Below are 49260 nucleotides of genomic sequence, written 5' to 3' on the forward strand. Positions count from 1 at the left end.
AGGTCGTCGGCGCGATCGTCGACGATCCGGACGACGGCGGCAGCGTAGTGCCTACGGTGCACGTGCCACTCGCACTTGCGCAGAAGCTGCTGAACCGCCCATCGCTCGATGTCATTACGGTGCGCACCAAGTCTGTGGGGTTCACGTCGAGTGTCGCTGCTGACATCAAGGAGAAGCTGCGAAATCTCCATTCGCTTCCGGACGACACATTAGATGACTTCCGCGTCGAGACGCAGGGTGTCGCCGCAATGCCCAGCATGGGTATGGACCCTCGTCTGGCGCGCGCGGTGCACTCGAATGTCACGCAGCTCGAGCAGGCATCGTGGGAAGAAATGGCGCGAAGCCTGAGACAGGCCGGTCGCACCTTCACGCTTCTGCTCGCTGCCGCCGCCGCGGTGTCGCTGCTCGTCGGCGGCATCGGTGTCATGAACATCATGCTCGTCTCGGTTGCGGCGCGTACGCGTGAGATCGGGCTGCGCATGGCAGTCGGCGCACGCATGAACGACGTGATGACGCAGTTCATGGTCGAGTCGATCACGCTGGCTGCGCTTGGCGGCCTCATCGGCCTGGCACTTGGCGCGGCCGGGTTGATGTTCGTCCGACACAGCCTGCACTGGGCCACAGCCATCTCTCCCACGATGCTGATCCTCGCGATCGCGGTGGCTGCTCTCACTGGCGTGATCTTTGGCTACGGGCCCGCCCGCCGCGCGGCGGTGCTCGATCCTGTCATCGCGCTCAAGTCCGAATGAACCCTCACATTGCTGGAGTTCGCTGAATGTTTGCTCTGCTGCCTGTCAATGTGCGTCTGGCGATCCGCTCGCTGAATCGCAACCGCCTGCGCACTCTGCTCACCATGCTCGGCATCATCATCGGCGTGGGCGCAGTGCTGACGATGGTCGCGCTCGGGACCGGAGCGCGCGCGTCGGTGCAAGGGGAGGTTGCCTCGGCGGGCACGAATCTCATCTACGTGAAAGCGGGCAACTACACACGTGGCGGCGAAAGCGTCGGCATCGTGGCGGGCGCCGGTGCGGCAACCACGCTCACGCCTGAGGATAGCGAAGCGATCCGCACGAGCATCGAGGGTATCGCCGATCTCAGCCCGGGCGTTTCGGTGCGAACGTTCCTGACGAGTGGCGATGCACGAGCCTTCGCGCGTGTGCAAGGCATCGGCGCGGGTTTCGCGCGGATGTACTCGTGGAACTTCGCGCCGGGAAAGATGTTCGACGAGAACGCAGATCAGGCAGTGATCGGAAGCGGCCTCGCCAACCAGATCTTTGGCGGCGCGGCCGCCGCCATCGGCAAGCAGATCACGCTGCGCAACGTGACGTTCACGATTGCCGGAGTCACGGACGGCGACGCCGAGGATCACAAGGATGTGCTGTTCGTGCCCTGGCGCAAGTTGCAGGCGAGCTTAGGGCTCAAGCATCTGCAAACCATCACCATTGCTGCGCAGAAGGCGGGTGAGACATCGCGCATCGCCGATGAGATCAAAAGCCTGCTGCGCAAACGTCACGGTGTGGGCGGGGCGCAGGCGAGCCCGGCGACAGGAAATTATCTGGCACAGCAGGGCGGTGTCGGCACGACGCCCGATGACTTCACGGTCGAGACACAAGCAGCACAGGCGCTCACGAAGGGCCTGTACACGCCAGCCGCGGCCTTTGCGCTGGCGAATCTGCCCAAGCTCGATGCAGTGACGCTCGAGGAGATGGCCGACACCCTCGACCGGGCCAGCGACACGATGACCGCTCTGCTCGCGAGCATCGCGGGCGTTTCTCTCATCGTCGGTGGCATCGGCATCATGAACATCATGCTCGTGTCGATCACCGAGCGCACACGCGAGATCGGACTGCGCATGGCGACCGGTGCACGCTCGGCGGACGTTGCACTTCAGTTTCTCGTCGAAGCGGTGACGCTCAGTGTCATCGGCGGGATCGTGGGGCTGGTGCTGGGCTTGCTGGCGGCCCGGCTGGTCGGTTGGTCATTGGGATGGCCCACACACGTGCCGGCGGCAGCAATGGCAATCGCCATCGGTATAGCCGCAGCGGTGGGGCTCATCTTTGGAAGTTATCCCGCTCGTCGCGCCTCGCTGCTGGATCCGATCGACGCGCTTCGCACCGAGTAACCGCCACATGCGCCGTACTGTTTGCTGCGCGATGCGCAGCGTCGCCCTCCTGTTGCTCGCGGGTTGCTCTCGCACCGAGTTGCCGAAGGATCCGCTTGAGGCACGCGCTCAGCAGTTCGTCACGCTCGCCCTGCAACTAGGCATGCACGACCGCAAGGAAGTGGATGCGTACTTCGGACCTGCGGAACTCGATTCGCGCAACGACAGCAAGCCGCCTTCCCGCGAGATGCTGCGCATTTCCGCATTGAAGCTCCTGAGAGACGACGAGCGCAATCCGCCGCCGCCGGATCAAGCCGATCGAGCAAGAGCACTGGAGGAGCAGCTCAGGTACTTCGAGGCGTTGCTCCAGATGCTCACCGCCGAGACGCGCATGCCCTTCGATGAAGAGGCGAAGCGAGTCTACGGAATCGACGCCGGTGCCTATGACGAGGAGGCCAGTCTCGCACCTGAGCGCGTCAAGCAGCTCGATGCGCTTCTGCCGGGCTCGGGGCCCGTGCCGTTTCGAGTGGCGAAGTATCGAAATCAGTTCGTCGTGCCTGCGGACAAACGCGAGAAGATATTTGCTCGCGCAATGGAAGAGTGCCGCAAGCGAACGCTTGCGCATTGGCAGCTTCCTCAGGACGAGCGCCTGGAGGTGCAGTTCACACGTGATGTCGGCGCCGCCTGGCACAAGTACGAAGGCGGCCACCGCAGCACGCTGAAGGTCAATCCGGTTGCGATCGCCTACCTGGGCCAGATGATCGATGTGGCGTGTCATGAAGGCTATCCCGGCCATCACGCGCAGTTCCTCATCATGGAGTCGGATGCGGGACCGGCGGGTCTGCCTGTCGAGCTGACCGTCGCACTGATGCGTTCGCCCGCCAATGTTCTGCGTGAAGGGGCTGCGAACTACGGAGTGGATCTGGCCTTCCCGCCGGAGGAGCGGCTCGCGTTCGAGCGCGACGTGCTCTTTCCCATGGCTGGCTTTCCGGTCGCAGAGGCCGAGCGTCACGCGGAGGTACATCGCCATGTCACGGAGCTTGCGCTCTCGGTGATGCCCATTCTTCGCGAGTATCGCGACGGCGTGATCTCGTTCAACACTGCAACGTTCCGCCTGGAGCGCGAGGCCTTCATCGCCAGCCCCGCAGCGCTCCTCAAGTTTGTCGACGATCTAGGTGCTTATTCCACCGGTTACACAGTCGCGCGCAGCGCCGTGCGCGATCACGTTGAGTCAGTAGCTCGCGCTGGTGAGGATCCCTGGGTTGTGCTGCGACAGGTCGTCGCTGGGCCGCAGACGAGCGTGCTTCGAGAGAAGGCGCCGGCGTCCGTGGGCGACTTGTCAGAGACCCGCAGCGTGGGTCTCCAAAGAAGGACCGCTCCGTGAACGTTCGGCAAGTCAGTTCGTCGGCGGATGGATCCGGAAAGATCGGAAGTGCTCCAAATCAACTAAGCGAAGGGTTTATATGCACTGGGAAATTGATCAGAACCGGGTCGCGGCGCGCACACGGTACCTTCAATCTGTACGCCGCTCGGTCGCAGCGGCTCTGAATATTGCACGCGGACGTGCCGGTTATGTTGGGCTTCTGGCGCTCAGCACGGGCTTCACGCCAGCGTTTGCGCAGGACGCAACGAACGCCGATTCGCCTCAGTTGGAGGTAGTCACGGTCTCTGCCACGCGTCGTGACACCTCTCTGCTGGAGACGCCAATGGCGATCTCCGCGGTGACAGAGGGATCGCTGGTCAGCTCCGGCGTGACGAACATGCAGGACATTTCGGTGCTCGTGCCGACGATGCGTATCGAAGGCGGTCGTGACGGTGGCGGTCGCATGACGATGCGCGGCATTCGCGCGCCGGGCGGCGAGGCCACGGTCGGTCTGTACTACGGCGATGTTCCGATGTTCGGGCCTTCCGACACGTCCCAGACATCCGGCAGCTTCACCCAGGAAGCGAATCTGTTCGACGTGCAGCGAATCGAGGCGCTGCGCGGCCCGCAGGGCACATTGTATGGATCGAGCTCGATGGGCGGCGCGGTCCGCGTGCTCTTCAACCAGGCCAGCACCACGAAAACTGAAGGCGTGGCGGACGGCTCCGTCTCGACCATCCGCGGCGGCGATTTCAGCACCTGGATCAAGGGTGCATACAACCTTCCGTTGATCGACGACGTGCTCGGTGTTCGTGTTGCCGCGTGGAAGGAAGATCGCGGTGGCTACGTGGACGACGCGTGGTCGGATCGCACGACCGGTACGCCGGAGGCGGTGTCCAGGGTGGTGAAGAACAAAGAGAACATCAACACGGGCAGCATCGTCGGCGGGCGCGTGATGTTGACGTGGACTCCGGCGGATTTCGTGTCATGGCATGGCATGGGGATGTATCAGAAATCGGAGCGAGTGAACGGCAACTGGGATACGACGTATCCGAGTGGCGAGCCTCTTGCCGGCCAGCCGACGCCGGGGGACTTCAAGATCTACGCGCCGGTCATCGCGCAGTCGGAGGACGATCTGGAGCTGTTCTCGAGCGATTTGCAGTTCAAGACGACCTTGTTCGACGTGAACTGGGCGTCCTCGTATTACAAGTGGGAACGAACCACCGCCAGCGACTTCACCTATACCTATCAGCGCAGCGAGCGAAGCGCGAGCTTATGCCGGCAGTGGCTCGCCACGGGACGCGGCGCGCTCGTTGATTCGCCGCCGCCGCCGGCCGCCAGCGTTCCCGCCTGTACGCCGGCGCAGCTCGACGAATATACGAATTACTCGCGGACGATGCTTCAGCCCGCGGCGCTCGTGAAGCCGAACTGGGTCAGGACGTTCGTCAACGAGCTGCGCATCGCCTCGAATGGCAATGGCCCGGTGGATTGGCTCGTCGGCGCGTATCGCGAGGAGCGCAAGGACCATGTCGACAGCACCATCGGCCAGGCGATCTACGATGACGGATTGATCGATGACCTCTCGACCTTCCCGGTGTACTGGTATCGGTTCATCGACGGCGAGACCGAGCAGACCGCGTTCTTCGGCGACCTCACCTGGAAAGTCGGCAGCCTGCTGCCGGCGCTGGATGGCCTGTCGCTCAACTACGGACTGCGTCGCTTCGACTTCACCAAGTCCACGGCCGGCGGTGTCTTGATGAACGGCTGGGGAGACGGCAACTTCGTGCAGGACCCGCTGGTGTCCAGCGCGGAAGTGAGCTCGAAAGGCTGGCTGTACAAGTACAACATCAGCTACGACTTCCCGACCGGCCCGTACATGATCTACGCCACCGCCAGCAAGGGCTTCCGCGCGGGCGGCGTGAACGTCATTCCGAACATTCCGCTGCAGTTCACCACCTATCAACCGGATTGGGTCTGGAACTATGAAATAGGCGGCAAGGCATCCTGGTTCGGGGGCGCCGTCACCGTCGATGCCAGCATCTACCAGGTCGACTGGGAGAACACGCAGACCACGCTGCGCACTCCGAACAACTGCTGCGCCTATATCGGCAATGCAGGCACGGCGCAGGTGCAGGGCACGGAGATCGAGATGACGTATCGCGCGTTCAGCGGGCTGCAGCTCATCACCGGTATCTCCTACAACTGGAAATCCGAGCTCACCGAAGACCAGCGACTTCCGGATATCCCCGCGACGACGACGCAGGGTCTCTCCGGAGATCGCCTGCCTTACGTTCCGAAGTTGAATGCCTCGTTCAGCATCGACTACCAGCACGCACTGCCAGGCGACATGACGGGTCTGGTGCGGATCAACTATTCCTATACCGGCGCCTCGATGACGCAGTTGCGACCGTTCCCAGCGGATCTGCAGACCAACGAGATCGGTGACTTCAGCCAGGTGAATCTGCGTCTGGGCGTGGAGCGCGGTGGTTGGACGTCCTATCTGTTCGTCAACAACGTGCTCGACTCCGTGGGCGTGATCGATGCGGCGACGAACCGGACGGCCACGGCAATCTACACCGACCGTCGTGTGGTCACTCAGACCCCGCGTGAAATCGGTCTGAACATTCGCAAGGCGTTCTGAGGCATGCGCGCACCCGCATCGCCGATGCGGGTGCGCGTGCATTCACCAGCTGACGAAAAGGGGCAAAGCGTGAAGATGACGATTTCAAGAGCGGTAGCGGTTGCGCTGCTGGGTGCCGGCGCCTGCGTGCTGACCGGCTGTGGCGAAAAGCCAGTAACCACGGCAAGCACAGGTGCTGCGGCCGCGGGCGCGACGAGTCCGGCACTGGGCATCCGCCCGTACGGGGATGAAGAAGTAAAGATCGACATGAGTCAGATCAAGTCGGACGAGCTGAAAAAAGTCTTCGACTACATCGACACGAACATCGACCAGGATGTGATCAGACTGCAGAAATGGATTCAGCAGCCCAGTGTGTCGAACACTGGCGAGGGCATTGCCGAGAGCGCCGAGATGGTCAAGGGGTTCTTCGACCAGCTCGGCTGCCAGGAGTCGAAGATCTACGACGTCGGCATCAGCGAGTGGGGACAGCAGGGCAATCCCGTCGTGTTCGCGAACTGCGATGAGGGTGCTGAGAAGACGGTCGTCCTTTACTGGATGTACGACACGATGCCGGTGACGCAGCCGGATCTGTGGAAAGCCCCTGCGTTCGAAGGCCGTCTGGTCGAACAGGCCCCTTACAAGAAGGTACTGATCGGCCGCGGTGCGACCAATTCGAAAGGGCCGCAGATGGTGCAGTTCAATGCGCTGCTCGCCATCAAAGCCGTGACCGGCAAGCTGCCGGTGAACATCATCTTCGTTGCAGAAGGTGACGAGGAGCGCATGTCGATGGGCCTGCGCACGTTCATGCAACAGCACAGCGACCTGTTCGCCAAAGCCGATGCGGTGTATCGCTTCGGCGGTCAGGGTAGCCTGGGTGGCGGCTCGGAAGGCCTGTTCTATGTCGAGCTGACCACCAGCGGCTCGAAATGGGGGCAGGGACCGAACTACAGCGACATTCACGGCGGCAACAAACGTACTGTGGCATCGCCGGCCTGGCGTCACATCAAGATGTTGTCGACGCTGATCGATGAGGACACCAACAAGGTGCTGATCGATGGCTTCTACGACAACATCGAACCATTGTCGAAGGACGCTGAGGCCAAGCTCCGCAAAGCGGCTGAGAAGCTCGATCTGACCAAGCGAGCGCAGAACCTTGGCGTCGAGAAGTTCATCACCTCCGACCCGTTCGACTTCGTGAAGCGCTCGCGCTATGGCCAGTCGCTGAACCTGGATGGCATCTGGGGCGGCAACATGTTCGCGGGCGGCTCCGGCTCGATCCTGCCGAACAAGGTGACCTCCAAGCACAGCTTCCGTTACGTGCCGAACATGACGTCGGCCGACATCCTGGCGAAGTTGCGCAAGCACCTCGACAAGCATGGCTACACGGATGTGGAGATCAATGTCATCGGCGATCAGCCGTGGGCCAAGGTGCCGACCGACACCGAGATCGGCAGGGCAGCTTCGCGCATGTTTACTGCGTTCCAGATCGAGCATGGGGAGCTGTCGGATGCGCCCACGATCTTCGGCGGCAGCAGCATGCTCTCGCCCGCATGGCCGGCGTATGTGTTCGTCAACGACAAACTCAACATCCCGACGATCGGAGGCGCGGCAGGTGAGGGCGGCAACGCGCATGCGGCCAATGAGTACTACGTGATCGAAGGCGCTGGAAAAACCTATGGCATGGCAGGCGCGGAAAAGTCCGTTGCCACCGTGCTGTACAACTTCGCCGGTAAGAACTGATGCCTGCTCGGACCTGGGGAGAAGCGCACGTGAAAGTAGCGGCGAAAGTATTGGCGGTGCTAGGCGCATCGCTGCTTGCGGGATGTGGCAAGCAACCGGCGGTGACAGGTAGCGCTCCGGCGGCGTCCAACGCGGCGGGACCGAAGCTCGGCATCCGTCCGTATGGCGACGAAGAAGTGAAGATCGACATGAGCCAGATCAAATCGGCGGAGCTCAAGAAGGTCTTCGATTACATCGATGAGCACATCGATGACCATGTCGTCACGTTCCAGAAATGGATACAGCAGCCGTCGGTGTCGAACACCGGCGAAGGCATCCAGGAATCCGCCGAGATGGTGAAAGGCTACTTCGATCAGCTCGGCTGTCAGGAAACGGAAATCTACGAGCCTGGGTTGACGGAGTGGGGCCAGCAGGGCAATCCCGTCGTGTATGCGAACTGCGATGAGGGTGCCGAGAAAACCGTCGTGCTGTATTGGATGTACGACACGATGCCGGTGACGCAGCCCGATCTATGGAAGGCACCGCCGTTCGAAGGTCAACTCGTCGAGCAGGCACCTTTCAAAAAGGTGCTGATCGGCCGCGGCGCCAACAACTCCAAGGGGCCGCAGGTCGTGCAACTCAACGCGCTGACGGCGATCAAGGCGGCCATCGGCAAGCTGCCCGTGAATGTGATCTTCGTCGCCGAGGGTGATGAAGAGCGCATGTCGATGGGCTTCCGCAAGTTCATGCTGGAGCACCCTGAAAAGTTCGCGAAGGCCGACGCGGTGTACCGCTTCGGTCGCCAGGGAGGCCTGTCCGGCGGTTCCGAAGGGCTGTTCTACATCGAGCTGACCACCAGTGGCTCGAAGTGGGGGCAGGGACCGAACTACAGCGACATCCATGGCGGCAACAAGCGTACGGTCGCTTCGCCGGCCTGGCGCCACATGAAGATGCTCTCGACGCTGATCGATGAGGACACCAATAGGGTTCTGATCGACGGCTTTTACGAGAACGTTGCACCGATCTCGAAGGAGCTCGATGCGAAGCTGCGTCAGGTTGCCTCGAAGGTGAAGCTCGATCAGGCAGCGAAAAACCTCGGCGTCGAGAAGCTCATCACCGACGATCCATACGAGTACGTCAAGCGTGCGCGCTACGGCACGTCGATGAATCTCGACGGCATCTGGGGCGGCAATATGTTCGCGGGTGGCTCTGGCTCGATCCTGCCGAACAAAGTGACCTCCAAGCACAGCTTCCGCTATGTGCCGAACATGACGTCCGAGGAGATCGTGAACAAGCTGCGCAAACATCTCGACAAACGCGGCTACACCGACGTCGAGATCAGCATCATCGGCGATCAACCGTGGGCTAAAGCCGCGACGGACACCGAGATCGGTCGCGCGGTGGTGAAGATGTTCGATGCCTTCGGCATCGAGCACGGCGAGCTTTCATCGATACCAGCCATCGACGGCGACGGCTCCATGATGGACGACATGAACTCGCCCGCGTGGCCCGCGTATCTCTTCGTCACGAAGGAAGGCATCAACGAGAAGATCAACCTCCCGACGATCGGCGGCAACGCCGGCCAGGGTGGTAACTCTCATGCGGCGAACGAGTACTTCGTGATCGAGGGCGCCGGCAAGGTGTACGGACTGGCGGGCGCGGAGAAGTCCGTGGCCACCGTGCTGTACAACTATGCGGGACTGAACTGAGTTGACGGTGTTGCCTGCTGCCTGGCCGTCAATCGGCCATGGCGGCAGGCGCCGCGACGGTCCACCGAACAACAAACGGAAAGTGACGAATGAAAATCTCAATGTACGTGGCGGCGGTGTTGGCGGGTGCGGCAGTGCTCGCTGGTTGTAGCAAGCAGTCGCCGACGCAGCGAAGTGCCGCCACGGCGCCTGCTGCGCAAGCTAGTCCGAAGCTCGACATTCGTCCCTTGGGTGATGAAGAGATCTCGATCGACACGAGTCGGATCCAGTCCGAAGAGCTGAAGAAGGTCTTCGATTACATCGACGCGAATATCGATCAGCACGTTGCCAATCTGCAGAAGTGGATCCAGCAGCCCTCCGTTTCCAACACGGGCGAGGGCATCCAGGAATCCGCCGAGATGGTGAAGGGCTTCTTCGATCAGCTCGGCTGTCAGCAGACGGAGATCTACGAACCTGGCCTGACCGACTGGGGTCAGCAAGGCAATCCTGTTGTCTATGCGAACTGCGATGAGGGCGCCGAGAAGACACTGGTCATCTACTGGATGTACGACACGATGCCGGTGACGCAGCCCGACCTGTGGAAAGCGCCCCCGTTCGAAGGCCGCCTCGTCGAGCAGGCGCCGTTCAAAAAAGTGCTGATCGGCCGCGGCGCCGTCAACTCCAAGGGCCCGCAGATGGTGGAACTGAATGCGCTCATGGCGATCAAGGCCGTCACCGGCACTCTGCCCGTGAACATCATCTTCGTGGCGGATGGTGACGAGGAGCGCATGTCCATGGGGTATCGCAAATTCATGACAGAGCATCCAGAGAAATTCGCGAAGGCGGATGCCATGTTTCTCTTCGGCGGCCAGAGCGCGGGCGGTGCAGGACGGCTGGGCGCGGGCTCCGAGGGCCTCTTCTACGTCGAGCTGACAACGAGCGGTGAGAAGTGGGGTCAGGGCCCCAATTACAGCGACATTCACGGTGGCAACAAGCGCACGGTGGCATCGCCGGCCTGGCGCCACATGAAGATGCTCTCGACGCTGATCGACGAGGACACCCACAAGGTTCTCATCGATGGCTTCTACGACAACGTCGCGCCGATTCCCGCGGCCGCCGACGAACTGATGCGCAAGGAGGCAACGCAGCTCGATCTGAAGAAGGCTGCGCAGAACCTGGGGGTCGAGAAGTTCTTCACGGACGATCCGTACACCTACATCAAGCAGCAGCGCTTTGGCATGTCGTTCAACCTGGATGGCATCTGGGGCGGCAACATGTTCGCGGGCGGCTCCGGCTCGATCCTGCCCAACAAGGTGGTCTCCAAGCACAGCTTCCGATATGTGCCGAACGTCACCTCCGAAGAGCTCCTCACCAAGCTGCGCAAGCACCTGGACAAGCGCGGCTATAACGATGTCGAGATCAACGTTATCGGCGACATGCCGTGGTCGAAGGTCGAGACGAACACGGAGATCGGGCGCGCGGTGGTGAGAATGATGGATGCGTTCAACATGCAGCACGGCAAGCTGTCGGATGAGCCAAGCATCGCACTGTTCGGTGGCGCAGGCATGAACATGATGGCGCCTGCCTGGCCGGCGTATCTCGTGCGCAATGACAAACTCAACATGCCCGTCATCAGTGGCTCGGCGGGCCTCGGCGGCAATGCGCACGCCGCCAACGAGTTCTACGTGATCGAAGGCGCCGGCAAGGTGTACGGCATGGCGGGCGCGGAAAAATCGATTGCCACGGTTCTCTACAACTTCGCCGGCAAGAACTGAGAGCGAATCATCCGGGGAGTGGGCGGCTACGGCGAGATCGGCCACGCAAAGCGATCGAAGGGGCGGGACATAACTTCCACGACGTCCTCGCGTTGTGCTCCAAATCGTTGGGCTACCCGCAAGGACCGGCTGTTGTCCGGATGAATGAGCGAGATCACGCGTGGGAGCCGCAGTACATCGCGTGCATAGTCGAAGACGCAGCGCGCGGCCTCGCTCGCGTAGCCTTGTCCCCAGCTATTGCGGTGGAATGTATACCCGAGCTCCCGCTCAAACACGATCTGCACATCGGCCGGTGCGTCGTCACGCTGATACCACCCGCGTGGAACTGCGGTTGCGCTTGCTCTGACTTCCACCGCCAAGTCGCTCAGTCCGCAGCGGCCGATCAGCATGCCGTCCAACTTGCGTAGCACGGCGAGCTGCCCGAGTGAGAAATCCTCGTAAGTCCGAAGGACGGACTGAAGCCAGACGTGCGACTCCTGAGCAGAACGAGGCTTTCCGTGCGAGAGATATCGCGCTACTTCTGGATCCGCATGGACATGAGCGAAGAACTCAAAGTCGTCCGGCTCGATCCTTCGCAAGGTGAGCCGCTCCGATTCGATCCGCTGGGTATCGCGCGCAAGCGTCATAACGAGTTTCGGGCCAAGGGCGTGTCTTTCGCTCGAGTCTAACCCGTAGCAAACAACGCCGATATCCCGGATTGCTTTTTCCCGTAGGGCCGCATTCCGCTCCGGGCTTTTGCGATACAGTGGCCGATCTCAGCTATGTTGCGTGGGGCGCTCATGATGATTCGCCTTCTCGTTGCTGTCACAGTGCTGGCGGCGGTTTCCATTGCCCACGCGCAGAGTCCGGGCAAGCCGCTGCGCTTTCCGGACATCCATGGCGATCGCATCGCCTTCGTCCATGCGGGTGACATCTATATCGTCGGCGCAAGCGGCGGTACCGCGCAACGTTTGACTTCGCACGAGGGCATGGAGCTCTATCCGAAGTTCTCGCCGGACGGCGAGTGGCTCGCGTTTTCGGCTGAATACAATGGCACCCGCCAGGTCTACGTGATGCCAAGCGCCGGTGGCGAACCGCGCCAGCTCACTTGGTACAACGATATCGGCCCGCAGCCGCTACGTGGCGGAACTGATTATCGCGTGCTCGACTGGACCCGCGATGGCCGCCATGTCGTCGTGCGCGCCAACCGCACTCCGACCAGGATTCGTAGCGGCCGACCTTATCTCATCCCGGTGGATGGCGGCATGGAAGTGCCGCTCGCGATTCCCGAGACCGGCGGCGGCATGCTCTCGCCGGACGGCGCGAAGTTTGTGTATACACCGCTCGATGATGATTTCCGTTCCTGGAAGCGCTATCGCGGTGGCCTTGCCCAGGACGTCTGGATCTACGATCTGAACAACAACAGCTCGCAGCGCCTCACGCAAAGCCGGGCCACCAATCACGCGCCCATGTGGATCGGCGAGACGATCTACTTCGTCTCCGATCGCGACTACACGTTCAATTTGTATGCGATGTCCAGCAGCGGCGGCGAGCCGCGCAAGCTCACCCACTTTGACGAATACGATGTCCTGTGGCCCAGTGCCGGCCCCGATAGTCTCGTCTTCGAGCGCGGCGGCGCAATCTGGCGCTTCGATCCGGCTAGCGGGCGGGCCGAGGAAGTGCCCATCCGCGTCATCGGCGATTTTCCCGAGACACAGCCGCGGTATGTCAAAGCGGGGAGCTTCATCGAAAGCTTCGATATCGCGCCCGATGGCAATCGCGCCGTGTTCGGCGCCCGGGGTGAGGTATTCACGCTTCCGGCCAAGTACGGTGAGCCGCGCAATGTTTCCAATACGCCGGATCACCGGGAGCGCAGCGTCACCTGGTCGCCGGATGGCCGCTGGATCGCCTATCTCAGCGACGCTTCCGGCGAGTACGAGTTGTATGTGCGCGCCCAGGACGGCAGCGGCGAGCCGCGGCGTATTACCCGCGATGGTGATATCTGGAAATTCCCACCGGTGTGGTCGCCGGATTCGAGCAAGATCGCTTTCGCCGACAAGCGCCAACGCCTGCACATCGTCGAAGTGGGCAGCGGTCGCATCAGTGAAGTGGATACGAGCACCCGGGAGGATATTACGGAGTATCGCTGGTCGCCGGATTCCCGCTGGCTTGCGTACGTGAAGACTGCCGAGCGACGCAATCCGTCCATCTGGGTGCACTCGATCGGCGAGCGGCGCAACTATCGCTTGACCGACGGTACGGCGGAAGACCACCAGCCGGTATTCGATCCCGAAGGCCGTTATCTGTATTTTCTCTCCGATCGCGACTACAACCGCACCTACAGCGCCTACGAGAGCACCTGGCTGTACTACAGCGCCACGCGCATCTTTGCGGTGCCGTTGCGCGCCGATCAGCCGGCTTTGTTCCCTCCGAAGAGCGACGAGGTTGCAATCGGCGAACCCGTCGAAGCCAAGACAGTCGCCAAAGAAAAGAATGCGACGAAACCTGCACCCGTGGTACGCATCGATGTGGAAGGCTTCAATGCTCGCGCCCGGCCACTCAACGCGCCGGCAGGCAATTACTCTCGCTTGCAGGCGAACGCCGCAGGCGTATTCGTGGTCTCAGCGAGCGGCAACAGCCCCGGGAGCTTGCACATGCTGGCGCTCGATGAGAGCGACAAGCTCAAGAAGATCGCCGATGAGATCGACGGCTATGCGCTCTCGGCGAACGGCAAGAAGCTCCTGCTGCGCCGAGGTGAGCGCTTCGCAATCGTCGACGCCGCACCTGAAGCCGATTTCGACAAGGGCAAGCTTGCACTGGAGCGATGGGAGATTCGCATCGAGCCGCGCCAGGAGTGGCGCCAGTTGTTTGCGGACGCGTGGCGAACACTGCGTGATTGGTTCTATGACCCCGGCATGCATGGCCAGGACTGGAATGCCGTTCGAGCGCGCTACGAAGCGCTGCTGCCGAACGTGAACAGCCGGGCGGACCTCGATTATCTGCTCACCGAGATTGCGGGAGAGGCCAACGCCGGGCACGTGTACGTCGAGTCCGGCGATCAGCGCAAGGTCGAGCGCCGCGCGGGCGGTCTACTCGGCGCCGAGATCGAAGCGCACGAATCCGGCTACTTCCGTGTCGCCCGGGTCTTTTCGCGGAACTCCAGCGACGCCTCGACGCGTTCGCCGCTGGCCGAGCACGGTGTGAACGTTGCCGATGGCGAGTTCATTCTCGCGGTGGACGGCGTCGACGCGCGCAGTGTCCGCAACTTCTACCAGTTGCTGGAGAACAAGGCCGAGCGCGTGGTGACGCTGCGTGTGAACCGACGTCCGGCCGAGCCGGATGCACGCGAAGTGCGCGTGAAGACGATCGCCTCCGAGCAGAACCTGCGCTACACCGATTGGGTGCAGCAGCGCAGGGCCATGGTCGACGCATTGTCGGGTGGCCGCATCGGCTATATCCACGTGCCGAATACCTCGGTCGTGGGCCACCAGGAGTTGATCAAAGGCATGGGCGCCTATGCCGACAAGGACGCACTCATTATTGACGATCGCTATAACGCGGGCGGCAACATCCCCGATCGTCTCGCGGAGTTGCTGGCGCGCGAGCCGCTGAACTATTGGAAAAGCCGCGGACTCGAACCATCGCCCACGCCGCTGCTGCATCATGCTGGGCCGAAGGTGATGCTGATCAATAGCTACTCCGGCTCGGGCGGCGATGCTCTCCCGTATTACTTCCGCAAGCTTGGCGTTGGGCCACTCATCGGCACCCGCACCTGGGGCGGCCTGATCGGCAACAGTGGCAGCCCGCGACTCGCGGACAATGGCACGATAACGGCGGCGGCATTCAGGTTCATGGACACCGATGGCAAGTGGGCGGTGGAGAACGAAGGTGTGGCGCCGGACGTTGAGGTGATCGACCGTCCCGAACTAGTCGCCGCCGGCCGCGACCCCAGCGTGGAGAAGGCGGTGGAAATGCTCCTGGAGACGCTCGCGCGCACACCGAAGTCCCAGCTGAGCGTCCCGTCAGCGCCGACCAAGTTCCCGCCACCTGGTGAGTGAAGCGAGGCGAGCAGATCAGGCGCCCAGTTGCATCCGGGCGCTGCTCAGGTGTTCCGGATTCTGCGTCGTCAGCGCATACAGCGCATAGTCGAGCGGAAATGAAGCCTGGCGTTCCTGCACATGACGTCGCATGTTGGGCCACGTGCGACCGCCATGCCGCTCATAGGCAGCAATCAGCTGATCGAGCCCGGCCTCGCCGAATCCAACCAGATGATGGATGAAGTCGATGGTTGGATCGTTGATGGCGGCCTCGGTCCAGTCCAGCACGCCGACGACTCGAGAGTGCTCGTCGATGAGGGTGTGTGCCACATACAAATCACCATGGGTCATCACCGTTTGGGATGGCCAACTGCGATCGTCATCGAGCCACTTCCGCCAGCGCTGCGAAAGCTCCTCGCCAATCCCCAGTTCTCGCTGTACCCGATCTAACACGTCGACTCTGGCCGCGCGTACCTCATCTATGTCGCGCACGGGTAGACCCGCCGCTGCGATAGTCTCGTGGGCAATACCATGCAAGGCGGACAAGCACGCGCCCAATGTTTCCACGAACTGAGGATTGTCGCGGTCCAGATGCCAGATCGGTTGCATCGAGGTCGGATCCATCGTGATCGCGGGTGTGCCGGCGAGCCGTGGATAGGCGATGAGCTCGACGCTGTGAATGCGCCAGTCCGGCACGGCAACGGGTAACTGAGGGCGGATCGTTTGTAGAACACGAGCCTCGTGTCGCGCTCTGTCGATCACATCCGCGCGACGCGGAATGCGCAGCACCCAGCGTTCGCCGTTCGTGGCCGTCGCGAAGGCGACCAGAAAATCGAGGCCGACGTTCTCAACGACGATCTCATCGCGCACCTTCAATCCGTGACGGGCGGCGAGCGCGATGATCGAGTCGTTGGTGGGCGGCAGCGCAGGGGCGGTCGACATGATTCATTTCCTATCTGCAGGCGGGCGAGGCAGCCTGAAGGTCTCGCCGGGAAACAATCGCTCCATCGTGAACTTGAGCCGCTGGAGCACATACTGATCGAGGGGCAGGTGATCGTCGTAAAGCCACTGCATCGTCGCCCCGGCGATGGCGCCCTGTAGCGCCACGCCCCAGTCATCGCGCGATTTGATATCGGGTGGCAGACGAATGGCGATGGCGTGCTGGACCAGCCGATAGCGCTCGTTCGCGAGGCGCTTGACCTCAGGGTCGCGCGTCTCCTGCAAGATCAGCGGCAGACGGTTGGCGATGCCTTCGCCAGATCCCATGCCACAAACCAGTGTGCACAAAAAGCGCCAGAGACCCTGCACGCCGGGCTCGCAATCCATGCCTTCGAGCCCCTGACGCGTCACCTCCGTGTGGCGGAGGGCAACATGCCGAAGCAATGTGTCGCGATTGTTGAAACGCTGGATCAAAGCGGCGCGTGAGATCCCGACCTCGACCGCCACGGCCTGCAGCGTGAAGTCTTCGATCCCCACGCGCAGCAGGACCCGGCGAGCCGCATCCAAGATGGCATCGTCGCTATGAAGTTTGGGTCGGGGCATTGCGCTGTCTCGTTGGTGGAGACAGATCATAACCGACGCGATGGTTACTTACTACTGCATCGCCTGAATCGAGATGCCCGCGCTGCTGATGGCCCAGACAGGCCTGCCTCCTAGACTCGAATTGCGTGGTCGCGGAGATAATTTATGAAAACTCGCATCCTGGCGATCGTTGCCTTGGCAGGCACTTTCCACGTCTGGTCAGCAGAAGCGGCGCCGTCCTCTGTCACTGCCGCAGAGCCCACCCCCGAGCAGATCGTGTCGGACTTCCGCAAGGATCTGGAAGCGAAGTCCGCAGACGTGATGGCGAAGACGCTGACGCTGACGGCCGATCAGGCCGCGAAGTTCTGGCCGCTGTACAAGGAATATCAGAAAGAACAGGCTGCGATCGTCGACGGTCAGATCCAGGCCACGCAGAAGTACGCCGCTGCTTATGAGCACCTTACGGATGAGGAAGCGCTCACGTACGTCAACGCATTGCTCGAGCGCGATCAGAAGGTGCATGACCTGCGGGCCAGGTGGCTGGCCAAGTTCCAAACGGTCGTGCCAGGCACGATCGCAGCGCGCGCGATTCAGGTCGAGCGGCGCCTGGGATTGGTCCACCAGGTCGGCGTGTCATCGCAGGTTCCGCTCGTGCGCTGAGTGTTCGCCTGCAGCCGTGCATGTGGCTCGCTTTCGCCTATTTCGCGCCAGTGCCGGCTAGATCATTGATGGCATCCATCATGGGGTCCGTTCCGCGGAGCCAGGGTTCGATGGTCCACGGCGCGAAAGTATCGGGCTGAAGGGAGGGTACGGAGATTGGGAGGCGCTCGATCGGGCCCAGCCAGGGTAGGGCGGCGCTCGCCGTCGACCGACCGGGTTGCGCAATTCCCTCCGAGCAGTCGTCATACTCGCGGCAGCCGCCGTGATAGTCCATGCGTACGACGGACGGCACAAAGAAGCGACCCGAATTCGGCAGCTGAATCGGCAGCCCATCTGAGAAGAACATCAGTCGATCGCCAATCGGCTCGCCTACGATCGACACGCGCTCGCCGCCGGCTTGCTTCAAGTAAGCGATGCTGGCAATTGCAGCCGAAAACGTCTGGTGGCTCGTCAGAACGAAGAAATGACCGTCGGTGCGCGATGGCCAGTGTCGCATGAAGTCGCGGACGAGATATAAGTTGCCGCCATCATTGAAGCGCATATCGAGCACGACGTTCTTTCGCCCGAGTCGCTGTCTGTGTGCGTCTGCTTCGCGCAAGAAGTGCTCGAGCTTGCGGTCCCCATCGTCCTGAATCTGTCGCACCTGTATCACCACGGACTCGATTTGAGGTGCATCCCGGTAGCGAAACGGTTCATTGGGCTGCTGAAATGCCCATGCCGCGTGCTCCAGTGCAGGCAGGCCGCGCCAAGCTTGCCAATTTATCGGCGAAACGTCGAAACTTCGCTTGATCCGCTTGTGGTCGACAGTAACGAGCTCGTATGTCACAGAGCGCTCGCTGCGGGCCAGTTTTACGGCCCGTAGCTGCGGCGGGCTCGCGAGCACGCCTGCTGCTCTGAGATCACGAAGGGCTGCTGTACCTCCTGAGAACGTGCGTAACGTCGCGTGAATGGCCTCAATGGGCCTGCCCTCGACCGCGACCAGTTGCGCACCGAGGAGCGCCGCGTTCTCATCCTGCACCCCAACGACGTGGAATCGCTCACCAAACGGACGGAATGCGATAGCTACGGTCCCAAAGTCACTGACTTCGACTCGGGGCGTCTGCAGCCGACACCACGGCGCAATGTTTACTCCTATGGATGCGACGCGCTGGCAGATATTGCGCCCAACCCAAGTCGGCAAACATTGTGTGTGACCATTGTCCGCGAGCGCGGCAATACGACAGAGTTCGACTGCGAACTCAACGCCACTCAGGGATGCGTGCTCCATGCGCGAGAGTCGTTGTTCCGCGGCGGCCTTCGCGGCTGGGCTGAACGAGCGATCGACCGCCAGAAAACTCGAACGAAAGGCAGCGATATCCTCGCGCTGCCATTGAGCATGGTCTGCGCTGCTCGTCGAACCTGCAGCAGATGCCATAGGCGGACAACCAAGCGCCACGGCCAGCGCGAGGAGGGTTCTCTTGATAATGGCGAGAACGCTCGACTTATCGGGTTGCTGGCATGGCAAAGAGTCCTCAGAGGCGTTTTCGCTAGCTGGCCACATATAGACCATCCTGTCATGGTGGGCACTGGAGCCCGGACCTTCCGAGTTTGATACGCTCTTGCACAGTTCGGTGTCACAGCTCGGAGAGCCCAGTGGACACTTCTACCTTGGTCGTCGTGTTTCTGCTCGTCATCGCGGCCTCCCTGGCTAGTTACCTGTTGAGTCAGTGGAGCTCCATTCGCAACAGCAAGATTAGCATCGGCTGGGTTGCAATCAGCATGGGTACCACCTTTCTACTGGTGGCAGCAGCAATCGTTGTGCTTACAGTAGGTTTGCTACTCAAGCTGCGACTGTCGCCAAACATCGAGTTGGCGGAACGGGTGCGCAAGTCTGCGCAACTTGACGGCGGGACAGCACAGCGCGTGCTTGACCGGAAAGAAGCATCTGCAGATCGTGGCGTTAGCCCCGGCGCAAGCCGATCCATCGCTGAGGGTCGCTCTGAACATCGCAGTGGGATTGAGCCGGTGTCGGCGCTGGGTTCGGCGCAAGCCACTAGTGCACAACGGGAAGCCAAGAGCGGGACGGCGTCCCAGGGTGTCGGTCTTATATTCACAGAAGCGGATCCCTGGGCTGCTACAAACTGTGTTTACGCCTTCAATCGTGACCCGGCGGACCTTACCCGCTGGACGATAGAAAACGAGTGTGGTGCCCCCGTGGGTGTGGTGTTCGCCTCCTGCTCGAAGAGCCCGCCGGAATGTAGTGCCAACGAATCCACGTCATGGGTATACCAGAGGGATGGGATGATTTTTCCCGGCAGGGTACAGCGGCCTGTTACCTATGAGGAAGAAACTCGGTACGGCAGTCAGATTCGCTACGTGGCCTGCATGGTCGCTGCCCCTGTTACGATCCAGTTGATCGGCCAAAGTAGCGAATCACGATCATCGTCGTCCTGGAGAGAGCAGTTTGAAGCGGCTCGCAACAGCGACGAATGCCTGATACACGTTCAAATACTGTCAGAGACGGGCCGCCGGTTGGGAAGGTCGATTGATTCTCTGCTTGGCGGGAACGCACCGGGTAGCGTCCGCTCAGGCTCTACTTCGGAGCCTTGATTCGATCGTTGGACGAGTTGGCCTGCTTGTGCCACTCAAGCCGCAGCTGCCCGGCGACAGATTGGTAGCCGCGCGCCTTCTTCAACCAACTTGTCTGTCGTTATACTGCTCATGCTCTATGACGGCTTATACATTGAATCGAGGCAAAGGATCGCTACCGCGCCAAGTGGGGCATAGCAAAGCGTCACCGTGATGATTGCGCCGTGAAAGCGAATACGCCGATCCGGAACCCCTCGGTATGCCTTCACGAAAAAATAGTAAAACATGAATCCGGCACTGGCGCCGGTGAAGAAATAGCGCCCGCGACATCTCTTGAACTCCGCCTCGGAAAACTGACGTAGCAGATGCATGAAGATCGGCACGTACACCAGCCACGATAGGAGCAAGGAAAAGAGCAGCACCGGAAAGATAGCGGAGATCACTCCATCCACGAAGTACCTCGATGCGCGAAGCTGCTCATTCTTTGCGTCAATGGCTTGTTAGTGGTCGGGGACGCAGCCACAAGCAGCGATGGAACGCTGGCACGTAGTCGCGCGCCTTCCTGAACAGCTTAGCGGCAAATCGCAGGAACCGGGGAAGAAAATCCGACCCTAGTCTAGTTAGTTGTTCAATTTGTGGGGCGACCCGCGCCAAAGCCTGCTGCGGGTCTTAATGCGAGCATACACCCACTGAAGCTGCCGCGTCGGCGCATCGAATTCGAGCTCGCAGTGGGCTAGCATGTACCTATGCGGACGCGTTGCCGCCGTCTGCAGTGGCGTATCGGAGCTTGCGACCACTATTGCTTTGGAGGGCACCAGCATGTTCGAGCACGGGACAAAAGTGGCAACCGCCGCAGTCGCAATGGCTCTGGCCTGGGTTGCATGGGGGCAGGAGCCCTCGCCAGAGAATCGCTTCATCGACGCAGGCGACACTCCTCCTGCTGCGCGGATGCCCGCGAAGGTCGTTCCTCATTTCAGGGATGTAGACTTTCGCTCGATGGCTCAGGCCGTTAGCCAGTTGAGCGGTCGCACCTTGGTTCTCAGTCCCGGGGTGTGCGCTGTAATCAGTGCGGCTTGGGAAACAGAGCTTACGGGTGAGCAGTTTTATCAAGAGTTTGTGTCGATCGCACACATTCTCGGGTTCATCGTTGTCGAGGAAGGCTCTGTGACGACGATTACCCTTAGGAATGATCCCCAAGACTCGTCGACCTGTAGGAAGTACTCCAACGGGGCAGTGCATCTTGATACCGCCCGCGATAACTGAATTCCCGCCCAGTCGCCTCGATGCGTGATCGGCTCCTATAGTTGCCTGCCGAGACGTTTTTCGATTTGCTTCCTCTCCCAATCCGGGCCGAGAAACGTGATGACCTCGTAAGCGGTCAGGCCGTGAGCAACCAGTCCGGCGCCCCAACCGATAGCACCCCAAAGGATCACAGGGTGTGTGAGCCCGAACGCGAAACCGTAGATGACAACAAACGTGAGGTACATAAAGACGTGGCCGTAGAAGTCCCTGATGCCCTTTACGTACTCAAGTGCCCTTCCTTCTTCTGCCGTCAGCGATAGATCGTTAGCCATTTCGACTTCTCCAGAGTTGAGGATCGCGCGCTCCACCTCGAAAACGGCCGCCAATGAATTCAGGGTTTCGAGACTACATGCCTGGCCGCGCTCGATTCGTTGAATGCTCCGGACACTCAAGCCGGTGAGCTGAGCCAGATGCTCCTGAGTCCAACCCCGTTGCAATCTCAGTTTACGGACGATCATGGGCGTTCACTTCGGTGAGGCGGCGGGATAGTGAGGCAAACCACTCAACTCGGACACGTCATGGACCCGCCAGGAACCTGACAATCGATAGGTGACATGCCGCAAGGCGGTTTTCTGCGAATAGCCGGCAATAAAACGGCGTCGGGGTTGGGACATTCTTATTAGATGGGCGGCCTCAGCAACGCATAGGCCCTTGGAATGCATCTCCGAGCACTTCACCGTGCATGCTTGCGAGCCTTCTCTATGAGACGACGGGCGGTAGCAGGCCCCTTCAAGGCAAGGATGCGGTACTCCTTTCCTATCAAATGGTGGTAGTTCACGAAGAACTCCTCGATCTCGCGCTCGAACTTCTTGCCGAGATCGTCGACTCGTTTGACGTGCGCGTAACTGTGATTGTCGCTCTCCACCGCCACAATGCGATCATTGCGCTCCCGCTTCTTTTTGGAGACCTGTTCGCCTTCGATGACGCCGACAATGCGACAGGTGAGCTTGCAGCCCGGAAACGCCGGTTCATCCATGAGTACCAGGACATCGAGCGGATCTCCATCGCCGGCCAACGTCGAAGGTGCGAAGCCGAAGTCGTAAGGGAACGCCATGCCGGCGGGCAGCACCTTGCGCAATGCGAAAATCCGCTCCTCCGGGTCATACGCGTATTTGTTGCGACTACCTTTCGGAGTCTCGATGATCACCGTGAGATCCGCATTCTTGGACTCGAAGGGGCGCAGTCGAGTCGGATCGGCGTAACCAGCGGAAGGCTTGGCCATGCGAACATTATCGGAGTGCTCAATGGGCTTGCCTATCGGTGCTCACTGACAGAGTCACGCCGTCGCACCAGTCGCCCACCGGTGCTGTGATGTCTCGTGCGCGTGCTTCTCGGCGCGTCGGTGATCGAGGACGACTACGACGGCGGATTCCTCAATGGCACGAGTCAAGCAGATTGCGCGCGAGGTACGCGAATTGGGAAGCGCGCTGCGCTTCACGTCGGGCAGCGATAGACGTTTCCGCTCAGGGTGACGTTTGTCTGCTCGACCGAGCCACCTTTTTCGCCGAATCCCCCCGATTGGCCGGCGCGTTCGGTGAGTAGTACGACCAGATTGCCGCCAAGGGCCGCTGCCTTGTTCTTGAGATCGTTACGCGCGCCAGTCTCGAGGTTCTCGTTCGTTATGAAGGAGCCGGTGAATGAGTACCACGGATGCAAACAAAGGGATATTTCTCACGTCGTCCTCCTTGTCGAGCGCATGGACAAGCGGCGTTGCGCGTCGCGATGCGAGTGCATTTGCGCTTCGACTGCCACCCCGTGCAGACTCGGGATGTCGAGCGGGTGGATACAGCGGTCACGGAGGAATGCCGATGCGCACGAGTCAAATCCGGAAAACGCGCTTGATGGCTGCAACGTTCATGTTGCTCGCAACAGCTCTCGCTGCTGGTGAGGTCGTTGGGCAGGCGACCTCTGAGTCTGCCGAGCGGCCTGCCGCGCAAGCTCAGTCGCCGGTCCGGCCGTTGCTCTATTACTTCGAGCATGTTTCGCTGCGTGATGCGGCCTTTCGATACGATCGGGACATCCAGGCACTCATCGCGAATCCGAGGCAAGCAGGCGAGCCTGTGACTCGCCTGTTCGCGAAGGCGGCCCAGCACGCGGTCCATGTGCCGAACTTCAAGGCGGAAACCGTAGCGGACGACATGATACGGTTCATGCGTCAGATCGGCTTCGAAACGCTCCGACGCGGCGGATACACAATCCATCTGATGCGTATGCCGCCGCCCGAGCATCCGCCGGAAGCCTACTTCGTCGCGATCGTATATAAGGATGGCGAGCCTCTAATCGAGGGCACTCCTGCATCGTCGACGCGCTACATCACTCTTGAGAGAACTGCCGTGGAAGGCAGGGTATTCGCGTTATGCGAGTGGGACGTCAACGGCCAACATAAGACGCATGGCTTCGCTAACCACGAACCTACCCTGCGTGATCTCGTCGCCAATGTCTCCGCGATGCTCGGTATCGATGCGAATTGAGGATCCACGGAAGTATGTTCCTGCAGTCCGGCGAAATAGCCAGCTGCCATCCGCTCATCGCGGTATCGCCATTAGATCGCAATCCACCGGTCGTGCCACTGGCGCCCAGAGTTTGCGGAAACCAACGCGCTTGAGCGACAGCAGTTGGTAGCGACGATCATGCAGGAAGTCGAACAGCGCTGCACTGGATGAGCCAAAGCGGCGAAGATACTCATCGATGCACTCAATGAACATCACCGGCCGGGTCCGGGCAATGAAACCCTCCGCCCCTTGCAGCACCTCCATCTCAGCTCCCTCAACGTCGATTTTCACGACACAGCTGCTGACATCGGCCGCTTGCTCGTCCAGCGTGCGGAGCTGCACGATTTCAGAGGGGTAATCCTTGTCCTTGTCGGGCTTGGCCAGCGTCGATTGGCCGTCATTGAGGCTGTTGATGTTGAACAACTCGTGTAATCCGGCTTGGCGAGACAGGCCATACGGGCGCACGTCCACATTCTTCAGGCCATTGATCTCGATGTTACGCATGAGCCTCGCGCGCTGTTTTGCGCCTGGCTCGAATGAGATGACGCGGCCATGCGCCCCCACGAGCGTGGCCGCGACCAGCGTGTGCTGGCCAATGTTGGCGCCGATGTCCACGAACGTACCGCCGGGGTGCAAGTGTGCTTCGATCGACCGAAGGATCTGTCCCTCGAACAATCGGCCGTAGTGCAGATACATACCAATGTACGAGGTCGGATCGTACTGGATCCGCACGCCGTAGCGCCTCAGCGTGATTGTCTGATCGCCCTCCGGGAGGGAAGGCGGCTTGAGCGCGTTCATCAGCGAAACATGTCCGAAGGCGAACGGCCAGGACTCGAATACGGCTTTGGCGAGCAAGGTCCTCATCGCGGTTTCCCTGGGTAACCCAATGTGTCCGTGGGATCTGGTTTGTAATATTTGCCGAAATCGTGGTCGCAAAACTGCGACGTAGCCAGAGATTTTCGCGACACAACATAAACGCAGGGGATTCACCTGTTTTATCCCCAGAATCAAAGCCGGCCCCACCACTGAACTGTAAGCGGACTCGACATTCATTCCGATCCGTCGCGTGTCCGAGGCGGGGCACGGGATCGGGTCTCTCCGAGAAAGTGGGTTGAGCGACTCGAGCAGTTACGAGGATCAAAAAGCAGCTTGTTCTGACGAACGAGCGAGCCGACGCCTTGCGCATCCTGGAGGAGTTCGCTTAGCTTCAAACATCAAAGACGATCATCGCTTCAGATCGAGTTGGGGAAAATCCAAATGAAATGGATGTTTCTTGCAGTGTTGGCCTTGGCCCTCGGCACGGTCGCACCGGCATGGGCCGATGACGACACCTCGCGCGTGTTCGAGATTCGCACCTACACGACGGCCCCTGGCAAGCTGGAAGATTTGCAGCGACGATTTCGGGAGCACACGCTGAAGCTCTTCGAGCGACATGGCATGGTCAACATTGCCTACTGGATACCTCAAGATCCCAAGGCGGCGAGTAACACACTCATTTATGTCTTGGCCCACAAGAGTCGCGAAGCCGCCGCGCAGAGCTGGGCCGCGTTCAGTGCCGATCCCGAATGGAAACAGGTAAGAGCGGCCTCGGAAGCGAACGGCCCAATCGTCATCAAGGTCGAATCGACGTTCGCAGCAGCCACGGACTTCTCGCCCATGAAGTAGCTTTAGGGAGCAGGGCGCGCTGAGCAACAGTTCTTTACCGACCAGCCCAGCGTGAATTTATTTGTAGGAGTAAATTGCAGAGAACGGTGGTTGCTGGTTAGAGTTGCCCGAATGGATCGTGTGGAATTCACACTCAACAACGTGAGTGAACGGTCCTGTTTTCTTCGTTAGAGACATCGGGGTAACGACTGTGACGCATCACATGATCCGGTTTGCGAGCACAAGAGCTGTGCTTCGTTTTTTTGCAGTGCTGGTTGGCTGCTTCGTCTTTGCTTCTGTTGGAACCCGGGCCTACGCAGCGAGCGAGAAGCACACGTTCGTGCTCGTCCACGGCGCCACTGCCGGCGGCTGGGAGTGGAAGAGCACCGGCAAGTTCCTCAGCGACGATGGTCACACGGTTTACCGCGCGACGCTCACGGGTCTCGGCGAGCGCGAGCACCTCAACAGCACCGACATCGATCTGCAAACCCACATCAACGACGTGGTCAATTTGATCTTGTTCGAGGACCTGCACGACGTGGTGCTCACCGGACATAGTTACGGCGGGATGGTGGTCACGGGGGTAATGGATCGGATTCCCGAGCGCATTCGTCATGTCGTCTTCCTCGACGCGGCCGTGCCGGGCGATGGGATGTCGCTGTGGGATCTTTTTGGCGGCGGGCAGCAGGACCCCACACGCTTCGCGGACGGCTTCATGCAAGTGCCCTGGGTCAAGCCCAACACGCCGCCGCCGCACAGCGTGAAGCACTCGATCAAGTGCTTCAACCAGCCGGTCTCTTATAAGAATCCGGCGGCGTTGGCCTTGCCGGTCACCTATGTTGCCTTCGTTCCCAAGGACAAGTCGGCCGAGGAGCGAGCAAAGACCGATAAGAGCTGGCAGCGCGCCGTCGCCCGAGGCTGGACGATTCGCACCTTTCCGGGCGGGCACGTCGCTCAACAGGAAGATCCTCGCGGTGTCGCTACGCTGATCGAGCAGTCGGTGAACGATCGCAACAAGCCCGGGGCCAAAGCGGCGAAGTAACAAACGGCTGCAGCGTTGCTCGCACGGTTTGGCGTTCGCGAGCAACGCGCGCTACTGCACTTTCTTGCCGAAAATCGTCCGGCCCTGAGTATCGACTTCGGCGCCGAGCACCGTGCCATTCGCATCCACGATGAACTCGATGGCGTCCTTCGTCGGATACGCCAGGGTGCGGAAGAGATTCGGTCCTTTCGGCTCGAGCGGCAAAGGCGCCTGAGTCGGCACGTGCGCGACGAGCGTGCTGCCTTCGACAGAGAGGGTTGCCACGAACTGACCGAAATCGTAATCGCCGCGGTACGACTCGAGAGTCTCGGCGGACGGCGTGTACGGCTCAAGTGCTGGACGGCGCAGCCGCCATGCAGATCGAACAGCAGCGTCGCCATCCTCCGTCCAGCGAGCGGCGCGTCGCCAGTTCGCGTCGAAGACGCCGGACGCGACATCTCGATCGCTGGGTTTGACGGTCGCCAGCGGCGGCGGACGGCGTCCGTCACGGATCGTCCAATCGCTGGCGATGAAGCCGATGCCGATTGCAGGCTCGACGAACTCCGGCTTCCACAATTGCATACCCATCGCAGAGGTGGCCGCGACAACGAGGACATAGCGATGCTCAGCGCGTGGGCTCGGATAGATCATCTGCAGCACTGCGTCGTCCACCGTCCAACGCTTGCCATCGACCTCAATCGAGTGAGCCGACACGCTCATTGGCAAGCGATTGCCAAGCCGTCGCGTCACCGCGTTCGCATCAGCGCCGCCGAGCAGAATGAGCGAGTACGCGCGTTCGTCAGCGGCGGAGACGTCCACGTCCCGCATCACGCGCAACGGTTGGTACTGCCACGCCATCCACACATCCTGCAAGTCCCTGGCACGTTCTTCGATACTGCGGCGCATGTGAGGATCGCGCGAGGTTGTGCCGACCACGACCATGAAGGGCAGGTTGATGATGTCCGGAATCGGGCCCTCCACGCCAGGGCGCTTCCGAACGCCGCGCGGCTTGCTCAGCGCCATGCCGATCCGTGCGACGCCATTGTCGAGCTGCGCTCGCTGCGATTGGCCGTTCCATACGAGTTCGAGCTCCTGCGTTGAGCCGCGCAGGCTCTGCGGAAGCGTAAGATCGAACGCCGCAAGGTTCTCCGAGTCGATCCGCACCAAGCCAGGTTTCACGACTTCGGCCTCCGCACGGATAAGTCTTTGCGGCTCCCCCATCGCGCGAGCCTCCAGCCAGTGCGCACGCGCCCCGCTCAGATCCGCCGAGCGAAGGCGAACGCGTCGCGGCGCTGAGTCGCGGCGGTGCTCGAGCAACCAGTCGATGAGGGCCAAGCGCTGCTGCAGGTCTTCGTGTCCCCAGCCGGGCATTTCCCAGTATCGGATGTTGTAGCCCCAACGTTGCAGCATCCGCGTCGCATGACGGGAATTCTCGACGCTGACCGTAGCATCGCTGTCGCCGTGAATGACGAGCAGCGGCACGTTCAGCAAGTTTTCGGCGTTGACGAACGAGCTGCGGCGTTCCTGGATGTAAAATTCCAGCGCGTTGCTCGGCTGGTTTTCCGCTAGCGCCGGACCTCTGATCGTGCTCACGCGAAAGTCCCAGCCGCCAAACACGGGCGCGGCTGCAGCGAACAGATGTGGATTGCGTGAGGCAATCGCCCAGGTGCCGTGCCCGCCCATGGACTCTCCCGTCAAATAGACGCGATCGTCGTCGACTGCGAACCTCGCCTTCGCTTCCTGCAAGCATCTGAGCACGTCTCGCTCGCCCAGGCTTATGTATTGAGCGTTGCCGCGGCCGTGCGGCTCGATATAGATGACGTTCTTGCGTTCGGCGATGTCGCTGTGACGCTGATCGATGGACCACCAACGATGCAGCGGTGGATTCTCGGGGTTGTAGCCGTGCAGCGATAGAACCAGAGGCCAACGCTGCGAATCGCTGTAATTCGAAGGTAAATACGCGCGACAGAACTGTACCGAGCCGTCGATTTGATCGACATACCCGAGGCGAACGAAGCCGCCCGGCCGCACACTGCCGACGCGTTGCGCACGATCCAACTCGATCTCCTCATACTCGAGAAGTGGCGAATGAATGCGCGCCTCCAATCCTGGGAGCGCCGCGTTGAGTTGACCGTTGGTTCGATCCCGCACGATCTGCGCAAGCAGCCGCAGGTGGGCGCTGTAGATCTCCTCTTTGGCGGATTCCGCTGCATCGATCAGGCGCTGTGCGGCGCCGGCGGCATCGCCCTTGTACCAAGGCAGATGCACGAGGTACGGCTGCCCCCAAGCGTCCTTTGTCGTGACGCGAAATTCATACGCGCCCTCCGACCACGTGCTTGCATCGAGCGTTACCGATTCGCCGCGAGCCGCCGTACCGCGAGCGAGCACGCGCCCACCCGCGCCCAGAGCGGTCACCTCGACGAGGGGCGCCGCTGAATCCGCAGTGAGATTCGTGTGCACTTCGACCTGATTGGTCGAGCCGCGTAGATAAGGAACGATGACTTCGGAGCGCGCAAGCAGGGCGCCCGGTTCAATAATGCGCACCGTGAACGGCCACGCGTTCGGATCGACCTGCTCGAGGCGCAGCAGCAGCGCGTTCTCGCCTTGCCTCATCTGCACGGCGATGCGCTCGCTGTCGCGTGCGAAGGCGGCATGGGACTTCGTGCGTTCGTAAATGCGCTCGCCGTTGAGCCATACCGCGATCGGACCTTGAGCGCCGATCGACAAATCGGCAGCGCCTGCACGCTCCCGGGAAACAGTCCCGGCAACGAATGCTACTCGTTGCGCGCCATCGTCCGGCATGCCGGCAATCGCATTCAACTCAGTGATCTCGGTCCATGACGTATGCGCCTTCCAGCGCACGTTTGCGACATCCGTGCTGAACGCTCGACCTTCCATCGGTTCAAGCGTCGCCGCGTTGGTGCGGTTTGCGACATCGGGCGAGAGTGCGCCCGCAACCAGCCATTGCTTGTGAAAGCGCTGCGATCCGCGCGACCACACGTCGCGTTGCGCGGGCTCGATCTGAACCGGATCGGGCGAGGCCGATTGAGCGCTCCAGAGGGCCGAGACCAACAGTATTAGCGTCGCCTTGAGAAAGATATGCATGGCCGGCCAGGTGTTGAATGTAGGAGGGTGATAACGTGGTGAAGTCCCCGCAGCGCGGCCGGGCCGGCTGCCGGGGCGAGGGTTCGTTTGCGACTTGGTGCGCTTAGCGCTTGCTATCCGCCAGGCTGATGCGGCCACCGACGCGCACGTGATGAACGCGGCCACCGCCGGCCTCGCCGACCGCGAGGTCGCCCTCGATGTCTTGTACGACGATGTCGCCTGAGCCATCGCGATCAACGGTCACGTTACGCTTGACGTGACTGACGTGGATGTCGCCGGAGCCGTCGTTTTTGATCCTGACGTTGCCGCTGACGCGTTCGATGCGAATCTCGCCCGAACCATCGTTGCCGATCGTTACGTCGCCCCGTACGTCGAGAATGGCCAATCCGCCCGAGCCGTCATTGACGATGGTTACGTCACCGGCAATCTGCTGGATCTCGACGTCGCCCAAGCCATCTTTGATGCGCACCGGCCCGCGGGCACGTGCGATCGCGACGTCGCCGGAACCGTCTTCGAGCTCGAGCGCGCCGTTGATCTCCTCGATGCGCAAAGCTCCCGACCCATCGATGATTTTCAACGACCCGACGTTTGAGATATGCGCGTCGCCGCTGCCGTCTTCGACATCCAACGCAATACCCGGCGGCACGACGATCGATAGATCCAGTTGCGAATGGCCACCGCCAAACCAGTTTTTTGGATGCAGTAGGGTGTTGGAAGGGATCGATGAGATGACGAGCGTATCGCCACTGCGTTGGACTCGGATCTGCGTGCGTTCCAGCTGATGCTCGTCCGAGGCGCACGCCTTGCCACGCGCTTGCATGCGCTGTCGTCCCGGCTCGCCGTGAATCTCGAGGTGGCCCGCTCCGGCTTTCACGACGACTGTCCTAATGCCATCCATTGGCTCCTCCGCCGCGCGTTCCGCCCAATAGCGGCACTCGCCGTCGGCTCGGACGGCCGAGGGAAGCAGTAGCGTGCAGAACACAGGAAAAAGCAGGCACAGCGCCGGTGCGAATCTTGTCATTGCAAGCCTTCTTGTTCTTACCAGTTGTCGGGCATGGGACGCAGCACAGCCCCCCAAGGTTGCGCCCAAGGCGAATTAAATTGTACGAGTATTGACGTGTGCTGGGGGCGATGTTAATTACGCTGCTCGCCGCGGTCACGGGAGTTACGATGCGCAGGTGTGTTGGCATGCTTTCGCTCGTGCTGTTCGTGTGGACGGCGGGGGCGCGAGCCGAGAGTTGGACGCCGGACAACGGCAACGGCACGTATACGAACCCGCTGTTCTACGAGGAGTTCTCCGACCCCGACATGATCCGGGTCGGCGAGGACTTCTATCTCACCGGGACCACCATGCATTCGATGCCGGGACTGCCGATCCTGCATTCGAAGGACTTGGTCAATTGGAAATTCGTGAGTTACGCGGCTCCCAAGTTGGATCTCGGGCCGTCGTTCCGGCTGGAAGGCGGCGGCAACATCTATGGGCAGGGCTTTTGGGCGCCGTCGTTTCGCCATCACGGCGGCACGTTTTATCTCTTCAGCAATGTAAACAAGCAGACCACCCAGCTGTTCACTGCCGAGAATCCGGCCGGCCCCTGGCGCCAGCAATCGATGCGCCAGAGCCTGCACGATCTGTCGGTGCTGTTCGACGATGACGGCAAGGTGTATGTGGTGTGGGGTTACCGCTCGATCCAGTTTGCACAACTTACGCCGGATCTCACCGACATCGTGCCGGGCACGCAGCGCGAAATCATCGCCGCCGATGCGGGCATGGGCGAGGGCCTGCACTTCTCCAAGATCGATGGGAAATACTTCATCACCAGCGCCTGGTACGACGGCCGCATGCGGATGCCGGCGGCGCGAGCGGATCGCCCCGAGGGTCCGTACGAAGTGAACCAGGCGATCAGCATCGATGAGGACTTCGGCCTCGCTCAGGGTTATCGACTGAGCGACATGCGCGGCAAAGCGCCCCCTTATGACATCCGGCCCGGAGATCCCCATGCGCTCGGCCGGCTGTCGTTACATCAGGGCGGAGTGATTCAAACATCGAGCGGCGAGTGGTGGGGCTACTCGATGATGGACTACAACTCGGTGGGACGACTCACGGCGTTATCGCCTGTCACCTGGAAGGATGGATGGCCGTACTTCGGTTTGCCAGGCAATCTGGGGCGCACCCCGCGAACCTGGGTAAAGCCGACGACCGCCGTCGCGCAGCGAGTGGCGGTTCCCTACGAACGCGACGACGATTTCTCCGGCACCGTGCTCAAGCCGATCTGGCAATGGAATCACGTTCCCGTCGCGGATGCATGGTCGTTGGGCGAGCGCAAAGGCTACTTACGTTTGCATGCCTTGCCGGCGACTAGCTTGTGGGATGCGCGGAACACGTTGACGCAGCGCTCGATCGGCCCACGCTCGGCGCCATCGGTGCTGCTCGATACGGCCGGGATGCTCGATCACGATGTGGCGGGCCTCGCGCTGTTCAACCGTCCGTATGCGTGGTTGGGCGTGCAGCGAGCAGGTGAGAAGAGGCAGCTGATCCAGTTCGACGAGCAGTCCGGGCGCAAGGCCATCCTGGATCTGCCCTCGCAGCGTGTCTGGCTGCGCGCCGAATGTGACTTTCTCTCCGAGCAGGCGCGATTCTCTTACTCCCTCGACGGCGAGCGTTTCGTGCCATTCGGCGAGCCGTTCACGATGGTCTTTCAGCTCACGACATTTCAAGGCGTGCGCTATGCGCTGTTCAGCTACAACACGCGGGGCCAGCGCGGTGGCGCCGCCGATTTCGATAGCTTCGCAGTTGCTCAGCCTGCGCCGCGAGGTCTGATGCGGCAGATTCCGTATCGCGAGCGAATTCTGTTGAGCGCGGCGGGACAGAGCTACGGCCTCGACGGTGGCGAGGGAGGGCTGGTGGTGGGCGAGCCTGGCGCAATCAAAGTCGTGGACATGCAGTTGGGTCGCGTCGCGCTGGAACTGGGCGGACGTTTCGTGAGTGTCGATGCGAGCGGCGCCGCCGGCTTGACCAGCCAACGGCCCGGTCTGGCGGAAACGTTTCAATGGATCGAGACGCCAACCGGCGAGCTGGTGCTGATGTCGCTGCGTACGCATCGCTTTCTGCGCATCGATCCACATACACGGCACATCGCCGCGGACAGCCCTGGGCCGCTACCCGATGGCTCCGATGGGGTGCGGTGGGCCTGGAAAAAACAACGGACATGATCACGAAAATTCTCACTGCAACCCTCCCTATGGCCGAACCCTAGTTAGCCGTAACTTTCCGCTCGCAATCGTGTTCTGGGCAGTAAATTCCCCGGAGCATGCATGCCATGAAGCACTCAAGGACGATCACCGCGGCGGCCCTGGCGGCCCTTCTCTTGTCGGTGCTTCAGCACGCGAATGCAATGCCGGACTGCTCGGCCTGGCTCGAAAACAAAGTACCGGTGGGGCCGGGCGCGTTTCTGACGCCCGCACCCGGCCGGCTTGTCACGGCCGACATGAACCAGGTCAAGGCGGCTGGCGTGACCATTGAGCCGAGCCGACGGATGAGGGCAAACGACTACCCCTGGGAACACGAAATTCAAGTCGCTCTGCCGCCATCCTATGGCAAGCCGGACCAGCGCTTCCCCGTCCTTTGGGTAACTGACGGCAGTTTGTTATTCGAGCTGGCGACTGCTTTGGTGACCAGCTGCGCTCACCAAGGCATGCCGGAAATGATCGTCGTGGGTATCGGATCACCTCCAGAGGCGGTGGCAGAGACTCAGAGGAGACGCAATTTCGATTTCAGTCCGACCGAGACTGCCGGTTTCAGCGGCTTCGGCAGCAAGGCACACAATGAGCGTGAACAGGCTGGAGAGAAAAAGCGTAGAGCAGAGGGAAGAGATGCCATCGACGCATTCGGCGGCGCGCCGCGCTTTCTATCTTTTGTCGCCCAGGATGTTCGCCAGCGGCTCGGGCGGGATTACCGCATGACGGACGATCACATTCTGTTCGGTCATTCGGGCGGTGGCCTGTTTTGTGCCTATGCGCTGGTGGCACAACCGGAAGCTTTCGATCGTTATATTTGTGGCAGCGCTGCTCTTGCCGCAGGCGACTACGAGGTGTTTCGAATTGAGGAGCGCTATTCGCAGCAACACAAGGACCTCTCGGCAGTGGCTTTTTTCGGTGTTGGCGAGAAGGAGGTGTTGGACAAGAACACCTTGGGAATCTTTAGCAGTACCGCTCGCTTGCCCGAAATTCTCAAGACGCGCGCGTATCCCTCGTTGAAGCTTTACTTCCGTGCCTTCGAAGGAGAGAGCCATGTGAGCGTCATACCGCCGCTACTTGCCTGGGGGCTGCGCTCGGTATGGGAAGGCGAGAAGTAACGAGATCGAGCCTGGCCCCCAATGGCGACGTTCCGGCTTGCATCGGGATGAGGTGAACGACAACGTCCCCGGTACACGCATGTCGTTCTGACCAAGCGGCACACATCTTGCTCCCCTCGCAGAGGCAATCGCTTGTGGGAGGCTGATCATGCAGCGCGTTGCAATGGGGGTTATCTATTCCATCCTGGCCGCTGTGGTCGTCGCCTGTGCAGCGTGCTCGGGACACAGTAGCTCCGGGACTGAACAAGCGCAGCAAGCTTCACCGCCGCAGCAGACGCCTCCGACATCCACCCCGCCACAACCCGATCCGCCGCCGCAGTCGGCCCCGCCAGCGGCGCTCAATCCGATCGTGTCCGAGAACCAGAAGGCCGGCACGGCAGGCGTGCTATCGAGCCTTATCGAAAACTACGACTCGGACACCATCGCTGGCTACGCCGATGCCACGAGCGTCAACGTGGGGGAACAGATCAGATTCAAAGTATCGACATCGCAACCGGGTAAGTACGCGATCGATGTATATCGTCTCGGCTACTACAGCGGACTGAGCGCACGGCGCGTGACGAGCAGCGGCGCGCTCGATGGCCTCACGCAGAGTGTTTGCGCTGTGACCGATCGAGAGACGCGGCTCCTCGAATGCAAATGGAACGAGTCGTACACTCTCACGACCGGCAGCGACTGGACGTCAGGCATCTATGTCGCCGTGTTGACGCACTCGGCGACCGGCGCGGAGTATCCGGTGTACTTCATCGTGCGCGACGATGCTCGCCGCTCCGACATTGTGTTCCAGAGCAGCCGGACCACCGCACTTGCCTATTCGAACTGGGGCAATGCGACCGAGCAGTACAGCCTGTATACGTCCGACAGCACGAACCGCGATGCAGCCAAGAAGGTGTCGCTCGATCGGCCGAGCACCGAGCACCACACGGGGAGCTGCCTGTTGAACTTCGAGCTGCAGATGCTGCGCTGGCTGGAGTCGCAGGGCTACGACGTTAGTTACATTTCAGACGTCGATCTGCAATCGAATGCGGTGTCGTTGCTCGATCACAAGGTCTATCTGTCGGTGGGGCACGACGAGTACTGGTCGAAAGAGAAGCGCGATGCGGTCGAAGCGGCGCGCGATGCCGGAGTGAATCTCGGATTCTTTTCCGCGAACAGCGTGTACTGGCGGGTGCGTTTCGAACCCTCGAGCAGCGGCGTCCCGAATCGCGTGATGGTGTGCTACAAGGACTCGCCCCCTCCCGATCCTGTTGCACCCACCAAGCGCTGGCGCGATCCTCCCAATAACCTGCCCGAGAACGCGCTCATGGGCGTGATGACGATTGGTAATCATCATGACGTCAACGGCGGCTTCGACTGGATCGTACAGAACACGAATGACCCGTACTTCACCGATACCGGGCTGGACAAAGGACCGGCCTCGCGACAGCTATACGGCTACGAGTGGGACGGCGTCGTCGACAACGGCCACACTCCACCCGGGCTCGTCATCCTCGGCGCGTCACCGGTCATTGCCACAACCGTGACGGCGGGAATTGCGAAGAACCCGAATCAGATCGCAAATGCCGTCCGCTATACGCACCCCAGCGGCGCGAGAGTGTTCGCCACCGGCTCCATTCAATGGATGTGGGGCTTGGACAGCACGTTGGTCAACCCATCTCGCGTCGATGGGCGCGTACAGCAATTCGCGGTGAATGTGCTTGCGGACATGGGCGCGAAGCCGCAGACACCAAGCGAGGGGATTGTGGTTCGATGAGGGCGGCGAGGCTTGACCGAGCCGTCGCGACGGCAGCTGCGCGTCACAACCCGAGCTCGTCCATCCGCCCGCGCTCGTAAGCTTCGTCTTCGGCCGGATAACGCAGCACGCCGGTGTGCTTGCCCGATTCCTTGGCCAACGCCCAGATGATGCTCTCGCCGGCGGGCAGGACGTCGGGCTCGCTAGCAAAGACGGGATCCTGGAAGGCCGCTTGCGCGTCGATGACTCGCCAGCCGCGCTGCGCGTACATCTGCAGGACGTCCGACAGGAACAGTGCATTGAGCAGATTGTGGTGAATGAGCAGTGTGTGCCTGACCGGCCGATTCAGCACCTGCCGGGCGAGGCCGTCGTAGAACTGCGTGCGCTCCCAAATGTGCTCGACATAGAAGTTACGGTAGTTGTCGAGCGGCGCCATTGGATTCTCGGCGAGGCGCTTGCGTAATCGCGCGTCAATGGCCCAGTCGGAGGCATCGACGGTCACGTAGCCCATCCGGTAGCCCTGCGCCTTGAGGAAAGCGCGCATGCGGTCGCGTTGCTCGACGGTGGCGCCTTCCTTCAGATAGGGAAATCTGAACCACTTGCTGAATGTCGGATGGTGCGCAATGACGGCCTCAGCCCGCAGAAGGTCGGCGGAGAAGGCTTCGAAATCGACGCGCGGATAGTTCCAGTGCGAGTAGGAGTGGTTGGCGACCACGTGGCCGGCTTCACTCCATAGCGCGAGGCGTTGCTGACCCTCGGGGTTGTCGACCCACTTGCCAGCGACGAATGCGGCTGCCTGCAGTCGCGCCGCGCGCAGTGAGGCGAGGATGGCGGCATTCCTTGAGTCAGCATCCAAGTGCGGCGTCTCGGCATTGACGTTGAAGTCATCGATGGTGATTGCGATCTCCGGCCCGGACGCCACACGCGCTATTGCGGAACTGCGGCAACCAACCAGCGCGCCGAGCATCATGCCCATGCAGGCGCGACGAGTGATCGCGGTGGACGTTGCATTCATGCATGGCTCCGTAGAGTGATTTCGTGAGAGAAACGTCGTCTGGAATTGGCGCGTGGATGATGACTAAACTTTTAGTTGCTTGGCAACTAATCTTTTAGTTAGCATATTCCCGACGCTGCGAACGATCGGGCGTCAATGGATCAGGCTCCATCAATGGTCAGGCTCACAGATGATTAGAAAGTCCCGTGTCCGGCGCATCGAGAAGCCGCTCACCGCGACCGAGCTGGAGATGATGAATGTCATCTGGCAACTCGGCCCGTGCTCCGTACTGCAGGTCGTCGAGCAGCTTCGTCCCGAGCGCGAGCTGGCCTACACCAGTGTCTCGACGATCGTGCGCATCCTGGAGCAGAAGGGCTACGTCACCAGCTCCAAGGAGGGGCGCGGCCATCTGTACCAGGCCGCCGTCTCCAAGGAGGAGTATCAGCGGAGCACCGTACAGCGGCTGGTCACGAGCGTGTTCGACAACGCGCCGGCGCTGCTGGTGCGCCGCCTGTTGGACACCGAGTCGCTGAGCGCGGACGATCTCGCCGAAATCCGCGCGCTGTTGCGCAAGAAGGGAAGCTGATGACGCCGTTGGATGCAGTGAACATGTACATCGCTGCGAACCTGTTGCTGCCGCTCGCGGCAGGGGGCATCGCGGCTTTGCGCTTTGTGAGCGGCAGGTTGCAGAATCCAATCGCCTATCGCCGTCAGCTCCAACTTGCGTACGTGCTGACAGCTGCGGTTCTGTTGTTACCGTGCGCGACTGCTTTGCAGGCACGGGCGGAACTGCTGCCGCGGAATGCACAGATCTGGTCCGCTGCATCGATGCGCGATTCGACGCCCATTTTGCAGGGTAATCATCGAATCGCAATTTCTGCTGCCTCCTTGGAAGTATCGGCGCCTCTTAGCGTCGTCCGTTCGGTGGCCGCCGGCCTGTTCCTGGCAGGCGCCGCCGCCGTCGCGATTCTGTTGCTGATTGAAGCAGCCAGAATCCGGCGCATCGTTTCGGATGCGCAGACGATCGCGCGCCGGCGGCGCGTGAGAGTGCTGGCTTCGCCGGCAGTACGCGTACCGTTCTCGTTCTGGCTGCCGACATTGCATTTCATCGTCCTGCCTGCGGATCTGGTTCTGCGACCCGCCGATCTGAGAATGGCCATTCGCCACGAGGCTCAGCATCATCGGCAATTCGACACGCGGCTGGCGTATGCGTACCAGTTGCTGCGTGTGCTGTTCTTCTGGAATCCGGCCGTGCACTGGCTCCATAGGTCCATCGCCGACCTGCAGGAGTTCGCATGCGACGAGGCGCTGGTGGCACATCGCAGAGTGTCGGCGCACGCATACTGCAGCTGCCTACTGCGAGTGGCAGAGTCGGCGATGCGGCAGCAGCGAACATCGATCTGCGCGAGCATGCTGGGCACAGCGCCGCCAGGGGTGCTGAAAAGCAGAATCGAGGCTCTGTTGGTGCGGCCCACGAGTGGCAACGCGCGGTGGCCCGCAGTGGCTGTGCTTGGCACGGTCGTGTTTGCCGCCATGGTCGGCACGACGGCCGCATTCCCTGCGACGATTCACGATCGCAGAATCTCGCCCGAGCAGGCGCAAGCAATGCTGGCTGTCGCGAGGCGCGGCAGCGACTTTCCATTCGCCGCCAACGAACGCGTCATCGAGCAGCTCAATCGCCTGCTGAGTACGCCCGATGGCAGAGCCTTCGTTCGTCGCGGGCTCGAACGTATGAAACAACACGAGCCCTTGATTGCCGACGCGATTGCCCGCTACGGCTTGCCTGCGGAGTTGAGGGCTGTGCCGCTGGTCGAGTCGGGCTATCGCAATCTGCCGCCCGGCGAGAATCCTCGGCACGGCGCCGGCCTGTGGATGTTCATCGAACCTACAGCCCGCAGGTTCGGGCTCACTGTCGACGCGGGCATCGATGAGCGTATGGATGTCGCGCTGGAAACGGACGCCGCCATGCGCATGTTCGCCGCCTTGAACGAGCAGTTTGGCGATTGGACTCTGGCCTTGCTCGCATACAACGCTGGTGAGCGGCGGGTGCAGGAAGCAGTACGCGCGACAGCTTCGCGAGACGTGTGGCACATCCTTGCCCAGGGCTACGAGAACGATCCGGACTACGTTGCGCGCGTGATGGCGGTGCTGCTCATCATGAAGAATCCCGCATCGCTCGAGTGACGGTTCCTCGAATCAGCAAGAGTCACGGATGAACGAAAAGATTGCCTTGCTACCCTTGGCGGCCCTCTGCATTGCGCTGTCCGGTTGCCATGGAGCCAAGATTCCTGCACCGCCGGTCGCGAAGCCGGCCGAGCCGGTCGAAGCATCGTTACCAGCATATATCCTGCCCAACACCGAGGTTCGTGAGATCACGTCGGGACCGCTGGGGCGCACATATCAGTTGTTCGTCAGCCTGCCGCCCTCGTACGAGGAGCGCGTGACACATCGCTTTCCTGTCCTGTTCGTGACGGATGCGAGCTATGCGTTCCCTCTGGTGCGAAACATCGGTCTCATGGTCGGGGATCGAGGCAAGGGCCTGGAGGAGTTCGTCCTCATCGGCTTGTCCTACGCCAAGGGCGAGACAGGGCAGTACAGCCGGCGGCGCGACTACACGCCGACACCGAACAGCGAAGACACAGTCTCCGACATGCCGGGTCGGCCCGCCGTGCATGGCCAAGCCGAGGTATACCGAAGGTTCATCGCCGACGAAGTGTTCCCGCTGGTGGCCGAGAGCTATCGCGTCGACATGAATCGCAAGATCTTCGCCGGCCATTCGTACGGCGGGCTCCTCGGCGCTCACATCCTGCTGACCGAGCCGACCATGTTCGAGCGCTACATCCTCAGCAGCCCCTCGTTGTGGTTCGACGACAAGGTCATGCTGGCGCGCGAGCGTGCCTATTCCGCAGCCCACACTGACATGCGCGCCGACGTCTTTCTATCGATCGGCGCGTTCGAGACAGTCAATCCGTCGTCGGGAAACAAGCGCTACCATCGTAACAAAGATATGGTGCGCGATCTGCGAACGTTCGAGGCGCAGCTGCGCTCGCGCAGCTACCCCAGCCTGCGCGTCGAAGCCACCGTCATCGACGACGAGGACCATTTGACGGTCTATCCCGCCGCCATCACACGCGGATTGATGTGGGCGCTGCCAGCTGCTGGCCATTGAAACGGATGCAGCGGGACAGCCCCGTCGCCTGACAAGCTGTTGCACACGCGATAGGATGGTCGGCGCGAGCAACAGTGCTAAGTCATAAAAAATGGAACAGTCAATTACCCTCAACCTGCCTTACGACCTGACCGATGCAGAGTGGATGAAGGTTTTGGCTGTCTACCGCGCCATGGACGGCTGGGTTGAAGGGCAGAATTTGCCCTGCTGGTTCGGCCCATTGGATAGCTCTCGTTTCGTGGCGGCGTCTGTTGAGCCGAGCGGGTTGCTGGTCGAGGGAAACCTTGAGCCTGAACTCTTCCGAGGTTGGGTTACTAAGCTCTGTGCGAGGCTGACTGTTGCACTCGGACGAGAGGTGTATGACGCCGAGGTTTAATTCGAATTCGCGTCAGGTAGCTGCGGACGCTCTTGCTCCTGCGGTGTCGGTGCGGACACGGCTGAGGGCCGGAGCGCCCACCGTCTCGGGTGAGCGCTCCGGTGCACCTTTACCTGCGGTATCCGGTGCGCAGTCCAATCGTCAAAGAGGAGATTAGTACCAAGAGCGGCAACGTCAGGCAGTACGCTGCCAGCGGCCATCGCGTGTCCATGGGCAACACTGCGGCGACGAGCGTTCCTGTGATCCCGGAAAATGCCCCGCCAAGGCAAAAGAACCAAGCCGTGGCGGTACCTGCCGCTTGGTCGAAGTCGCGCATGGCGGCATTGGGAGCTACCGCATTTGCAACGGCGATGCCGAACCCAGCTATCCACATGGGTACGAGAGCGGATAGCAGAGCCTCGGGTGCAAGGATCTCTGCCAGCACCAGCAAGACGCCGGCTACAAGCAGGCAGGCCATGGCTCGCTCTAACGAGCGTCGCATCCCCCAGCGTGGCGCCAGGGAACCGATGATCCGCGATGCGAGGATCATGGTTATGGCGATCGTTGCGAACAGCGTGCTGAACGCAATCTGCGAAAGTTGCATCCGCTCCATCATCAGCCACGGCGAGGTGGAAAAGCAGACGAAGAACGCCCCCATGCCTGCGCCATAACCAACGACGTACCACCAGAAGCGTCCGCTACGCAGCGGTTGTAGCAGCCGAGTGGATTGCACACTGGTATCGCCAGGATTGTGCGTCTCTCGCCACTGACGGAGGGCAACGAACAGCATCGCGGACATGCCGATGCCCAGCGCAATGAATATGGCGCGCCACCCGAACCACGCATCCACGAGCGCGCCCAATAGCGGCCCTGCTGCGGGCATGACCGCGAGCATCGCTCCCAGCATTCCGTACACGGCGCTTCCCTCCGGCCGACCCCCGTAGAGGTCACGCACCGTTGCGAACACCGCCACCATGCACGCAGCAGCCCCGCATGCTTGGGCAAAGCGCCAGGCGAGAAACCCCGCGGGCGATGCCGCCATTGCCAGTCCGAATGAAGCGATGGAAAAAACAAACGCGCCGGCGAGGAGCACAGGCCGTCGTCCCCATCGGTCCGATAGCGGGCCGAAAATCAGCTGGCCTGCACCGAGCATCACAAGGTAAAGAGTAAGAGTCAGTTGAACAGTCGCTGCATCCACGCGCAGGACCTGTGCCATGCCCGGAACCACGGGCAAGTACATGTCCATGCCGAGAGCGGCGAGCAGGTTGAAGGGAACCAGCATCAGAACGGTGGCCGTCTGGGAAAGACGCCACGGTGTAGTAGGGCTCGAACGCACGATCAGATCTCCTATTGAAAGGATTCAGCGGCGTTCTCGTATCGGAATGAAGGCCTGGGAGAAAACGCCGCAACGACAAAGCGAGGTCGTTGCGGCTTACCTGTCTGCTTGTTTCATTGCGCCCTTGGCAAGAGTTCTCAATTCGCCCGGCTCGGCCTGGTCTCTGCAGTTTACTATTGACAGTACCCGCTCGTAACTCGTTCCCGCTCGGCCGGCGTGCTCGCCGGATGCGGATCGGTCCGTACGAGAGGCCTCGCTGAATGTCAGCGGCTGCCGGATCGGTCCCCTAAAATTGCGTCCCTTGCATGGCGAGGAATTGCCGGTCCATGGGTGACTATAGCTTGCGTGCCTTGCTCAATCGTCCGCTCAAAAGCGCCGAGATCCTCGAGCGGCTGAGGGATGAGGACATGGAAGTGATCTACGACCTCGATCTCCTGCAAGAAGGTAGCCCGGATAGATACTGGGCGGCTGCCCGAAGTGCGGGCTTTCAGCAAGCTGCATCTCATCACACTCATGCTCGATCCCCCGTAGGCCACCGACAAGTCGCAGACTTGCGTGGCGCTGAGGCGCTACGCGATGTTCCGGCGGTGCTCCGGCGGTTCTCGTGCGCATTCGCGTAAGATAGCTTGTGCACGCGGCAGGACACTTGGAAACACAAGCGAATGAGCTACACGTTGCAGGCGATGGTCGGCAGCAGCACGACGATTGTGGCTCTTGGCGAGGACGGCGCCACGCGGGTCGAGCTGAGCGGGGGCTTGGCAATGATCCCACTGACCGGAGAGTTGCGGAACCGCTTCGGTATTTCGAGCTTGCCGCTTACAGATGATGAGGCGGAACCGATCCTGCCCGATTCGCTGTCTTCGCTTTGCTTGAAGTTCTCCCAGCACGGGCTTGTGGCGTACCTGGAGGCGGAGATCTTCGGCGGTGTCGGTTTGCAGGCGTATGTTTTGTTTAGGGATGGAGCCATGCTCGGCGCACCCGTCCGTGCTGTGGACGCGATCAATCAGGCGCTAAGGCATTTGGGCGTGCGTTCCGGTTCAAATCGCGACGAGTTTGACGCCGTGGGGCTCGGGCGGCATCGCGACACAGACGAATGGGCGTCGGATGCAGTTTCCCGAGCGGTCTCATGACCTTATATTGGCTGGCGCCAAATGACTAGGAACTCCGCTGGCCAGGATTACCGGGACCGGGAGAAAGAAATGATCGGATATTGGGCTCTCATTACTGAGGACACAGCCGCGCCCGATGCTGGCGCGTACAGCGGAGTCGTGCGCACCGGGCAACCTCTCTGTAAGTGCCCAAGCTGCGATTCGCCGATGTTTCCGGTTCTCAACTTCGCGAGTCCGATTCCGGGAATTACCTGGCGCAGTGAGCTGGGCGTGGACGGAGTGTTGTCCCTAGACGTTTGCCCGAGCTGCTCGCATTCGCTCAACAATTACTACGTCACGATCGAGGCAGCCGGCCGCAAGGCCGCGGGCGGATTTATGGACGAGGGTGGGCCGGTCTGGGAACTCGACTTGCCGTTTGGTAGCCGCCGAGTCGACCTGCAGCCGATATCGGTGAGCTTCTGGGACGACCTCGATGCGCAAGAGGAGTATCTGTCACGCCGGTTGCTGGAGGGCGTCTATCATCAGGTCGGAGGGCGGGCAGTGAAGACTTGTCGCGATCCGATCGATGAGTGTCAGCGCTGCGGCGGCCGTGTGGATTTCTTCGCTGTCATCGACTACGACGACCTGAACGTGCCGCTCTACGAAGAAGCCCAACCTCGCTCCCTGATCATCGGTGACATGCGGAGCCTCAACGTCTATCTCTGTCGGCAGTGCCCGACCATCAACTACGGTATCTCCGAGGATTAGGCCGTGCGAGTCCGCGTGAGGTAACCGCCGGTCGGTCAATCACGCAACTTCATCAGCCCGCCACAGACCGCGTTAAACCCGCACTCGTCGATGTAGAAGGGGCGTAAGCGTTCGTCGAAATCCACGTGCAGAAAATCACAGCCGGCGCGGACTGCTTCGTCACGAGCCGCGTGTACCAAGCGGACGCCGATACGCTGGCGGCGAGCGTCACTCGCCACCATCACGTCCTGAATCCAGGCATGCACGAGCCCATCCCATAGCACGTTGGCAAAGCCGACGAGTTCCTCACGCCGTCGCGCCGTGACCCAGCCCAGGCTGTGCCTGGCTGTGAGTTCGCGCCAATTCCATTCCGACTCATCGAACAGCCGCGTTTCGAAGGCCTCGGCATGAAGTCTGTTGACTTCCAGGTTCGTGAACGGGCCGCGCCACGCAAAAACGACCGGTGTATCGAGCAATGACATGACGACTCCAGCGGGCAGAGGATGGAATGTTACCATCGCGCATTCGCCCGGCAGCGAAACGGGTTGCCTATTGCGTGAGAACCCACCAGTACGTGTTGTAGGCTCCTCGCGGTCAGGGGAAACTTCGGGCTAGCCAGTACCATTCCTCGAGGCCTACGCCTTGATGCTGCTCGAGCCGAATCCGGCTCCAGCCGCGATGCGGTATCGGCGTCTTTCCATTGCGCGTCGCACTGAGTGTGGAGGGATCAAGGTCGAATCTCCCCCTTCGCGTAGCGACGACACGGAACATGCTTACATGAGGCGCGTTCGCTGAGTTGGAACGCCAGCATCGAGTAGCGATGGGTTAGAACGCCGAGTGCTGCCAACGATGCGAAGGTGGATGTAGACCTCTGGTTTGCGGCACCTGGCGTGTTACGCCACTGGGAGAACTTCGATGCAACCTCTACCTCTTAGTACAGCCCTGGCGATATCGATCCTGCTCGGCGCCGTGCCCGGCTACGCCGCGCAGGAACAGCCTACGCAGCAGGAGATGGCTGATTGCAGCGCTCAGGCACAAGCTCACAATCTGATTGGCGATGTACATGAGTCCTTCATGAAAATGTGCATGGATCCGAGATACAAGTCGGCTTCGCAGCACGAGATGATGACAAAGTGTCACGCCAGCGCCTCCGAACAGGGCTACAAAGGGGACGAGCTCAAGCAGTTCATGAACACCTGCATGAAACAGTAGACGGGCACTAGGATGCATCCCCTGCGTTGAGAGCGTACGTGTACGAGCCGGATGTATGGAATGGATTCCAGCCCGTTCTAATACGACTTGAAATATTCTCTGCAAAGCATCGTGCGTGCTCGCTATGGGATGCTTGGCAGTGCCCTGAGGGCGACTACTGCAAGGCGGGCTCGCGAGACTAAGGCGGTACTAGGACCTCAGGCTGTGTTGCGGTAGAACAGGCTGTCATCGGTCGTTTATCATTGTCCAGCGCTTCGGTCGTTCGATGGGCCGTCCGGGAATGACGTGCTCGATCCTGGTAGGAACTGGAGATGATCCGTGCACCGCGTTGATACCTTGCGCTTAATAGCATTCTCGACCATTGCGCTACTGCTGTATTCGGCAGGTGCTACCGCTGGTTGCATCATGCCAGAGCGGCCGGATCCGATACCTCTCAAGCATTCGCCCCCTGAAGCACGATATGGCGTTCAGCGCGCTTTTCAGTCCGGCGTGTATGAATTCATTGCGTGTCAGAGGAGCTCGCTGCAGAAACGTGCGCGTGGGCTTGCGCCCTCGGAGGTGCGACAGCTCATTCTGCGAGATCGTGCAGCCGAAGATCGCGCTATCGCCGAGCTCGAGTCTCTCAATCAATGCTTCAGCTATTCGAGGCGGGAATCAGATCCAGAGATCGCGCGTAGGGAGTGTGAACGCATCATCGAGTCGACGTTCCGAGACCGCAGCCAGCCTGAGTGGCTACGGCCCACAGACCTGATGAGCGATCAGCGTAGCGCGTATGGAGGTGTCTGGAGCTATCGAACATTGGACTTGGGTCGACCGGGAGACTGCATGGATGCTCCGTGCGACAACATGTTCGGTGTTGAAGTAACCAACATGACCCCAGTGGTGCTGATGTGCGAAGTGGTTCTGAAGGCGTCCAATGGGCGAGAAGGCACACTTCGGGGTGAACAAGTGATCACGTTGAATCCCGGTGACTCACTTCCGGCGGCGCGGGTCACGATCCAATCTTCTGTGGAGAACGTCGAGCCTGAAGTGATGTGTGCTCCAGCAGCACCACTCGCGCCGGCGCCGCGCGTACCTGCGGCGTGCGTCGTGAACTGGGAGCCCCGTTCGTTCGACTTTCCGATGGGCTTGGTACGTCCCTCATGGGAGAGTGGCACGGCGTTGCTGGAGTTCACGGCACCCGAGAGGTATGGGCCGCCAGAGGCTATCCGCATCGTGCACGCAGACTCTTCGAGAATCGCCCAAGGTGCACAGGCGATGATCCAGAAGCTGAGGTTTTTCACGAACTGCGCCAGTGAACGCTTTCGTCTGCGCGCGGAATACCGTGCCTTTCCTTGCTATGTATGCTTCCCTAGGGGAGTAGTGACGTTATATCGAGATAGTTGAAGCTTGGATTTTTTCCGCTGCAGACCGCCGGCTCACGGCTTCTGCCGGGTGGTCGGTTCCGCAGATCTGGTGATCGCTTGATACACCCAGCTTCGTGACAGGCCGCCTGTGTCCGGCGCTCCTTCTCCTCGATGCTGAATCATGCCGACGACGATCAGGTGATAGACAGGGTCGATCCAGAACCAGGTACCAGCAGCACCGCCCCAAGAGTAAGTCCCCTTGCCGTGATATCCGCCTGCGGCAACTGGATCCTCGACGATCGCGACACCGAGTCCGAACCCGACGCCGGGCTCGAGCGACTTCGTAGCTGCGGGCAGCATGCTCTTCGTCATGAGTTCGACCGTGAGCGGAGAAAGCAGACGCCGTCCTCCGAACTCGCCGCCATTCAGCAACATCTGGCAGAAGCGCAAGTAGTCGGAAGCTGTAGATACCAAGCCGCTGCCACCCATCGACAATGCCGGGGCCGACGTGTAGTCATCGCTCGGATGAATGACCAACTTTCGATCCTTGTCATAGGTGTAGAACGTCGAGAACCGAGCGAGCTTTTCCTTCGGCACATAGAACGCCGTGTCCTTCATCTCCAGGGGTTTGAAGATCCGTTGTTCGAGGAACACAGGCAGCGGCATTCCCGACAGCTTCTCTACCAGGTAGCCCTCTACGTCGGCAGCGACGCTGTAGTGCCAGCGCTCGCCGGGCTGAAACAACAGCGGCATCTTGGCGAGCTTGTCGATCATCACCTGCATCGGTTCAGCGCGATCCAGCACATTGACCTCGGTGTACATCTTGTCTACCGCCGTACTGCCAAAGATTCCATAGGTCATCCCTCCGGAATGCGTCATCAGCTCGCGCATGGTCATCGGATGATCCGGTGCAACCTCCTTGACGGAGCCAGTATTGCCGTCAACGACTGCGACCTTGAGGTTCGCGAATTCGGGGATGTGCCTGGCAACGGGATCGTTGAGCTGCCACTTACCTTCTTCCATCAGCATCAGCATGGCGACGGCTGTAATGGGCTTCGTCATCGAGTAGATGCGGAAAATCGAATCCCTCTGCATCGGGGCGCCCGACTCAACGTCGCGCTTGCCCGCGGCTTCGAAATGCACGACCTTGCCATCTTTTGCCACTGCCACGACGACTCCCGGAAGCCGGCCTTGATCGACCAACATCCGCATACCGCTCGTGAGCCGTTCGAGCCGCTCCGACGACATGCCGACGGTTTCGGGCGGTGCGTTCGGCAACCCTGCCGCCTCGACAGCGCCAACGAGTAATATTTCGGCCAGGATGATCGAGAGCCAACGCATCACTCATTTCCTCCGTGGGCGATTCGCGAAGAGGGGAGATCTTGTCGACGAAGATATGAAGACGCGATCCATGAGGGAAAGGTTGCACAACACAATCCAACGACGTTGTTACGTCCGCTTTTTCCTCCGCTCCTTCGCCACCTCGCGCGCGAGCCAGGTGCGATAGTGGGACAAATACGGCGAGTGCGGGTCGAGAAGGGAGATCAGTTCGGGCATCGCCGACAGTGCTCGCCTGTTCGGCGCATTCAGGAACACGATCACTGCGTCATGGGACGGTTGGTAGAAGTACGCGAGCGCGAGTTCGGACCAGTCGCTGCCTCCGTGACCGACCACCTTGAACTCCCCATAGTCGATGACTTCAAAGCCCAGCCCGTAACCTTGCGAACGAGGGCAGACGGCTGTGCCATTGGCCTTGCAGTCCACGACGCGCTCCTCCCCCTTGTCCGTCTGAACACGGTTGCGCTCCGCGGCAAGTTTGGAGTCATAGTCCGCCTCGCTCATGACGGAGATCAGGAACCGCGCGTAGTCGACGATGGCGCGCGCCAGATATGGGCGCCCGGGCTGTTCTCGAAGGCCAGCTCTCTGTCGGAGCGGAAAAACGCCAGTTGGGAAAGCCGCTCGTGTGGTTCAACACCATGCGCGCGGTTAGTTGCTCGCGGCGAGGATCGTGCGCGATGTCCGGATCGATCCAATACGGCGCCAACGGCTCATCCAAGTCCAGCTTACCTTTTGCGACCAGGCGCAGCGCCGTCTCCGCCGCGACGGTCTTGGTGATCGAAGCAACATTGAAACGCGTCTTCGCCGATGCCGGAACGCCCGGCTCCGGCTCGCCATAGTAGCCAGTCCAGACGAGGTTGCCGTCGTCGATCACTCCGACACCGGCGGTAAGGACTCCGTTCTCGGCGATCAAGTTGGCGAGGGCGCGATCGAGGCTGGCCGGCGGCGGCGGAACATGGCCCCGTTGGCTCTCCGGCTGGGCCGCCGATTCCGCATGCGTACCGACGGCGGAAATCAGCAGGGCGAATATCACTAACCTGTTCATGAGCGACCCTAGAGCATGAGTCGATGAGATGCGCCGGATTGCCGCAAAGTTTGAATGACGTGCCGATAGGCACCACAGAACTGTCTTTGGGCTGTTCCTGCAGTCTCAGCCCCCCCGAGGAGCCGATAGTCGCTACGAGAGCATGAATCTGCCCTATGTTTAGTGCTGCCAGCTGCCCCTGAGGTTAACCGCAGCCGTGAGTTAGCTGTAACTTTCCGCTCGCAAGCGTGTTCTGAGTAGATAACCCGGAGCATGCATGGAGTCTCACCGCATGACACGATTGACGACAGTGGGAAGCCGACTGGGGATCGCGGCGCTCGTGGCGTTGGGTATATCGCTGCTGGCGACGTCGGCGATTCGCGCGGCAGAGCTGGCCACCCCTCCGGAATCGGGTTCACAGCGCGCCGCGACGATCGGCGATCGCGAAATCGCGAAGCTCGTGCGCTTCCGCATCGAAAAGCAGCGTCGCGCGACGTCCGCGGTCGTCGGAGTGCTGCGCCCTTCGGGCCGGAGCATCATCGCGTATCAGTCGAAGCGCGGACTGCACGCCGTCGAACCGGACGGCGACACGATATTCGAGATCGCTTCGCTCACGAAGGTCTTCACTGCGTTGCTGCTGGCGGATGCGGTGACGCGTGGCGATGTGCGGTTCGACGATCCGCTCTCGGCGTTCGTGCCGATCGGCGTGAAGGTCCCGGAATTTTCCGGGCGCGCCATCACACTCGTGGACCTCGCCACGCATACGTCTGGCCTGCCGCTGCGGCCGAACAATCTGACCGCCGCGCCGGATGCGCCGAACAAGTATGCGGGGTACACGCTCAATCAGCTGTATGCGGGCCTGCCGGAATATCACCTCGCGCATGCGCCCGGGTCGCAGTTCGAGTATTCCAACCTCGCGTTCGCTTTACTCGGCCACGCACTCACACGGCAGACGGGCACATCTGACGCTGC

Annotated in this window: 41 protein-coding genes and 1 pseudogene (1 of these 42 cut by a window edge); 25 read left to right on the forward strand and 17 right to left on the reverse strand. The window is 61.0% G+C overall.

The window, feature by feature from the left end; all coding sequences use genetic code 11:
* The 7 genes from D0550_RS05800 to D0550_RS05830 form a co-directional block, all read left to right on the forward strand.
* A protein-coding gene (locus tag D0550_RS05800; protein ID WP_153067054.1) for an ABC transporter permease crosses the window boundary here: on the forward strand, positions 1-749 show its end. It extends 757 nt beyond the left edge of the window; the window shows 749 of its 1506 coding nt (coding positions 758-1506); its start codon lies off the left edge, out of view; it ends in the stop codon at positions 747-749.
* A gap of 26 nt (positions 750-775) precedes the next feature.
* Positions 776-2122 (forward strand): ABC transporter permease, encoded by a 1347-nt coding sequence (locus tag D0550_RS05805; protein ID WP_116808168.1) that lies wholly within the window; start codon positions 776-778, stop codon positions 2120-2122.
* A 7-nt stretch (positions 2123-2129) separates the two neighbouring features.
* Positions 2130-3485 carry a hypothetical protein gene (locus D0550_RS05810; RefSeq protein ID WP_153067055.1) on the forward strand — a complete coding sequence of 452 codons (1356 nt, stop codon included), beginning with the start codon at positions 2130-2132 and terminating at the stop codon, positions 3483-3485.
* Between the two features lie 79 nt (positions 3486-3564).
* On the forward strand, positions 3565-6105 hold the full coding sequence (locus D0550_RS05815; RefSeq protein WP_116808170.1) for a TonB-dependent receptor: 2541 nt from the start codon (positions 3565-3567) through the stop codon (positions 6103-6105).
* Between the two features lie 75 nt (positions 6106-6180).
* On the forward strand, positions 6181-7824 hold the full coding sequence (locus D0550_RS05820) for a M20/M25/M40 family metallo-hydrolase (RefSeq protein ID WP_161965655.1): 1644 nt from the start codon (positions 6181-6183) through the stop codon (positions 7822-7824).
* Between the two features lie 29 nt (positions 7825-7853).
* Entirely contained in the window at positions 7854-9512 is a 1659-nt protein-coding gene (locus tag D0550_RS05825; protein ID WP_161965656.1) for a M20/M25/M40 family metallo-hydrolase, read from the forward strand.
* A gap of 89 nt (positions 9513-9601) precedes the next feature.
* A complete protein-coding gene (locus tag D0550_RS05830; RefSeq protein WP_116808173.1) occupies positions 9602-11266 on the forward strand; it encodes a M20/M25/M40 family metallo-hydrolase in 1665 nt (554 codons plus the stop codon).
* Between the two features lie 26 nt (positions 11267-11292).
* Here D0550_RS05830 and D0550_RS05835 read toward each other — a convergent pair whose 3' ends face one another.
* On the reverse strand, positions 11293-11892 hold the full coding sequence (locus tag D0550_RS05835) for a GNAT family N-acetyltransferase (protein WP_116808174.1): 600 nt from the start codon (positions 11890-11892) through the stop codon (positions 11293-11295).
* Between the two features lie 153 nt (positions 11893-12045).
* On the opposite strand from D0550_RS05835, the gene D0550_RS05840 reads away from it, so the two are divergent.
* Positions 12046-15303 carry a S41 family peptidase gene (locus tag D0550_RS05840; protein WP_116808213.1) on the forward strand — a complete coding sequence of 1086 codons (3258 nt, stop codon included), beginning with the start codon at positions 12046-12048 and terminating at the stop codon, positions 15301-15303.
* A 15-nt stretch (positions 15304-15318) separates the two neighbouring features.
* On the opposite strand, the gene D0550_RS05845 is transcribed toward D0550_RS05840, so the two are convergent.
* Positions 15319-16224 (reverse strand): macrolide 2'-phosphotransferase, encoded by a 906-nt coding sequence (locus D0550_RS05845; protein ID WP_116808175.1) that lies wholly within the window; start codon positions 16222-16224, stop codon positions 15319-15321.
* Between the two features lie 3 nt (positions 16225-16227).
* The gene (locus D0550_RS05850; RefSeq protein WP_116808176.1) at positions 16228-16824 is read right to left on the reverse strand and encodes a TetR/AcrR family transcriptional regulator; all 597 of its coding nucleotides are present in this window, start codon (positions 16822-16824) and stop codon (positions 16228-16230) included.
* 144 nt (positions 16825-16968) lie between these two features.
* Between D0550_RS05850 and D0550_RS05855 the strand changes: the two genes are divergently transcribed.
* The gene (locus D0550_RS05855; RefSeq protein ID WP_116808177.1) at positions 16969-17463 is read left to right on the forward strand and encodes a hypothetical protein; all 495 of its coding nucleotides are present in this window, start codon (positions 16969-16971) and stop codon (positions 17461-17463) included.
* A 37-nt stretch (positions 17464-17500) separates the two neighbouring features.
* Here the strand turns inward: D0550_RS05855 and D0550_RS34590 are convergent, their stop codons facing one another.
* Positions 17501-18106 carry a S41 family peptidase gene (locus tag D0550_RS34590; protein ID WP_153067056.1) on the reverse strand — a complete coding sequence of 202 codons (606 nt, stop codon included), beginning with the start codon at positions 18104-18106 and terminating at the stop codon, positions 17501-17503.
* A gap of 989 nt (positions 18107-19095) precedes the next feature.
* On the opposite strand from D0550_RS34590, the gene D0550_RS05865 reads away from it, so the two are divergent.
* Positions 19096-20052 (forward strand): hypothetical protein, encoded by a 957-nt coding sequence (locus D0550_RS05865; RefSeq protein WP_116808179.1) that lies wholly within the window; start codon positions 19096-19098, stop codon positions 20050-20052.
* Positions 20053-20168: 116 nt separating this feature from the next.
* Here the strand turns inward: D0550_RS05865 and D0550_RS05870 are convergent, their stop codons facing one another.
* The gene (locus D0550_RS05870) at positions 20169-20483 is read right to left on the reverse strand and encodes a hypothetical protein (RefSeq protein WP_153067057.1); all 315 of its coding nucleotides are present in this window, start codon (positions 20481-20483) and stop codon (positions 20169-20171) included.
* Positions 20484-20850: 367 nt separating this feature from the next.
* Between D0550_RS05870 and D0550_RS05875 the strand changes: the two genes are divergently transcribed.
* Entirely contained in the window at positions 20851-21294 is a 444-nt protein-coding gene (locus D0550_RS05875) for a hypothetical protein (protein ID WP_153067058.1), read from the forward strand.
* 35 nt (positions 21295-21329) lie between these two features.
* On the opposite strand, the gene D0550_RS05880 is transcribed toward D0550_RS05875, so the two are convergent.
* The 3 genes and pseudogenes from D0550_RS05880 to D0550_RS05890 form a co-directional block, all read right to left on the reverse strand.
* Complete coding sequence (locus D0550_RS05880; RefSeq protein ID WP_116808182.1) at positions 21330-21791, reverse strand: 2TM domain-containing protein; 462 nt, start codon at positions 21789-21791, stop codon at positions 21330-21332.
* 215 nt (positions 21792-22006) lie between these two features.
* On the reverse strand, positions 22007-22555 hold the full coding sequence (locus D0550_RS05885) for an inorganic diphosphatase (protein WP_116808183.1): 549 nt from the start codon (positions 22553-22555) through the stop codon (positions 22007-22009).
* Positions 22556-22767: 212 nt separating this feature from the next.
* Positions 22768-22971 (reverse strand): annotated as a pseudogene (locus D0550_RS05890) (DUF4156 domain-containing protein); the annotation flags it as partial.
* Positions 22972-23141: 170 nt separating this feature from the next.
* Here D0550_RS05890 and D0550_RS05895 point away from each other — a divergent pair.
* A complete protein-coding gene (locus D0550_RS05895) occupies positions 23142-23804 on the forward strand; it encodes a hypothetical protein (protein ID WP_153067059.1) in 663 nt (220 codons plus the stop codon).
* A gap of 54 nt (positions 23805-23858) precedes the next feature.
* On the opposite strand, the gene D0550_RS05900 is transcribed toward D0550_RS05895, so the two are convergent.
* The gene (locus D0550_RS05900; RefSeq protein WP_116808186.1) at positions 23859-24878 is read right to left on the reverse strand and encodes an FkbM family methyltransferase; all 1020 of its coding nucleotides are present in this window, start codon (positions 24876-24878) and stop codon (positions 23859-23861) included.
* A 204-nt stretch (positions 24879-25082) separates the two neighbouring features.
* Between D0550_RS05900 and D0550_RS05905 the strand changes: the two genes are divergently transcribed.
* Positions 25083-25490, forward strand: a complete 408-nt coding sequence (locus D0550_RS05905; protein ID WP_116808187.1) for an NIPSNAP family protein — start codon at positions 25083-25085, stop codon at positions 25488-25490.
* 229 nt (positions 25491-25719) lie between these two features.
* Positions 25720-26511: an alpha/beta fold hydrolase gene (locus tag D0550_RS05910; protein ID WP_206606115.1), complete on the forward strand. Its 792-nt coding sequence runs from the start codon at positions 25720-25722 to the stop codon at positions 26509-26511.
* Between the two features lie 51 nt (positions 26512-26562).
* On the opposite strand, the gene D0550_RS05915 is transcribed toward D0550_RS05910, so the two are convergent.
* Positions 26563-29595, reverse strand: coding sequence for a carboxylesterase family protein (locus D0550_RS05915; protein WP_161965657.1), 3033 nt, complete (start codon positions 29593-29595; stop codon positions 26563-26565).
* A 103-nt stretch (positions 29596-29698) separates the two neighbouring features.
* The gene (locus D0550_RS34830) at positions 29699-30493 is read right to left on the reverse strand and encodes a DUF4097 family beta strand repeat-containing protein (RefSeq protein WP_161965658.1); all 795 of its coding nucleotides are present in this window, start codon (positions 30491-30493) and stop codon (positions 29699-29701) included.
* Between the two features lie 290 nt (positions 30494-30783).
* Here D0550_RS34830 and D0550_RS05920 point away from each other — a divergent pair, with 290 nt between their 5' ends.
* From D0550_RS05920 to D0550_RS05930, 3 genes are all read left to right on the forward strand, one after another.
* A complete protein-coding gene (locus D0550_RS05920) occupies positions 30784-32805 on the forward strand; it encodes a glycoside hydrolase family 43 protein (RefSeq protein ID WP_206606116.1) in 2022 nt (673 codons plus the stop codon).
* Between the two features lie 107 nt (positions 32806-32912).
* Complete coding sequence (locus D0550_RS05925; protein ID WP_153067060.1) at positions 32913-33947, forward strand: alpha/beta hydrolase; 1035 nt, start codon at positions 32913-32915, stop codon at positions 33945-33947.
* A gap of 148 nt (positions 33948-34095) precedes the next feature.
* On the forward strand, positions 34096-35700 hold the full coding sequence (locus D0550_RS05930) for a N,N-dimethylformamidase beta subunit family domain-containing protein (RefSeq protein WP_153067061.1): 1605 nt from the start codon (positions 34096-34098) through the stop codon (positions 35698-35700).
* A gap of 43 nt (positions 35701-35743) precedes the next feature.
* Here the strand turns inward: D0550_RS05930 and D0550_RS05935 are convergent, their stop codons facing one another.
* Positions 35744-36694, reverse strand: coding sequence for a polysaccharide deacetylase family protein (locus D0550_RS05935; protein WP_116808192.1), 951 nt, complete (start codon positions 36692-36694; stop codon positions 35744-35746).
* A 169-nt stretch (positions 36695-36863) separates the two neighbouring features.
* On the opposite strand from D0550_RS05935, the gene D0550_RS05940 reads away from it, so the two are divergent.
* The 4 genes from D0550_RS05940 (at position 36864) to D0550_RS05955 (ending at position 40218) form a co-directional block, all read left to right on the forward strand.
* Positions 36864-37259 carry a BlaI/MecI/CopY family transcriptional regulator gene (locus tag D0550_RS05940; RefSeq protein WP_116808193.1) on the forward strand — a complete coding sequence of 132 codons (396 nt, stop codon included), beginning with the start codon at positions 36864-36866 and terminating at the stop codon, positions 37257-37259.
* Positions 37259-38857: a M56 and MltD domain-containing protein gene (locus tag D0550_RS05945; protein ID WP_116808194.1), complete on the forward strand. Its 1599-nt coding sequence runs from the start codon at positions 37259-37261 to the stop codon at positions 38855-38857. The genes D0550_RS05940 and D0550_RS05945 overlap by 1 nt, the downstream gene beginning before the upstream one ends.
* A gap of 28 nt (positions 38858-38885) precedes the next feature.
* Positions 38886-39842, forward strand: coding sequence for an alpha/beta hydrolase (locus tag D0550_RS05950; protein WP_116808195.1), 957 nt, complete (start codon positions 38886-38888; stop codon positions 39840-39842).
* A 91-nt stretch (positions 39843-39933) separates the two neighbouring features.
* A complete protein-coding gene (locus tag D0550_RS05955; protein WP_116808196.1) occupies positions 39934-40218 on the forward strand; it encodes a hypothetical protein in 285 nt (94 codons plus the stop codon).
* A 109-nt stretch (positions 40219-40327) separates the two neighbouring features.
* Here the strand turns inward: D0550_RS05955 and cml are convergent, their stop codons facing one another.
* Positions 40328-41533: a CmlA/FloR family chloramphenicol efflux MFS transporter gene (gene cml / locus D0550_RS05960; RefSeq protein ID WP_153067062.1), complete on the reverse strand. Its 1206-nt coding sequence runs from the start codon at positions 41531-41533 to the stop codon at positions 40328-40330.
* A gap of 662 nt (positions 41534-42195) precedes the next feature.
* Between cml and D0550_RS05970 the strand changes: the two genes are divergently transcribed.
* Together D0550_RS05970 and D0550_RS05975 are read left to right on the forward strand one after the other, a co-directional pair.
* A complete protein-coding gene (locus D0550_RS05970) occupies positions 42196-42663 on the forward strand; it encodes a hypothetical protein (RefSeq protein WP_116808199.1) in 468 nt (155 codons plus the stop codon).
* Between the two features lie 186 nt (positions 42664-42849).
* The gene (locus tag D0550_RS05975; RefSeq protein WP_116808200.1) at positions 42850-43389 is read left to right on the forward strand and encodes a hypothetical protein; all 540 of its coding nucleotides are present in this window, start codon (positions 42850-42852) and stop codon (positions 43387-43389) included.
* A gap of 35 nt (positions 43390-43424) precedes the next feature.
* Here the strand turns inward: D0550_RS05975 and D0550_RS05980 are convergent, their stop codons facing one another.
* Positions 43425-43850, reverse strand: coding sequence for a GNAT family N-acetyltransferase (locus D0550_RS05980; protein ID WP_116808201.1), 426 nt, complete (start codon positions 43848-43850; stop codon positions 43425-43427).
* A gap of 433 nt (positions 43851-44283) precedes the next feature.
* Here D0550_RS05980 and D0550_RS05985 point away from each other — a divergent pair, with 433 nt between their 5' ends.
* A complete protein-coding gene (locus D0550_RS05985; RefSeq protein ID WP_116808202.1) occupies positions 44284-44580 on the forward strand; it encodes a PsiF family protein in 297 nt (98 codons plus the stop codon).
* A 1418-nt stretch (positions 44581-45998) separates the two neighbouring features.
* On the opposite strand, the gene D0550_RS05995 is transcribed toward D0550_RS05985, so the two are convergent.
* From D0550_RS05995 to D0550_RS06005, 3 genes are all read right to left on the reverse strand, one after another.
* Positions 45999-47267, reverse strand: coding sequence for a serine hydrolase domain-containing protein (locus D0550_RS05995; RefSeq protein ID WP_116808204.1), 1269 nt, complete (start codon positions 47265-47267; stop codon positions 45999-46001).
* A 108-nt stretch (positions 47268-47375) separates the two neighbouring features.
* Positions 47376-47768 (reverse strand): hypothetical protein, encoded by a 393-nt coding sequence (locus tag D0550_RS06000; RefSeq protein WP_116808205.1) that lies wholly within the window; start codon positions 47766-47768, stop codon positions 47376-47378.
* Positions 47749-48309 carry a serine hydrolase domain-containing protein gene (locus D0550_RS06005; protein ID WP_116808206.1) on the reverse strand — a complete coding sequence of 187 codons (561 nt, stop codon included), beginning with the start codon at positions 48307-48309 and terminating at the stop codon, positions 47749-47751. Before D0550_RS06005 ends, D0550_RS06000 begins: the two co-directional genes overlap by 20 nt.
* A gap of 271 nt (positions 48310-48580) precedes the next feature.
* Between D0550_RS06005 and D0550_RS06010 the strand changes: the two genes are divergently transcribed.
* The coding region (locus D0550_RS06010; RefSeq protein ID WP_161965659.1) for a serine hydrolase at positions 48581-49260 on the forward strand (680 nt) is incomplete at its 3' end.

It is taken from the genome of Steroidobacter cummioxidans (assembly GCF_003104955.1).

Bases quoted from the DNA above. Each gene is read 5' to 3' on its own strand.
- D0550_RS05805 (WP_116808168.1), top strand. From the start codon at position 776: ATGTTTGCTCTGCTGCCTGTCAATGTGCGTCTGGCGATCCGCTCGCTG.
- D0550_RS05810 (WP_153067055.1), top strand. From the start codon at position 2,130: ATGCGCCGTACTGTTTGCTGCGCGATGCGCAGCGTCGCCCTCCTGTTG.
- D0550_RS05815 (WP_116808170.1), top strand. From the start codon at position 3,565: ATGCACTGGGAAATTGATCAGAACCGGGTCGCGGCGCGCACACGGTAC.
- D0550_RS05820 (WP_161965655.1), top strand. From the start codon at position 6,181: ATGACGATTTCAAGAGCGGTAGCGGTTGCGCTGCTGGGTGCCGGCGCC.
- D0550_RS05830 (WP_116808173.1), top strand. From the start codon at position 9,602: ATGAAAATCTCAATGTACGTGGCGGCGGTGTTGGCGGGTGCGGCAGTG.
- D0550_RS05835 (WP_116808174.1), bottom strand. From the start codon at position 11,892: ATGACGCTTGCGCGCGATACCCAGCGGATCGAATCGGAGCGGCTCACC.
- D0550_RS05840 (WP_116808213.1), top strand. From the start codon at position 12,046: ATGATGATTCGCCTTCTCGTTGCTGTCACAGTGCTGGCGGCGGTTTCC.
- D0550_RS05845 (WP_116808175.1), bottom strand. From the start codon at position 16,224: ATGTCGACCGCCCCTGCGCTGCCGCCCACCAACGACTCGATCATCGCG.
- D0550_RS05850 (WP_116808176.1), bottom strand. From the start codon at position 16,824: ATGCCCCGACCCAAACTTCATAGCGACGATGCCATCTTGGATGCGGCT.
- D0550_RS05855 (WP_116808177.1), top strand. From the start codon at position 16,969: ATGAAAACTCGCATCCTGGCGATCGTTGCCTTGGCAGGCACTTTCCAC.
- D0550_RS05875 (WP_153067058.1), top strand. From the start codon at position 20,851: ATGTTCGAGCACGGGACAAAAGTGGCAACCGCCGCAGTCGCAATGGCT.
- D0550_RS05880 (WP_116808182.1), bottom strand. From the start codon at position 21,791: ATGATCGTCCGTAAACTGAGATTGCAACGGGGTTGGACTCAGGAGCAT.
- D0550_RS05885 (WP_116808183.1), bottom strand. From the start codon at position 22,555: ATGGCCAAGCCTTCCGCTGGTTACGCCGATCCGACTCGACTGCGCCCC.
- D0550_RS05895 (WP_153067059.1), top strand. From the start codon at position 23,142: ATGCGCACGAGTCAAATCCGGAAAACGCGCTTGATGGCTGCAACGTTC.
- D0550_RS05900 (WP_116808186.1), bottom strand. From the start codon at position 24,878: ATGAATGTCGAGTCCGCTTACAGTTCAGTGGTGGGGCCGGCTTTGATT.
- D0550_RS05905 (WP_116808187.1), top strand. From the start codon at position 25,083: ATGAAATGGATGTTTCTTGCAGTGTTGGCCTTGGCCCTCGGCACGGTC.
- D0550_RS05915 (WP_161965657.1), bottom strand. From the start codon at position 29,595: ATGCATATCTTTCTCAAGGCGACGCTAATACTGTTGGTCTCGGCCCTC.
- D0550_RS34830 (WP_161965658.1), bottom strand. From the start codon at position 30,493: ATGGATGGCATTAGGACAGTCGTCGTGAAAGCCGGAGCGGGCCACCTC.
- D0550_RS05920 (WP_206606116.1), top strand. From the start codon at position 30,784: ATGCTTTCGCTCGTGCTGTTCGTGTGGACGGCGGGGGCGCGAGCCGAG.
- D0550_RS05925 (WP_153067060.1), top strand. From the start codon at position 32,913: ATGAAGCACTCAAGGACGATCACCGCGGCGGCCCTGGCGGCCCTTCTC.
- D0550_RS05930 (WP_153067061.1), top strand. From the start codon at position 34,096: ATGCAGCGCGTTGCAATGGGGGTTATCTATTCCATCCTGGCCGCTGTG.
- D0550_RS05935 (WP_116808192.1), bottom strand. From the start codon at position 36,694: ATGAATGCAACGTCCACCGCGATCACTCGTCGCGCCTGCATGGGCATG.
- D0550_RS05940 (WP_116808193.1), top strand. From the start codon at position 36,864: ATGATTAGAAAGTCCCGTGTCCGGCGCATCGAGAAGCCGCTCACCGCG.
- D0550_RS05945 (WP_116808194.1), top strand. From the start codon at position 37,259: ATGACGCCGTTGGATGCAGTGAACATGTACATCGCTGCGAACCTGTTG.
- D0550_RS05950 (WP_116808195.1), top strand. From the start codon at position 38,886: ATGAACGAAAAGATTGCCTTGCTACCCTTGGCGGCCCTCTGCATTGCG.
- D0550_RS05955 (WP_116808196.1), top strand. From the start codon at position 39,934: ATGGAACAGTCAATTACCCTCAACCTGCCTTACGACCTGACCGATGCA.
- D0550_RS05970 (WP_116808199.1), top strand. From the start codon at position 42,196: ATGAGCTACACGTTGCAGGCGATGGTCGGCAGCAGCACGACGATTGTG.
- D0550_RS05975 (WP_116808200.1), top strand. From the start codon at position 42,850: ATGTTTCCGGTTCTCAACTTCGCGAGTCCGATTCCGGGAATTACCTGG.
- D0550_RS05980 (WP_116808201.1), bottom strand. From the start codon at position 43,850: ATGTCATTGCTCGATACACCGGTCGTTTTTGCGTGGCGCGGCCCGTTC.
- D0550_RS05985 (WP_116808202.1), top strand. From the start codon at position 44,284: ATGCAACCTCTACCTCTTAGTACAGCCCTGGCGATATCGATCCTGCTC.
- D0550_RS05995 (WP_116808204.1), bottom strand. From the start codon at position 47,267: ATGCGTTGGCTCTCGATCATCCTGGCCGAAATATTACTCGTTGGCGCT.
- D0550_RS06000 (WP_116808205.1), bottom strand. From the start codon at position 47,768: ATGAGCGAGGCGGACTATGACTCCAAACTTGCCGCGGAGCGCAACCGT.
- D0550_RS06005 (WP_116808206.1), bottom strand. From the start codon at position 48,309: ATGAACAGGTTAGTGATATTCGCCCTGCTGATTTCCGCCGTCGGTACG.